Genomic DNA, 57,671 nt, shown 5'->3' with positions numbered 1-57,671 from the left:
CTTCACTTCACCAATAATACATAGCCCGATCCCAAGAACAATGTGCAACGCCATGGACTTGAACGTGGTCAATCCGTGCTTATACTCAGAGACTTTTAACAACATAATCAACAAGCAAAACAGGCCCATCGCAGCAGTGTTACCGCCCCCCATGGGGTCACCGCCAAACGTGCCAACCACGGAGTCCCATTTCTCATCTTCGCCACGCACCGCAACGCGCTGGGGAACGACCAGTAAAACCTGATAAATCATTACCGGGATTTGCGCGTAAAACACCCAGTACAGATAGCGCGTTGCACGGTAAATCTGCGACTCCCGGCAAAATCCCAGCAGCAAACAGATCATCACCAGTGACAATGCGATTTCATTTTTAAATGCCACAATCGCGACGGTGATCCCGCCCTGAATCAGCGTCGATGTTCCGGCCAGTATCAGGAACGAAAAATACAACGCCAGGACAATCGTCTCCTGCGCATCCAGCTGCAGCGAGCCATCACGCGTCTGCATCACCAATAATCCCACCATCAACAGGGTCAGGAAAAAGGGGATCCACAGCACCGACTGCATGCCGGTAAAGTATTGCACCAGGCCACACAGGATCAGCGTGACAAAGCTAAAAACCTGTAAATAGTATCCGGTATTCAGCGTCATAGTATCACCGGCTTGTCTTTCAGAAGATTGGCTCGCTTATTCATTTTCAGATAAATGAAGGCGTAGCGAATAAATGTCAGTGAAGAAAACAGGATAACCGACGTGGCATAATCTTTATGAAAATAGGGAATGACGACAAATGCGAATAACACAATCGCCAGCTGTTCCAGTTGGATACGCAGAAAATAGCGGTGGGAACCAAAAATAAGCTCAATCACCGTCAGAGGGCTTATCGCCAGCGCCGGGAATAAATAGGGCAACATGTAGCGCGACGTCTCAATGGAGTTAATCCAGTCTTCGCTAAAGCCCAGACGCATCACTATTGGATAGAAAATAAACACCCCGAGAGTACAGATAACCCCCAGAACCAACAGTAGCATCCGCACCCTGGTATATTCCTGATAATTAAAGGTGTTATTTCTGAAGTCGATAGACCACTTGGAAAAAATAGTATTGCGCACTGCGTTGCCGATGATCACCACCGGCGCCAGGCAAAAGCGGCTAACCACGGAAAAATAACCTGCCGTCAGCGCCGAGAACCAAAAGTTAATCAACATAATCGGCAAATTACTGCTGGCCATCGCCAGCACTTCCGCACTACCAACTTTGGTAATGTGATGGATATTTTGTTTGAAAAAATGCCAGTTACTGGCAGGTCGCAAATGTCTGGCCGCCACGGAACGAATATCAAACGAATGCAAAATACAGCTTATGGTCAGCAGCATCGTCGCGCAGGCCCATGACCAATAAAACAGTTGCACCTGATGCGTAACCAGAACCGAAAGTAATACCACCACAGAGACAGAGATGCGCTGGAAAATCAGAAAACGAAAATTGGCCGTGCGCAGCGACAGGTTTTCCGAGATTAAAACCCACGCCGTCGCCAGCGTCAGCAAATAGAGAAACAGGATGTTCTGGTGAAACAGCCACGCTGTCAGTACGGCGTACGGTAAGGCAATGATCGTGCTTTGGATCAGGCAAAAAACGACGTTCTGTACCAGTTCGTCGTCGTGCTGTTTTGGAATTAAAAGCTGCGATGCAAAGGTACACACCTGCGCGCCCACCACGGCGATGCTGTAATTGAGCGCATAAAGCCCCACCTCAGCCATATCGTACTTGTGCGAAATCAACCAGATAGACAGCGCACCAATCAACTGCGAGATGACTGATGAACCGGCTATCGTGGAAGCGCTCTTCAGTAGACTCATACCCGGCCTGGCGTCGTCATCAGTTGATCGGTACTGAAGTTAAGTGAACGCAGACCCTCCTGGGTTTCAAGATCTTTTTCTTCAACCGCATTGAGCACCGCACCAATCACCACGCCGTTATTTTCCTCAATCTTATCCAGCGCGCTGGCGATGTGTCCCGCCGACTCCACCCCGGCTTTCACTATGAAAACAACCCCATCGACGGCACGTTTGATCAGTTGAACATCCTGGCTCTGATTCACAGCAGCAACATCAATAATGATGCGCTGATAATGCGATTTCAGTTCGCGCATTAAGGGTTCAACGTGCTCCGACGACAACATCAGTAAAGAAGAGATGGTGCTCTTGCCGTGCGCAATAAAGTCGAGATTATCACTGAGCGTGATCCGCGCCTGTTCCAGCTGAGTCTCTCCGCGCAGCAGCTCAGCCAGGCCTGCGGATGTGGCTGATGCCAGTTCAGAAGAAAGCCCGCCCGTATTAAAGAAATCCGCATCAATTAGCAGCGTTTTCTGGTCAAAACTAAAGGAGTTCGCTAACAGATTCGCCAACAAAGAACGCCCATCACCGTGTTCCGTCGATGCCACGGCGAGCGTCTGTAATGGACGATTATCCAGCATAATCCGGGTACGGATACCGTGCACACTATCGGCATTCAGCGGGTTCTTCAGGATCATGTCGCGCACTTGCGCACGCCCTGAGGTTCCACTAAAACGACGGATTTCGCCCAGCGGGGTAACGTTGAGGCGCTTTTTCATGCGACTCAGGCTGGCGATTGAGTTATCCATTGCCGCTTTGACAATGAAATACATGATGCTGAACACGACCACCAGCATGACCACCATCACCAACAGCAGTGATTTATTCGGCTTCGCCGGGTTTAATGCGGGAACTGCGGGATCGTATAACACCGCATCGGCATTCACGTCGGACAGCGACAGCTCCTGAGTACGCTGAAAGAGCGATTTATACAGGTCTTCCATTTTATCTAACGACAGTTTTTGGCCGTTCCAGGCATCCCGTTTTGACGCTATTTTCTGGAAGATCTCTTTCTGCTGTTCCACCTGTTGCTGATAGTTCTTTTCATCCGCCAGCGCCGCCAGATATTGCTGACGTAAGCCGACTTTCAACTCACCCAACACCCGTCCGGTTTGGCTTTGGATCGACTGAACATCGGCCTCTGCTTTTAAAATGGCGGGGTTTTTTGGCCCATAAACTTTGCGCAGTTCAGACAACGTACGCTGCGCCTGAATCAACGCAATGCGCAGATCCTGAATCTGAGCGTGGTTAGAGACCGAAGGCAGCGAGATAACGCTCTCGGCGGACTTCCCTGCTCCATTCACCTCGTTATAAATGGATTCAGCGGCAATACGACGTTGGGTCGCATCGGCCAGGCGATTGGTCACGATACTTAACTGCTCGGTTTCAAAACCATCGATACCGCGAAAGGTCAACAGCCCGGCATTTTTCAGATAGCTTTCCATCTCTTCTTTTTGCTTCGCTATCGACTTCTGAATCTCTTCCATTTTTTCATAATTCAGTTCGCGGGCTTTCTCTACTTTCTGACGCTTTTGCTCGACCGTATAGTTGATGAAAGCCTGCGCGACGCCGTTGGCGATATCAGCCGCAACCTGGGGCGAAGTTGATTCATAGGTAATAGAGGCGAGGTTCGTTGTCCGAATACCGATGACATTCAGGTTTTTCGACAACGTTTTCAGCGCCTGCTCCATTCTCAGTTGCCGACTTTCACTGCTATCAGCGCCCTGAGCATCGGCTTTTTCCCCGGTAAATGCCGGGTTTTCATCCAGCTTCATATCGCGAACGGCTTGCTCGAGCACAATTCGTGAATGCATCAACGCATATTGCGTTTCGTAGTAACCACTGCGCGTTGAATCGAAACCATCAACCTGTGGGAACGGAGAAACGTTATCGGCCTGCGCCTTAATCAGCACCGTCGCCGTTGATACATACTTTGAGGACATCATGCTGATCAACGGATAAGCCACGACACCGGCAACGATTCCGGCCAGCGCGATTTTCCAGGCGTTCTTTTTCAGCGCTTTGGCAAAGCGGGAGAATTCAACAGTGCTTTCTCGTTTTTTGCCGTTTTCCACTATTGATAGTTTCATCGTCAGAAGAACCCCATGCCAATAATCACGACATCCCCAGGATAAACAGAGTGCGTTAAATCAACATTCTCCAGCAGCTGATTGCTACCTGACAGGCGAATGTTGATATCTTGACGGTCAGCACGATCTGTAAATCCCCCCGCCTGCGCAATAGATTTCTCGACGGTAAGTCCTGGCTCATAAGCGAATCCATTCGGACTTTTCACCTCGCCAGAAACATAGTATTTACGGAACTCGGCAATACTCACCGTCACCATCGGAGTAGTAAAATAATCTCCGGTCAGGCGTTGAGTTAATTCGTTAGTCACCTGTTCAACAGTTTTATCTTTTAATATAAGAGCACCAACAAACGGGAAATTAATCTCCCCACTCTTATCCAAAATAAACCGCATCGTCATATCGGGTTGACCATGAACAGCGATATTGACAGTATCCCCTGCCCCAAGTCGGTAATCCAGCTGAACAGTAGCAGGATCGTCCATTAATCTCGGACTGGACGTCGTGCATCCGACCATCAGGATACTGAATAGCAAAACCGCGCACAGTTCTATTATTTTCATTTTAGATCTGAACCTTAGCTTTAAGCATAATCATAGAATTATCATAACCCAACGTTCTGATGACTTTCTGATTGTCGTTGGGACCGATATAAAACGAATCAGTATCCTTATTCGAATTCAACGTATCCATTTGATATTTAATCTCAAAATTGACCGACGGTGTGTAGTCATAGCTCATGGTTACGCTAAATACCCCATCTTTATCATGCCGATCTTTATTCTGTTTTTTATAGTCTTCTGAAGTGTATGAGTAATCCAGCAAGGTAGAAAAACGGTTGCCTAACCAGAAGTGCTGGTAAGAAAGACCATACTGGGTGACTAAAATATCCCCCAACTTCCGATGGGTCTTTAATGCTTTGCGCTGAGTGCACCGTGAAAACAGACTGTTGTAACGGCTTCCACTCCCCTTTTATATCCCAGTTTAGACCATTAAAATCATGCGAGTTTGCGTTGTTTTCAAATGTCTTGTACAACCATGAAATATTCATGTCGACATTGGTTTTTCCCGTCAACTGCGACTTCAGGCCATACAGCAAATAATACTCATTAGTGTCTTTTTCTGAGTTGTTATCATAGTGACGCTGGTTAGTAATAAAGCTATAGCGAAAACGCGTTCTGGATGTGTATTGGTCAAAAATTTCTGCCACCAGGCTATTTTCGTGCCATTCCTGTTCCTGAATGTAATTGTAGAAATCTTCACTACTCTCCTGGGCGTCGGACGTATTACCGAACGTCATTTTTTTGTATAACAGCGCCAGTTCCGCTCTCCCGCGTCCATCCGGCGCGCCATAGCTGTAGCGCAATTCATTGTTGATAAAATTCGTTGTCAGCGGAGATTTAATCCCATACTGCTCGAATTGACCCGGTAGAAACCCCTCAGTGATCCCTCGACCGCGCGATTCGTGCCCAAGCGTATCCTCCAGATTGAGTGTTAAGCCGTGCTTGAGCCCATAGCGCCAGGCACCGTTAAAACGGAAAAAATGATCGTTATAGTTATCAGCGGAATCGCTTGAGTAGTTACGATAATCACCGGAGTACATCAGTAAATACTTATCCTGACCGCGCTCTCCGATCATACTCAAAACGGGCGCTGCGCTCTGAAACGAGGAACCGATAGCATCTCTGCTATGTGGCTGATAAGACACGTTATCATTATAACCATAGTCCACAGCGACCTTGCCCTGGAAGTCGATCCCCGCAAAGCCAATGTGTGATTTCGGTGTTAAATCAGCCCATACGGGCTGCGATATCACGATTCCGGTAATCACGAGTAATTTAGTATGCATTCTTACCGACAAATCCTTTGAAAATAGTTTTAATAATAATTTTTATATCCAACCATAAAGACCAGTTTTGAATGTACTCAATATCGTACTGAACCCTTTTTTCCATCTTATAAAGCGCATCGATTTCCCCGCGGAAACCGTTGATCTGCGCAAGCCCGGTGATCCCAGGCTTAACTTTATGGCGGATCATGTAATTTTCGACCTGTTTACGGTACTGCTCATTATGCGTAACCGCATGAGGTCTGGGACCGACAATCGACATACTTCCCTGCAATACATTGATAAATTGCGGCAGTTCATCCAGTGAGGTGCGGCGTAAGAAACTACCGAATTTGGTTACCCGCGGATCGTTTTTAGTGGCCTGAATAACCGTATCGGCGTTCTCCATAACGCGCATCGAGCGAAACTTCCAGACCTTAATTTTTTGCCCGCTAAGACCATACCGATCTTGTTTGAAAAAGACTGGCCCGCGGGAAGTGAGTTTGATTCCAATGGCAATGGCCAACATTAGCGAAGAAATCATCACCATAATAATGCTGCCAAGCACCAAATCTTCCGCCCGCTTGATAAACGAACCCGCCCCTTCAAACGGCGAACTAAAAATTCCAATAGTTTGCAGGTTGTGAATGGAGCGCAGCTTGGACATGTTGTTACTGTAGGTGTAGAAGTCAGGAACAATATACGTATCTACGGTAGTGTCTGACATCATCGCCAAAAAATGACGAATGCGTTGTAAAGCTACCATCGGTAAAGCGATGTAGATTTCGTCTATATTTCCCTGCCGGGCTTCCTCAACCAGATTGATCACTGGCCCACGAAAGGGGCTTTTTACCTTATCGACGATATCGCCACAGCGGGATAAGGCGCGCTCATCATAAAAAGCCAGATCTAATGTGATATTAGCGTATTCATCCATTAACGCGTTTTCTGCCGCCAGACCATTGTCGGTCAGACCAATAATCGCCACGCGCATGCTCTTTTTCGTTGAATATTTAAAAATGAAAAAGCGAATGTAATAAAGAAAAGGTAATGGGATGAAGTACCAGTAAATAATCGCTGAATAAAAGGGGGAAGGCAGTTTGTCTAAGTAGCCGAGAGACTCGGGTTCAGCCACCGTCATGCTGACCAGTTCGTTCAGAAAAATCGCCAGCAGCGTACAAAAAACCAACCGTTTTTGATTACGTAAACCGATCGTCTTAATCTTTTGTTGATAAATTTTAATGTATTCAGCAAACAGTAAGAAAAAGACTGAGAAGAGAATACTCAGAATGGCAATGGTGTTAAATGGCGCCAGACCTAACAGATGGGCGCTAAAAATTAACGTCGCATTGATTACAATGAAATCGACCAGCTTTAAAAAGACTGGATATCCGTGGCTGCTAATCTTTAGCGATTTTTTAAGCATATCTCAGCCCATTATTTATTGATTTTTAATTGTTTTTTTCCTCATTTATGTTGCTAATTATATCACAAGTCTTAAAAACGCAACGGCACACCGTCATTAAATGTAAAAAACAATGTAATACAATGTGATAAGTTTCGCACCACACAAATACAACCCACTGATTCAATTGATTATCTGTTAATGTTCTTTTTTATTTTTATCATTAGAAAAAATGATAAAACGCAACATAAACGTCATTGACAGTTCACAACTCATAAGCTACCACGGGTAGAATCACATGATGATCGCCTGACAACGGCTTAACCTTACAAAAAGCAATACTTTGTCCAAACCTCGTTGCGCTACGGCCAGTGATGAGAGTCCTGGAGAGCGACAGAAGAAATCAATAAGTCTATTTATAATTCCCACCATAAAAATAACTTAGTAACACATTTACAAAGCAATGATTAGCAACCTTATTATAAATAAGGTATTTTACGAAGAGTCTGCGATTGCTTTCATTTTCACGCTCAAATTTCAAAAAAAAACGAATAGTAAAAAAAATTTAGTTTAAATAATTGTAGCAACTCCGATGAGTAGAAGCAGCAAGCATGGCTTAAATTAAAACGATAGCCAATCATTCAGAAAATGCGTGTTACATATTACTAATGTCAACATTCTGCATGAACACACCTTTAACATCAGAATTTTCAGCGCTTACCAACATATCTATTAAAAATAAAGAGAAGCGAATAAATGACAGCATTAATTTTTTGTTAAAAGCAGCGTAAATCGACCCAGAGAACTATTGATAACAATGTATACGCTTTTGTTAAGATATATATAAAAAACCCTCCCAAAGCCATTCAATGATGCCAAAAAATTTTGTTTACTTATTTTTCGCAAATAAATAATATCCGCACCGGATTACTTGTTGAGCAATTTACGCACGTTAATCGTTTTTTTCAAATGAAGTCCTACATCATTTTTTGACGTTGATGAACTCCAGCTGAATCTGTGCCTCTGACAAGTACTTTTCTGGGTAAATAATAAATTTAACGGAGTTATGATGATGAAAACTGCACTTACCAGCAGTGTACTGGTCGCTTTGTTTGCCGCTAATGCAGGCGCTGCTAACGTTACCACTCCAGGAGCTGGTTCTAAAGCCACCGCAACGGTCAATTTTACCGGTGATATTGTTGCCAGTACCTGCGTGGTTAATACCGCTACGACAGATAAAGATATTACATTACCGCAAGTCACCAACCAGTTATTTGGCAGCGCGGGTTCTAGCACCGGTGATACTTCGTTTAAGTTGCAATTTACCAACTGCCAGGGGTCAACTGGAGGAAGCGGCTATGTGGTGGTCTTTACCGGTAAAAACCCTGGCAGTAACACAACACTTCTGGAAGCGAATCGTGGTTCAACTCCTGCCACCGATGTAGGCATCGAAGTGGATTATGCAGGTCAAGCCCTCGATTTCTCCAGTGGTAATAACGAAGTGGTTCTGAGTCCAACTGGCGCAAATGGCAATGCAGAAATCACTCTGGTCGCCAAATATCAGCAAATTGGCACAGCGGTGCCTGCAGCTGGCACGATCACTGCGGCTATGAATTACACCGTCATTTATAAATAACGGACGTTGATTGCTATGGATGGCACTCTTCCCTGAACCTGGAAAGTGCACCTGATGAATAAAATATTCTTTTACCTGTTGCTGTGTGTGGTTAGCACCGCTCACAGCGCAATTAATTTGGGTCAAACACGCGTTATTTATAATGAGAACGATAAAGCGGCGATGTTTGACGTCAACAATAATACAGACAAGCCATATATGGTACAGACGTGGCTGGATAATGGTAATCCGGATGAGACGCCAGCCAATCTGCCAATGTTAATTACGCCCCCGGTCCTGAAACTTGACGGCCATAAATCAGCCGTGTTGCGAGCTATTTATCAGGGCAACGGCTTTCCTGAGGATGTTGAATCTGTAGTGTGGATTAATGTGCAGGAAATCCCCACCATCGAGAATGAAGAAAATACCTTACAGCTGGCGCAGCGTATTCGCATCAAACTATTTTATCGCCCTGCTGGTCTGAATATGACGCTACCTGAAGCCGTTGAGAAATTACAGTGGCAGTGCCACGGTCATACTCTGCGGGCGGTCAATGCGACGCCGTTACATATCTCCCTGACGCAATTACATATTAACGGCCAAAACATCGATGCCGACATGGTTAATCCGCATGGCGAACGCACGTTTGCGTTGTCACAGCAAAAAGTCAGCCATATCGGTTTTAGCTGGGTAGATGATTATGGCGGCACTAACGCGGTTAATAACGTCCCGGTATCTTGCAATTAAGTTGGGGTTGCACATGATGAAAAAAAATAAGCAGCCGCAACGGTACACCCTCTTTACGCTGTCAACGCTGGCCGTGTGCATACCTGCATACGCCAGCAGCACGCCGCAGTTTAATACCCGTTTTGTACATGGTACGCAAAATATTACCTCCGTAGTGCAAATAGCCCGTAATGACGGACTTAGCGAAGGTACGTTTGAATACGATATATATCTTGACCATAGCTTCGTCGAAACGCGCAATGTTGACTTTAAAAGACGTAAACCACAAGGCAAGCCGCAACCTTGCCTGAGCGCGGACGATCTGCGCAAATACGGGATTAAAATCCCCGAAGGTAACGCCGATACCTGCGTGGAGCTCACGGCGCTGATCGCAAACAGTCGCCTGACGGCAGATGCAAACTACCAGCGCATTGATATTTCAGTACCAGAAGCGTTTCTGCTTTCGACTGCGCATGACGCCGTGCCTGAATCGGCCTATGACGATGGGATTAATGCCGCTTTTGTCGGCTACAACGCCAATACGACGCACCTGATTGAACAGGGTCAGGATCATGACTCTTTTTTTGCCAGTTTTGCCAACGGTATAAACCTGGCGGGATGGCATTTTCGCAACCAGTCTACTTTCAGCTATGCCAGCGGTTCAGGCCGTCAATGGCAGGCGGTTTCCACGTGGGTGGAACGTAATATTATTGCGCTGCGTAGCCGCTTGCGCTTCGGGCAAACCTATACGGACGACGATGTGTTTGACAGCATTCAGTTTACCGGGGCACAGCTCACCAGCGATGAAAACATGTTGCCTGATAGCCAACGCGATTTTGCGCCAGTCGTTCGCGGCGTCGCCAATAGCAATGCCACAATCGAAATCCGTCAAAATGGCTATCTGATTTACAGTAAAAACGTCGCGCCGGGCGCGTTTGACATTGACGATATCAACCCCAGCAACCAAAGCGGCGACCTGAACGTCAGCGTTATTGAAGCCGATGGCAGTCGGCGTAATTTCAGTGTGCCTTATTCAGCGGTCCCGAACATGCTGCGTGCAGGTAACAACCGCTTTCAGTTTACGGCAGGGGAATACCGCGACGGTTACAGCGGCGGTTGGCGGCCCCGCTTTGTTCAAGGCACATTGAGTTATGGTCTCAGCTTTGGCTCCACGTTGTACGGTGGTTTCCTGACCGCAGAAAGCTATAATGCGATTGCCACCGGGATCGCGCAGGATCTGCACCAGTTCGGCGCGATCTCTTTCGATATCACTACCGCCAGAGCGCAGCTTGCCAGTGGAGATGCGTCCACAGGACAAAGTTACCGTTTCTTATACTCCAAATCGCTGAACCAGTACGGTACGGATTTCCGTCTGGTTGGCTACCGCTACAATACCTCCGGTTATTACAGCTTTAGCGACACCATTAACGAGCATAACAGTTGGTCCTCGGGCTATTACGACATCGCCTATGACGACCCGAATCAACAGCTGCGTTTTCCTGGCGAAGAGCACAACAAAAAGCATTACTACACCACTAACTACAATAATCGCCGCCAACGTTTTGAGGTCTCTGTTAACCAGCGTTTGTGGGATAACGCCTCTCTTTACGTCAGCGCCAGCCAGCAAAACTACTGGCACAACGGGAGTCACGACCGCACGATACAGCTGGGTTACAACGATACACTGGGGAAAATCAACTGGAGCGTTTATGTACAGGATACCCGTAACCAGTACGACTACCAGGACCGCAGTATCAACCTGACGCTTTCCATTCCATTCGATTTCATGGATAGCCGCGGCTTTGTCTCCACCAACATCATGCATAGCCAGCAGAATGGCGACAGCTACTCCACCAGCTACAGCAATACAGCATTTGACGATCGTCTGAGCTGGGGCGTTCAGGGCAGTACCACCGATCGACAGGATTCCTCTGCCGGGGTTAACGCCGCCTGGCAAGGTGACAAGATGAATGTTCAGGGGGGCTACAGCGCAGGACGCAACTACCAGAATATGAATATGGGCATCAGCGGCGGGGCAATGCTGCACGCAGGCGGCGTGACGCTCATGCACTCTCCTGGCGATACCATGGTGTTGGTCGAGGCCAAAAATGCCGACGGTGTCCATATTCAGCAACAAAATGGCGTGGCCATTGACGGTAACGGCTATGCGGTCCTTACCGCAGCAGACGCATGGCATTACAACGTGGTGAGTCTGAATACCGCTGATATTGGTGCCGGGCTGGATATTCCGCAGGCACAGAAAAAAATTGTTCCAACAGAGAAAGCCATCGGCAAAGTGGTGTTTGAAACCTTCAGCGGCCGCAACTATCTGGTCAATGCCGTCATGCCCGGCAATATTGCCCCCCCGGTCGGCGCGAACGTACGAGATACCAAAGGTCGTAGCCACGGTCTGGTCGGTATGCATGGCGCACTGTATGCCAGCGGCGTGGAGGACAATTCTCGCCTGGAAGTGCGCTGGGGCTCCCATGCAAATGAACACTGCTTTATTCAAATGCCGGATAACCATAACCAGCCGGTGAAGAAAATCGGATATACACAAATTACCGCCCAGTGCGTCGGCTCGTAAGGTGCAATCAATGAATCCGTTAAAAATAGTTAAACTCGTGGTGCTGCTTTGTTTGCCGATATTCAGTAGTGCAAGCTATGCGGTTACCTGTACAGCAAACAGCGTCTCCGTACACGTTGATCCCATTAAAATCAGCCACAGTACCACCGCTGGGGACACCGTTTGGGTGTCCAATCCACAAACCGTTAGCGTCACTTGCCGCGACACAGACTATATGCCCCACGGCGAAGCCGCCAGAATCTACATCGACCCTGATCATGAGTTTGCGCATTTTCTGCAGGGAACCAATATGAAACTGGTGGTGAGCATTGATGGTCGCCCCTACGATCAAAGCGCCCAGGCCGTCACCACCCAATATCAGGCAACGTTGCCCCGAGCAGGTTCAGACAACTACTGCAGGAGTAATAACCACAGCCATACCAGTGACTGCCAGGCGCGCTCGCAAACATTTTCTTTCACCTTTAACCTTAGTCTGGTCGCTACCGGAAAACTCCCGGATCCTTTGCCTGCGCTGGCCGGTCGCACCATCAACAAAGTTTTCGTCGTCGACGGTATTGGCAGCATTAACGCCTGCGGTTCGCATTGCTCCACCAGCAATCCGGCAAAAAACTTTGGCCCCGCGCTTAATGGCCTGAATAACATCAGTTATATCAACTGCGAACCGATCGTCTCTATCAGCTCTGACAAAGGAACGGATACCGTCGAGTTTGGCAGGATCAGCATTACCGAAGCAAAAGTGGGAAAAGATAACAGCCACAGTAAACAGTTTGCCGTTATTGCCGCAGAAGCCGCCGGGAAGCATGAATGTCGCGGTATCAACTACGCGGTAACGTTTACCGGCACCACGAGCAACAGCGGCGCAGTTTTTACCGGTCAGGGTACGCCAGATATCGGCGTTACGCTCCAGGATGCTGCACAGCCCGGCTCCGGGGACATTATCAGCGGCAACCGTATCGATTTTGCCAGTAACGCGTTTACCAACCAGAGCGACAGCCGACGCAAAGAGTTCATGGCAACCCTGTTCTGGCTGAAGAATCCTCCCCAACCCGGCACATTTAGTATCCCTGTCAATGCGACAGTGACCTTTAAATAACAGACGCAGGACGATGCTGATCGTCCTGCGCGTCTCGCACCAGGCATAAAAACCGCAGTCGTACGCTTAACCCGCCTAATGCTTCACTCCGTGATAGCTGAGGGTGCGTGCGGTGCAGACGAGCAATGTCGTTGACCAGCGCCAGGCCTATCCCGGCGCCAGGGACATTACCGACGTTATCAAGGCGATGAAACGGTAGCAGCGCCTGGTGCACCATCTGCTCATCGATGCCCGGCCCGCTATCTTCAACCACCAGCACCACCGCCTCTCCTTTTCGCAGCAGACGGGCGGTTACCACACCATGCGGCGGCGTGTATTTCAGTGCGTTATCCAGCAGATTCCCGCACAGTTCGCCAAGCAGGACTTCATCGCCCTCAATCCACACCGCATCCTGTTCCCCTTCATAGCCCAGATCGATCCCTTTACTGCGCGCCTGCGCCAGTCGCGTGAAACAACTGCTTTGCACCACCTCATACAAATTAACCGGCGAGAAGTGCCTTTCTCCTTGCTCTTTGCGCTTCACAGCCGACAGCTGTAACAGCCTTTCCGTCAGTTGAATGGTGTTGTCCAGCGTGGAGCTCATGGCTTGCAGACTCTCATACCATTGCTGCGGCTGCTGGCTGGCGAGGGCCACCGCCGCCTGAGTTTTTAGCACCGCCAGCGGCGTTTTAAGCTGATGGGAAGCATCCGCGCTGAAGCGCTCCTGGCGAGAGATCAGGCCGCGAAGTCGGTCCAGATAACGGTTGAATGCCACAATCAACAGACGGGTTTCCGACCACGGCAGCAGCTCCGGCAGCGGCGTCAGCAGCCCAGGCTCGCGACGCACCATCAGCGATGACAGCTGGCGCATCGGGCGTAACACCCGACGCAGCAGCCAGCCGACCAGCACCAGCGTGAGCAGCACCAGCAGCCCTTGCGAAACCCACGAGGAAAACAGCAGCTGTCGCGCCAGGTAACGTCGCGATTGCAGCGTTTCGGCGACATAAATCTCGGCCATGCCGATAATGCCGCCCTCGTTGACGGGCTGCAGCAGACGCGCCACGCGAATTGCCTCCCCGCGATATTCAGTGTGATAAAACCACGCCAGCGCCGGATAAAGCCGCGTACGCGATGTCGCAGGCGGCATCGCAGGTAAATCGTCATAACCTGAGATAACCTTCCCCGCCGGGTCGACCACCTTGTAATACAATCTGTCGTTCATATTCAGCTCAAAGCTGTCCAGCACCACCCACGGCACATTCACTTCCAGCTGTTTGTTGTGCACCACCAGTCGCTCGGAGACGGTTCTGGCAGACGAGAGCAGCGTCCGGTCATACGCCTGCGTCGCCGCCTGTAGCGCGCTGACATAGCTGTTAAATGCCGACAGCCCCCACAACAACATGAGCGGCAAACCCAGAAACATCAGCAGTTGCAGGTACAACGATTGGGGTTTAACCCACTTCATCGCTACGCTCCAGCACATAGCCCAGCCCGCGTAGCGTGGCGATGCGCACATCGCTTCCCTGTAGCTTTTTACGCAGACGATGGATGTACAATTCAATGCTTTCGGGGCTGACCTCATCGTTTAGACTGAAGACCTGTTCAAACAACTGCTGACGCGAAACCGGTCGCAATCGACGGTACATCAGCACCGTCAGCAATGCCTGTTCGCGCGGCGTAAGCGCCAGCGGCTGCCCCTGCAACAGAAAATAGCCCTCATCGTGAAACGCCAGTTCGCCCAGTTGCTGTATGCCCTGCACCTGCCCCGCGCTGCGGCGTAGCAAAGCCCTCAGCCGCGCATCCAGCTCCTCGATTTCAAACGGTTTTGCCAGATAATCATCGGCCCCGACGTTCAATCCTTTCACCCGATCGGCCACCGCGCTGCGCGCCGTCAGCAGCAGAACAGGAAGCGTCTGCCCGCGTTTGCGCAGGCGCTGAACGACGTCAAGACCATCCAGTCCCGGCATATTGATATCCAGCACCGCCAGCGCGTACGTTTCGCTCTGTAAAAGATGGTCGGCCGCCAGGCCATCAAAAACGCAGTCGACGGCAAAACCGTTTTGCACCAGCGCTTTCTCCAGCCAGTGAGCTAACTCACGGTTATCTTCCGCTAATAAGAGACGCATATCACATCCTGTAAAGTTTCTGCCGCATTGAAAGGGAATTGAAAGGTTAATGTTTTAACAATCACGCAACCGAACTGCTACACATCGGCTCACATAATCACAAAAATCTTCTTCCGTACCCGAAAATCCGGTTTTCCGGCGTGAGGATAAACAATGAAAAAACAGTTACTTCGTACCCTTACTGCAAGCATTTTACTGATGAGTACCTCTGTTCTGGCGGAACAAGCGCCATCGCGCACAGAATGTATCGCCCCTGCTAAACCTGGTGGTGGTTTCGATCTCACCTGTAAGTTGATTCAAGTGAGCATGATGGAAACCGGTGCTATCGAAAAACCGATGCGCGTTACCTACATGCCCGGCGGCGTTGGCGCCGTGGCCTATAACGCGATCGTCGCGCAACGTCCGGCTGAAGCGGGTACCGTAGTGGCATTCTCCGGCGGCTCGCTGCTGAACCTGTCACAAGGGAAGTTTGGTCGCTACGGCGTTGATGATGTCCGCTGGCTGGCAAGCGTGGGCACTGACTACGGCATGATTGCCGTACGCCAGGACTCACCATGGAAAACGCTGAAAGATCTGCTGACGGCTATGGAGAAAGATCCTAACAGCGTGGTCATTGGCGCAGGCGCCTCTATCGGTAGTCAGGACTGGATGAAGTCGGCGCTGCTGGCGCAAAAAGCCAACGTCGATCCACACAAGATGCGCTATGTGGCCTTTGAGGGCGGCGGCGAACCGGTCACCGCGCTGATGGGGAATCACGTACAGGTGGTTTCCGGCGATCTCAGCGAGATGGTGCCTTATCTTAGCGGCGACAAAATCCGCGTGCTCGCCGTGTTCTCTGATGAACGTCTGCCAGGCCAGTTAGCTAACGTACCAACCGCCAAAGAGCAGGGTTACGACCTCGTGTGGCCCATCATTCGTGGCTTCTACGTTGGACCAAAAGTCAGCGACGCCGAGTATCAGTGGTGGGTTGATGCCTTTAACAAACTCCAGCAGACCGATGAGTTTAAAAAGCAGCGCGATCTGCGCGGCCTGTTTGAATTCAACATGAGCGGTAAGCAGCTCGACGAATACGTGAAAAAGCAGGTCACGGATTACCGTGAGCAGGCGAAAGCTTTCGGTCTGGCGAAATAAGCGCAGAGGCAAAGATGATGAGCGATCGTATTTTTGCAGGTATCTGGCTGTTGCTCTGTATAGCCGGGCTGTTCGTGGCCTGGCAAATCACCAGCGAATACAGCTATGAGCCGGTTGGGCCGCGTCCCTTTCCGCTTGGCATTATCAGCCTGATGCTGGTATGCGCCGTGGCGCTGCTGTTGCGCCATCCCGACACCATCAGTTGGCCCCGCCGTCACGTGCTGCAAAAGCTGCTGACGATGGTGATTGTTCTGTTGATGTACGCCTGGGGTTTCGAATGGCTCGGTTTTCCCATCTCCACCGCCATTCTCACCGTGGTGATTGGCATGCTGTTCGGCGCAACCATTCCGGCTGCGGGTATTTCCGGCGCGGTACTCGGCATTCTGCTGTGGTATGCCTTTGACCGACTGCTTGACGTCACCTTACCACTCGGCGCCTGGCTGGGTTAACGGAGAAACGATGGATACCTGGATTTATCTTTCTCAGGGTTTCGCGGTGGCCATGACGCCGGAAAACCTGGTCATCGCCCTGATTGGCTGTTTTGTCGGTACCATTGTCGGGCTGTTGCCTGGTCTTGGACCCATTAACGGCGTGGCGATCCTGCTGCCTCTGGCGTTCGCTTTGCATCTGCCAGCAGAATCTGCGCTGATCCTACTGGCTACGGTCTACATAGGTTGTGAATACGGCGGACGTATCTCCTCCATCCTGCTGAATGTTCCCGGCGATGCGGCGGCGATTATGACCGCGCTGGATGGCTACCCGATGGCGCAGCAAGGCCGCGGCGGCGTTGCGCTCTCTATCTCGGCGGTCAGCTCTTTCATTGGTTCGCTTATCGCTATCGGCGGCATCATTCTGTTTGCCCCGGCGTTAGCCCAATGGTCGCTGGCCTTCGGTCCGGCGGAATACTTTGCCTTAATGGTTTTCGCCATTGCCTGCCTCGGCAGCATGATGGCGCAAAACCCGCTGAAATCATTTCTGGCAGCGCTTATCGGTCTCGGCCTTGCGACCGTCGGCGTAGACGCCAATACCGGGGTTTATCGCTTTACCTTTGACAGCGTTCATCTCTCCGACGGTGTGCAGTTTATCGTGGTAGTGATTGGGCTGTTCTCAGTCTCTGAAATACTGTTAATGCTGGAACATACCAGCAGTGGCCAGACGCTGGTGCGTAAAACGGGCCGCATGTTATTTAACGCCAAAGAAGGTGCGCAGTGCGTTGGCGCAACCCTGCGTTCATCGGTGATTGGCTTTTTCGTCGGCGTCCTGCCCGGCGCGGGCGCAACCATTGCCAGCGCTATCACCTACATGACCGAGAAAAAGCTCAGCGGCAATAGCGACAGCTTCGGCAAAGGGGATATACGCGGCGTGGCGGCCCCCGAAGCCGCCAACAACGCCTCGGCCTGTGGCTCCTTTATCCCGATGCTGACGCTCGGCGTACCGGGCTCCGGCACCACGGCGGTGATGATGGGCGCGCTGACGCTGTACAATATCACCCCGGGTCCGGCCATGTTCACCGAACAGCCGGATATCGTTTGGGGGCTGATTGCGGCGCTGCTGATTGCTAACGTGATGCTGCTGGTGATGAACATCCCGTTGATCGGCCTGTTTACCCGTATGCTGACCATCCCCTTGTGGTTTTTGGTACCGGCTATCGCGGCAGTCTCCGCGGTGGGCGTGTATGCCGTCCACAGTACCACTTTCGATCTGGTGCTGATGGTTGCCCTCGGCGTGCTGGGCTACATATTGCGCAAAATGCACTTCCCGATGTCGCCGTTGATTTTAGGCTTCGTTCTCGGGGAAATGCTGGAGCAGAACCTGCGTCGGGCGCTGTCTATCAGTAACGGTAATATGGATATTCTGTGGGCCAGCGGCGTGGCGAAAGTGCTGCTGGTGATGGCGGTACTGGTTATCGTGGTCCCGCCAGTGCTACGCCTGATTCGTAAACGTAACAGCAAACCGCAGGTGGATATCAGTTAATAATATGCCGGATAGCGGCGCTGACGCGCCTTATCCGGCATTTTCATCTTAATTCCTGAACGGCACTGAGTACGTGCTCAACAAACCGCGTCAGCTTGGGCAGCGGACGCAAATCTTGTCGCCACAGCAGATGAATAGGCCGCGGCTGCGGCGTAAACTTTTCCAGTATCCGAATCAGTTTCCCGGTAGCCAACTCTTGCGCCAGCAGCACCTCCGGTTGCAATAACAGTCCGGCCCCCGCTACCGCCGCCATACGCAGGCCATGACCATCGTTACAGCGCAGGATCGCATCGCGCTTCCATCTGACCTCGCCCGTCACGCCAGGCAGTATCCATTCGTTGCGAGCGGTCCACACGGTATGGGACAGGCACAGATGATCCACCAGATCCGCTGGCGTAAGGGGCGTGCCATGACGGGCAAGATAATCCTTTGATGCACAGATCGCCATACGGTAAGGACACAGGTATTTCGCCACCACATCAGTCTGATGGATATCGCCAATACGGATCGCCAGGTCGACGCCTTCATTCACCAGATCAACCATCCGGTTGGTCAGATCCAGCTCAATGCGCACCTCTGGCCAGGCCTGTAAAAACGCAGCGGCCAGCGGCGAGATAACGCAAGCGCCAAAAGAAGTAGGCGCGCTAATGCGCAGCGTCCCCGCAGGGGCCAGCCGCAGACGCTCTACCGAACGCTCAGCTATCGACACCTGCTCCAGCACGCGGCGGGCTTCTTCAAAATAGACACGCCCGGCATCGGTCAGGCTCTGGCGGCGAGTATTGCGCTCCAGCAGACGCGTGCCGAGCTGTGCTTCCAGTTGGGTGATATATTTTCCCACCATCACCGCAGACATCTCGAGTCTAGTTGCCGCGGAGGTAAAGCTTCCGCTCTCCACCACGGCGATAAACGTTTCCATGCCGCGCAGCTTATCCATATTACAAACCTCTGGTTAGTAATCATCTAACTTATAGCCAGTTTATCCGATTTCATTTTCATTAAAGAATAGTGGCTCACACTATTCTGGAGGTGGTTATGAAAATCGTCATTATTGGTGCCAGCGGTACAGTGGGGCGCGCAGTCACAGAAACGTTAAGCAGTAAACATGAGGTGATCCGCGTAGGTCGCACGCAGGGAGATTACCAGGTCGATATCACCTCGCAGGAGAGTGTCGAGGCATTGTTTGAAAAAGTCGGTCGGGTAGATGCGATCGTTTCCGCCACCGGCAACCTGTTCTTTGGCCCGCTGTCGACAATGACCGACGAGGACTTTAATCAGGGATTACAGGATAAGCTGTTAGGCCAGATACGTCTGGCATTAACCGGGCAACATTTCCTCAATGATGGCGGCTCGATTACGCTAATTAGCGGCATTATCGCCCATGAACCCATCGCACAAGGGGCGAATGCGGCAACGATCAATGCCGGGCTGGAAGGATTTGTGCGCGCTGCTGCCTGTGAGCTAGGTCGTGGTCAGCGCATTAACCTGATAAGCCCAACCGTACTCAGTGAATCCGCCGAAGCATACGATGGTTTCTTCCCAGGCTTTGAAAGCGTCCCCGCCGCTACCGTTGCCAATGCCTATCGCCGCAGCGTGGAAGGCATCCAAACCGGACGCATTTATAAAGTCGGTTACTGACTTTGCTGCTGCCGTTGAGTTACCCTCAGCGGCAGAATAATTAACTCTTTGTTTTAAAATAACATTACCTGTCCGCCCTTCTCCTCTCGCACTTAACCTCACTTTTTATGATGTTAAATAATTGTTGTTTTTGATCACAAATAATAAACAAACAAGCCCATTCTGTGCGCGTTTTTAAAAAATGTAGATATTTTTAATTTATGGCTACGAAACGAGCTGCGCCATATCTCCCTGACAATCTACTGAGAGGAACGATTTGATGAACGCACTGACTGCCGTAAAACCGAACGCTGATGATCCAGCCCAGCACTACAGCGGTTTCACGTTGAAACCATCAGCCCAGTCCCCACGCCTGCTGGAGCTGACTTTTTCCGCTGAGACCACTGAGCAATTTCTGAAAGCCGTAGCGCAGTGGCCGGTGCAGGCACTGGAATACAAATCCTTCCTGCGCTTCAAAGTGGGCAAGATCCTCGACGACCTGTGCGGCAATCAGTTGCAGCCTTTACTGCTGAAAACGTTGCTCGATCGTGCCGAAGGCGCACTGCTGATCAACGCTGTTGGCGTAGATGATGTGGCACAGGCTGAAGAGATGGTCAAGCTGGCGACGGCGGTAGCGCATCTTATCGGGCGCTCCAATTTTGATGCGATGAGCGGTCAATACTATGCCCGTTTTGTGGTGAAAAACGTTGATAACTCAGACAGCTATCTGCGCCAGCCGCACCGTGTAATGGAGCTGCATAACGACGGAACCTACCTCGAAGAAATCACCGACTATGTGCTGATGATGAAGATTGACGAGCAGAACATGACCGGCGGTAACTCGCTGCTGCTGCACCTCGACGACTGGGAACATCTGGATCAGTACTTTACCCACCCGCTGGCGCGTCGCGCCATGCGCTTTGCCGCACCGCCAAGCAAAAACGTCAGTCAGGAAGTGTTCCATCCGGTGTTTGACGTTGACCAGCAGGGCCGCCCGGTGATGCGCTACATCGACCAGTTCGTCCAGCCAAAAGATTATGAAGAAGGCGTCTGGCTGAGCGATTTGTCCGATGCGTTGGAAACCAGCAAGGCCATTATTTCCGTTCCGGTTTCAGTCGGTAAATTCCTGCTAATCAACAACCTGTTCTGGTTGCACGGTCGCGATCGCTTCACCTCGCATCCTGACCTGCGCCGCGAGCTGATGCGCCAGCGTGGTTATTTCGCTTACGCGACAAACCACTACCAGACTCATCAGTAAGCGCGAAGGAATAAAGCGGATGTATGATTTTGTGATTATTGGCGGCGGCATTATCGGCATGTCGACCGCCATGCAGCTGATTGATGTCTATCCGGACGCCAGAATCGCGCTGCTGGAAAAAGAGTCCGGCCCGGCCTGTCACCAGACGGGCCACAACAGCGGCGTAATTCATGCCGGGGTCTATTACACCCCCGGCAGCCTGAAGGCGCAGTTTTGCCTGGCCGGAAATCGCGCCACAAAAGCCTTTTGCGACCAAAACGGCATCCGCTACGACGTCTGCGGAAAAATGCTGGTTGCCACCTCCGAACTGGAAATGGAGCGCATGCGCGCGCTGTGGGATCGCACCGCCGCTAACGGCCTTGAGCGCGAATGGCTGAATGCGCAGGAGCTTCGCGAGCGTGAACCCAACATCACCGGGCTGGGCGGTATTTTTGTTCCGTCGAGCGGGATCGTCAGCTACCGCGAAGTCACCGCCGCGATGGCGAAAATATTTCAGGCCAAAGGCGGTGAGATTATCTACAACGCTGAGGTCAGCGCGCTAAAAGAGCACGCTGCGGGCGTTGTCGTACATACCCGTCAGGGTCAGGAATTTGAGGGAGCGACGCTGATTAGCTGCTCTGGCCTGATGGCGGACCGACTAGTGAAAATGCTCGGCGTTGAACCCGGCTTTATCATCTGTCCGTTCCGTGGCGAATATTTCCGTCTGGCGTCAGAACATAACCAGATAGTCAACCATCTGATCTACCCCATCCCCGACCCGGCGATGCCGTTTCTCGGCGTTCATCTGACCCGGATGATTGACGGCAGCGTCACCGTGGGCCCCAACGCGGTACTGGCATTTAAACGTGAAGGCTACCGTAAACGCGACTTCTCGCTCAGCGATACGCTGGAGATCCTCAGCTCTTCCGGCATTCGTCGCGTGCTGCAAAACAACCTGCGCTCAGGACTTGGCGAAATGAAAAATTCGCTGTGCAAAAGCGGTTATCTGCGGCTGGTACAAAAGTACTGCCCGAGTCTGACGCTCAAGGATCTGCAGCCCTGGCCTGCAGGCGTGCGGGCACAGGCTGTATCACCGGACGGCAAGCTAATCGACGATTTCCTGTTTGTCACCACGCCACGCTCAATTCACACCTGTAACGCGCCTTCTCCGGCAGCAACGTCGGCGATCCCTATCGGCGCGCATATTGTCAGCAAAGTTCATGCGCTGCTGGAGAACCAGAGTAATCCCGGACGCACGCTGCGTGCGGCACGTAGCGTGGAAACATTACACGCCGCATTCACCCGTTAAAACGATTTAGACAGGACGCAATTATGCAACTTAACGATCCAACCTTATTTCGCCAGCAAGCACTGATCGATGGCAACTGGCGTGACGCCAACAGCGGCGAGACCATCGCGGTGACCAACCCCGCCAACGGTCAGCAATTAGGTAGCGTACCGAAAATGGGGGCGGATGAAACCCGCGAAGCGATTAACGCCGCTAACCGCGCTCTGCCCGCCTGGCGTGCGCTGACCGCCAAAGAGCGGGCCAACATCCTGCGCCGCTGGTTCAACCTGATGATTGAGCATCAGGACGATCTCGCCCGTCTGATGACCCTGGAACAGGGTAAACCGCTGGCAGAAGCCAAAGGTGAAATCACCTATGCCGCTTCCTTTATTGAGTGGTTTGCCGAAGAGGGCAAACGTATCTATGGCGATACGATCCCCGGCCACCAGGCCGACAAACGCCTAATCGTCATCAAACAGCCGATCGGCGTTACCGCCGCGATTACGCCGTGGAACTTCCCCGCGGCGATGATTACCCGCAAAGCCGGTCCGGCGCTGGCGGCTGGTTGCACAATGGTGCTTAAACCGGCCAGCCAGACCCCCTACTCCGCACTGGCGCTGGCAGAGCTTGCCAATCGCGCCGGGATCCCGGCAGGCGTTTTCAGCGTGGTGACCGGTTCAGCGAGCGCGGTCGGCAACGAGCTGACTGGCAACCCGCTGGTACGCAAGCTGTCATTTACCGGCTCAACCGAAATTGGCCGTCAGTTAATGCAGCAGTGCGCCAAAGACATCAAAAAAGTGTCGCTGGAGCTGGGCGGCAATGCGCCGTTTATCGTCTTTGACGATGCCGATCTTGATAAAGCCGTGGAAGGCGCACTGGCATCGAAGTTCCGTAACGCTGGCCAAACCTGTGTCTGCGCCAACCGCCTGTACGTGCAGGACGGCGTGTATGACCGTTTTGCCGAAAAACTCCAGCAGGCAGTAAGCAAACTGCACCTCGGTGATGGTCTGCAACCTGACGTCACCACCGGGCCGCTGATCGACGAGAAAGCGGTAGCCAAAGTGCAGGAACACATCGCCGATGCTCTGGATAAAGGCGCGCGCATTATCGCGGGCGGCAAACCTCACGCACTCGGCGGCAACTTCTTCCAGCCCACCATTTTGGTGGATGTGCCTGACAACGCGAAGGTCGCCAAAGAAGAGACGTTCGGCCCGCTGGCTCCGCTGTTCCGGTTTAAGGACGAGGCTGACGTCATCGCTCAGGCCAATGACACCGAGTTTGGTCTGGCCGCCTATTTCTACGCCCGTGATTTGAGCCGCGTCTTTCGCGTTGGCGAAGCGCTGGAATACGGCATTGTCGGGATTAACACCGGCATTATCTCCAACGAAGTTGCCCCGTTTGGGGGAATTAAAGCCTCCGGTCTTGGCCGTGAAGGATCGAAATACGGCATCGAAGACTACTTAGAAATCAAATATATGTGCATCGGCCTTTAATAAAATAAATACTGGAGAACACCTGATGAGCACCAACAAAGAACTTATGCAACGTCGCAGCAACGCCGTTCCCCGTGGCGTAGGACAAATCCACCCTATTTTTGCCGAGCGTGCAGAAAACTGTCGAGTCTGGGACGTTGAAGGCCGTGAATTCCTTGATTTTGCTGGCGGTATTGCGGTGCTGAACACCGGCCACCTGCACCCGCAGATCGTCTCTGCGGTAGAAGCACAGTTGAAAAAGCTGTCCCATACCTGTTTCCAGGTGCTGGCCTATGAGCCGTACCTGGAGCTGTGCGAAATCATGAATAAGAAAGTGCCGGGCGATTTCGCTAAAAAAACCCTGCTGGTGACAACCGGCTCGGAAGCGGTGGAAAACGCGGTGAAAATCGCCCGCGCTGCCACCAAACGAACCGGCACTATCGCCTTCAGCGGCGCTTACCACGGTCGAACCCACTACACCCTGTCGCTGACCGGGAAAGTAAACCCGTACTCTGCAGGAATGGGACTGATGCCGGGCCACGTGTACCGTGCGCTTTATCCTTGCCCGCTGCACGGCATCAGTGAAGACGATGCTATCGCCAGCATTCACCGTATCTTCAAAAATGATGCCGCTCCGGAAGACGTTGCCGCCATCGTGATTGAGCCCGTCCAGGGCGAAGGTGGTTTTTACGCCGCCTCTCCTGCTTTTATGCAACGTCTGCGCGCCATTTGTGACGAGCACGGCATCATGCTGATTGCCGATGAAGTACAGAGCGGCGCGGGCCGTACCGGTACGCTGTTCGCTATGGAGCAGATGGGCGTTGCGCCCGATCTCACCACCTTCGCCAAATCTATCGCCGGTGGCTTCCCGCTGGCGGGAGTGACCGGGCGCGCCGAAGTCATGGACGCAATCCCACCGGGCGGTCTGGGCGGTACCTATGCCGGTAACCCGATTGCCTGTGCCGCCGCACTGGCGGTACTGAATATTTTCGAACAGGAAAATCTGCTGCAAAAAGCCAACGACCTGGGGCAAACCCTGCGCGAAGGCCTGCTGGCTATCGCGGAAACCCACCGCGAGATTGGCGATGTACGCGGGCTGGGAGCGATGATCGCAATCGAACTGTTTGAAGACGGCGATCACACGAAACCAGACACCAAACTGACCGCGGAAATCGTCGCGCGTGCGCGCGATAAAGGGCTGATCCTGCTCTCCTGCGGACCTTACTACAACGTACTGCGCATTCTTGTCCCACTGACCATTGAAGATGCCCAAATCCGCCAGGGGCTGGACATTATCGCTCAGTGTTTTGCCGAAGCGAAGCAGGGTTAACACCGCATTCGACCAATAAAAAACGCAATCCTCAGGCCGGATAAGGCGGAGCCGCCATCCGGCAGACAGGGTCAATAACAATAAATACGCGTGCCCCGGCGCGGGAATGCCGGGGTGCTCTCCCAAGTGAAATACTTTCGAGAGGTTTAAAAGATGGGGCAAGTGTCACAATCACATGATTTAGGGGGCGGGCTGAAATCACGCCACGTCACCATGCTGTCTATTGCCGGGGTTATCGGCGCAAGTTTGTTTGTGGGTTCAAGCGTGGCGATTGCAGAAGCCGGTCCCGCAGTATTACTGGCCTATCTGTTCGCCGGATTGCTGGTGGTGATGATTATGCGCATGCTGGCCGAAATGGCCGTTGCCACCCCGGATACCGGTTCCTTTTCCACCTACGCCGATAAGGCCATCGGGCCGTGGGCGGGTTATACCATCGGCTGGCTGTACTGGTGGTTCTGGGTGTTGGTTATCCCGCTGGAAGCGAATATCGCCGCCATCATTCTGCACTCCTGGGTTCCAGGCATTCCTATCTGGCTGTTTTCTCTGGTTATCACGTTGGCATTAACCGGCAGTAATTTGCTGAGCGTCAAAAATTACGGTGAGTTCGAGTTCTGGCTGGCGCTGTGCAAAGTGATTGCCATTCTGGCGTTTATCACTCTCGGCGCGGTGGCGATTAGCGGTTTCTACCCCTATGCCGAGGTCAGCGGAGTTTCGCGTCTGTGGGATCAGGGCGGCTTCATGCCCAACGGCTTTGGCGCGGTGATCAGCGCGATGCTAATCACCATGTTCTCCTTTATGGGCGCAGAGATTGTTACCATCGCCGCCGCCGAGTCCGATACCCCGGATAAGCACATCGTCCGCGCCACCAACTCGGTTATCTGGCGTATCTCCATCTTCTATCTGTGCTCTATTTTCGTGGTCGTCGCGCTGATTCCGTGGAACATGCCGGGACTGAAAGAGGTGGGCTCTTACCGCTCGGTGCTGGAGTTACTGCATATTCCACACGCGAAGCTGATCATGGACTGTGTCATATTGCTGTCGGTAACCAGTTGTCTGAACTCCGCGCTGTATACGTCCTCGCGTATGCTTTACTCCCTGAGCCGTCGTGGCGATGCTCCCGCCTTTATGGGTAAAACGAACCGGAGTAAAACGCCTTATGTGGCGGTGTTGCTGTCTACGGGGGCCGCGTTCCTCACCGTGGTGGTCAACTATTACGCCCCGGCCAAGGTGTTCAAATTCCTGATCGACAGCTCCGGCGCCATCGCCCTGCTGGTTTATCTGGTGATTGCAATTTCCCAACTGCGGATGCGCAAAATCCTGCTGGCGCGAGGCGGTGAAATTAAACTGAAAATGTGGCTCTATCCGTGGCTTACCTGGCTGGTAATCGCCTTTATTATCTTTGTGCTGGTGGTGATGCTCTTTCGCCCAGCTCAACAACTGGAAGTTATCTCTACCGGGTTGTTAGCCATAGGAATTATTTGCACCGTGCCTATTATGTCACGCTGGAAAAAACTGCTATCGTGGCAAAAAGCACCGTTGCAAAATACGCATTAAACCTTTTCCCGGCGCAGGCCGGGAAAACCGTTCAGGAGTAAGACCATGACCGCCATTCCCCAACCGACGGCCATTGATGGATACCGCTGGCTGAAAAACGACATCATCCGCGGTGTGTATCAGCCTGATGAAAAACTGCGTATGAGCCTGCTGACCTCACGCTATGAGCTTGGCGTGGGACCGCTACGCGAAGCGCTTTCGCAGTTGGTTGCCGAGCGGCTGGTCACGGTGGTCAATCAGAAAGGGTATCGTGTCGCCCCAATGTCCGAACAGGAGTTGCTCGATATTTTCGATGCCCGCGCCAATATGGAAGCCATGCTGGTCGCGCTGGCCATTGAACGCGGCGACGACGCCTGGGAAGCTGAAATTCTGGCGCGGGCGCATATGCTCGGCAAGCTTGAAGCCGTTGACGCCAGTGAACAGATGCTCGACGAGTGGGATCAGCGCCATCAGGCTTTTCACTCGGCAATTGTCGCTGGCTGCGGTTCACAGTATCTGCTGCAAATGCGCGAACGGCTATTCGATTTGGCGGCGCGCTACCGGTTTATCTGGCTGCGAAAGACGGTGCTGTCGGTGGAGATGTTGGAAGATAAACACGATCAGCACCAAACCCTGACCGAAGCAATTCTGGCACGCGATGCTGCACGTGCCAGCGAATTAATGCGCCAGCACCTGCTGACGCCCATTCCGATTATTCAACAAGCGATGTCCGGCAAATTGCTGACGCAATAAGCCTGAACTTTCTTATTGTTCTGGAATACGCAAAACCTGCCCTGGATAAATTTTATCCGGGCTTTTCAGCATCGGTTTATTCGCTTCAAATATCTGGTTATACAGGTTGGCGTTACCGTATACCTGTTTGGCAATAGCGCTCAGGGTATCTCCTGATTTTACGGTATAAAACTGGCTTTCACTCGCCGGCGCAGAAGTTTTTACCTGATCGTCGACGCTGGCAATACCAGAGATATTACCAATCGCAATCAGGATTTTTTCTTTCGCTTCCTGACTTAATCCATCGCCAGAAACGGTGGCTTTACCTTCGTTAATTTGGACGTTCACTTTATCCGCATCCGGGATGCCCGTTTTGTTCAGGTGTTCCTGTACCTTTTTTGCCAGATCGGCAGTGTCATGGTTGCCAGTAACCGCATCCCACAGTTTTTCACCCGCATCTTTTACAAAATTAAAGAGTCCCATATCCACCTCGGTAGTTAACAATCAACACCAGGAAGTGTAGCAGAGGAGAAAGGAGCGCAAAGAAAACGGCGCCAGAGCGCCGTAGTAGAAAGGTAATTAGTTACGCGTTTGTATCCAGAAGGCGTGGATCAGACCCGGGATGTAGCCCAGCAGCGTCAGAACAATATTGAGGATAAATGCCCAGCCGAACCCCTTCCCCAGCAGCACGCCAAGCGGGGGCAGAATAATAGTAAAAACGATTCTCCAGAAACCCATACACACTCCATACAAGCAAAAAATTACTCATTGTTTAAAAAGAGATTTTATCTCTAAGCATAGTCAGTGTACCTAACTCTGCCAGCCTTCCCCTGCTGTTTTACCCTCCTTTACGCTCTTTACGCTGGCGTACGTTGACCGTTTATTTTAGAATAAGCTTAATTTAGAACATGCTTAAATACATATGACTGAACTTGAACAACTCCAGGCCAGCGCTGAGCAGGCTGCCGCCCTGCTAAAAGCGATGAGTAACCCGAAAAGGTTGCTGATTTTGTGCATGCTCTGCGGCTCACCCGGTACCAGCGCAGGCGAATTAGCCCGTGTTACCGGCCTGAGTCCTTCCGCCACTTCGCAGCATCTGGCGCGTATGCGTGAAGAGGGCCTGATAGACAGCCAACGCGATGCCCAGCGCATCCTGTACTCCATCAAAAATGCGGCCGTGAATTCACTGATCGCCACATTAAAAACACTGTATTGCCCATAAGGAGCCATCATGACCATTGGGACGATTTCCCCGCGCGAGGCGCAGACGCTGGTCGCACAAGGCGCAAAACTGATTGATATCCGCGATGCTGACGAGTATCTGTACGAGCATATTCCGGAGGCGCATCTGGCACCATTACCTACGCTAGAGCAGGGATCGCTGCCTGCGAATTTACGCGCCGGGCAGGTGATTTTTCACTGCCAGTCAGGCAAACGTACACAAAACGCGGCGACAAAACTGAACGCTATTGCCGCGCCTGCGCAGGTCTGGTTGTTGGAAGGTGGCATTGACGGCTGGAAAGCCGCAGGTTTTCCGGTGGCAAAAGATCGTTCACAACCGTTACCGCTGATGCGCCAGGTGCAGATAGCCGCAGGCAGCCTTGCCTTACTCGGCGTCATTCTGGGCTACACCGTTAGCAGCGCCTTCTTCCTGCTGAGCGGTTTTGTGGGCGCCGGGCTAATACTCGCTGGCGTGACCGGCTTTTGCGGCATGGCGCGATTACTGGATATCATGCCCTGGAACCGACGTACTCATTAAGCGGTAATCATTGAAACTGCGCTGTACCCGCTGATTGACGTGATCTATGGTGAGTTCTGCGATAAATAAAGGAGAGCAATATGTTTAAACCTGGCGATCTGGTTCAACCACGCATGGGTGGACCTAAACTGAAAGTTGTCGAAGTCAATGGCGATCACATTGTGGCGGTACACGCCAGTAATGAAAGCGGCGAAAAATTCACGCTAAAAGCAGCTGACGTGACGCGATATACCGAAGAGGGTGATTTTGGCGTTTGCTGAAAATAAGCGGTGAGGTCGCCCTCACCGCATTAATAATCAGATCAAAAAGTCATCAAGAGATTTACCGGCAGCCAGTGCCTGGGCAATTGGCTTCGGTGTGCGACCCTGTCCGGTCCATGTTTTTGTTTCACCATTGAGATCGGTAAAACGATATTTCGCCGGGCGCGGCTGACGTTTTTTAACTGAACGTGCCGTCGCAGGCGTCATGCTCAGCAGCTCTTCCGGATTGATCCCGTCTGCCTGCATCAGCGCCAGCAAAGTATTAATTTTTTCCTGCTGTTCTGCACGTTGGCGCTGTAGTTGTTCTTCTTCATCGCGGCGTTCTTTGGTCACTACCCTGAATTTTTCAAGCATATCTTCCAGCACATCAACGGAAAATTCACGAGCCATTGCACGCAGCGAGCGGATATTATTTAAGTTTTTTAACATTGAACTCATATTAACAAAACCTCTTTAACGTAAAACATAAAAACGGTATTACCCTAAATATTGTATGCAACTGCTTATTATATTTCCAGTCTAATTTATTCGCATATTACTAATCAAAAAAGCTAATTCGTGTATTTATAGCATCCATTTTGACATCGCCTATGCGATATATTCTATTCCTCTGCTAGTCGCTATAAATATACCTGCAAGGAGTCTCAGGGTATCAGTCGAGAAACAGGCCACAACATCGCGCGGAGCCGGTGCGTATACATATTGCACATTAGTCAACATTGAGAAAAGGAGCGCAAAAAATTCAGAAAAACAAATTTCCATAACCCATTGATCTAAAATGCCTTTAATTAAATCAGCAACGAAAATACCAAAACGAACAAAAAACAAACCATTGCAGAGCATTTTATCGACAAAAAGGTAATAAATAAAAATTTTAAGCTAGTTGCTAGTTATTATCCAGGCAGATATCCTATTCAAACGCGAAAGCAGCAAGACAAATCACTAGCAAGAAGGTATTCAAAACCTTTTTTTCCCTTTTTACAAGGAGCATTAACATGTTCTCTCCGCAGTCACGCTTGCGTCATGCAGTAGCAGACACGTTCGCGATGGTTGTTTATTGTTCTGTCGTGAACATGTTGATCGAAATATTCCTTTCAGGAATGAGCTTCGAACAGTCTCTGTACTCCAGACTGGTGGCTATCCCCGTCAACATCCTGATCGCGTGGCCATACGGCATGTATCGCGATTTGTTTATGCGCGCGGCGCGTAAAGCCACGCAAGCAGGATGGGGGAAAAACCTGGCGGACGTGCTGGCTTATGTCACCTTCCAGTCACCAGTGTATGTGATTATTCTATTGACGGTTGGCGCAGACTGGCACCAGATTACGGCTGCAGTAAGTTCGAACATCGTGGTATCAATGCTGATGGGCGCGGTCTATGGCTACTTTCTTGATTATTGCCGCCGCCTGTTTAAGGTCAGCAGCTATCACCAGGCTAAAGCCTGACAGATCTCTTCGCGACTGGCCCTGCCAGTCGCATTATTAGTTTGAACTAACGTCGCCAAACAACCCACTCAGATAACGCTCAAGCGCAATTCGCGAACTGAAGCCGTGCGGAATACCATAATGTTCGTGAGTCTCTCCGGCTAAATATAGCGGGAATTGCTGGTAGTGATCGCAGGTTTTAATATCCGTCGCAGGTTCCGCCAGCGAAGAGCTGCGCTCTTTTAGCGTGGGATGGATAACTAATGCGGTACGTCCCATACGTGCTTCACGGTTAACGTACACATAATTTTCGCCACGACGATAGCCGTACGTTTTTTGCGTCACTACATCGACGGTAAAGCCCACTTTTTCAAGTACGCGCGCCACCTCATCAGGTCGTAAATACATATATTTTCCTCGTTATCTTTTTTACTGCGGGCTTACCTTACCTGATTCAGCATTAGCAACGCTTTCAGAAAAGTCCATAAACGAGTGGCGATGGTGGGACTAATATCTTAAGAACCGCGCAGAATTATGTCAGCGACATCCGCAGTTGATACGCCGCCTGCTGCGCCATTTCCACCGAGCTGATGTTGGTAAACGACAGCAATATTCCCCCCTTTCCTGCTGAAGTTATTCGCCAGCGGCTTAACGCCTGAACCGCCAGCCCGGCCTGATTCGCTTTGCGCACTAGCGCAACATCATCTCCGTCGACAGTTATCACCAGCTGAATCCCTCCTTCCTGAGGAATGACGTTAAACCCTTGTTCGCTCAACGCGTTTTCCATCCATTGACGTCGCAGGGCATAATTCTGGCGCATACGTTTTAAGTGCCGCCAGAAGTGGCCATCTTGCATAAAATCCGCCAGCGTTTGCTGCCATAAAACCGGAACGCTACAGGCCGTTAGCGCCGCCTGCTGACGAAAATGTTCGACCTGAGTCAGGGGTACCACCAGCCATGCCGTGCGCAAAGCCGGAAACATCGATTTGCTGAACGTTCCGGCATAAATCACCCGCTGGGGCGCATCCAAACTTTTTAGCGGCGGCAACGGTTTGCCGTGGTAGCGAAATTCACTGTCGTAATCATCTTCAATGATCCACGCCTGCGCCCGAGTCGCCCATTCAAGCAGTTGGTGGCGACGGTCTAATGACAGGGCGACGCCCAGCGGACTTTGGTGTGCGGGTGTGAGCAGCACAAAACGCGCCTGCGGGTAGTCACGGATCCCAGCGCAGACATCCAGGCCATCGGCATCAACTGCCACCGGCATCAGCTCAATGCGCTCCTGAGCCACCACGGGGTGAATCAACGGAAAGCCAGGATCTTCGACCCACATCCCCTCACCGGGTTGAGACAGAGCGCGCAGGATTAACGTCATTGATGCCGCGTAGCCTGAAGTAATAAAAATCTGCTCCGGCTGGCACTCAATACTGCGTGAGACGCGCAGGTAATCGACAATCGCCTGACGTAACACCCGTTCGCCGCAAACATCGCCCACGGCCAGGTCAAAACGCGTTTGGGTGCGTAAACGCCGCCCCATCACCCGCGCCCAGACGTCCCGCGGGAAGAGATCGAGTGCGGGTAATCCCATCTGAAAAGGCTGCGGCCTGGGGTTTTCTCCGGCGAAGATGGCGGGAGACACAGGTGCGTTTTCCGGTCGCAGTTGCTCACTGACAAATGTTCCTGCCTGCCCGCGTCGCGCGAGCCAGCCCTGCGCCACCAGTTCTGCATAGGCATTTTCCACCGTCGAACGTGATACCCCCATCTCCTGGGCCCAGGTCCGACTGGAGGGCAATCTTGTGCCTGGCTTTAGTTCACCTTTCTCAATGGCGTTTTTTAACTGACGGGCGATTTGCTGATAGCGTGGCATTTATGGTCTGCTTTTTTGGCAACAATATGGCTCTCTATAGCAGTCCATTATAGTGCTACATTGCGGGTCATCCAAACGAGGAGAAATACCATGACAATGTTACGCCAGCCCTATTATGAACTCAGTCCTGAAATCTATAACGCTTTGGTTCAGGCCAGCAAAGCGCTGGAAAACTGCGCGCTGGAACCTACGCTGACGGAACTGATTTACCTGCGAGTCTCGCAAATCAACGGCTGCGCCTTTTGCCTGGAAATGCACAGTAAGGCGCTGCGCAAATCCGGTGTTGCGCAGGCCAAACTGGACGCGCTGGCAGGCTGGCGGGTGAGTCATCACTTCAGCGAGCAGGAGCGTGCGGCGCTGGCGTGGGCCGAATCCGTCACCCATATAGCCAGCACCCATGCCGAAGATGACGTTTATCTGCCGCTGCTCGACCATTTTAGCGCGAAAGAGATTAGCGATCTGACGTTTGCTATTAGCCTGATGAACTGCTTTAACCGTCTGGCGGTAGGGATGCGCATGTGATTCTGCGCTGCCGGATGGCGACATAAACGCCATCCGGCAACCTGCCATAGTTTCTATCACTTCCTCCGTCACGCTCATCACCCATGCCCTCATCAATCTAAAATTACCATATCTTGTATGGTTGAATCTTTTTAAAACCACATCTAGTATCTCCTCTATCAAGACACACACAACCTGACGCCCTCTATCGCGTCATTCTTTTACTTTTAGATGGAAATACGAATCATGCGCATTGTTATTTACACTCGTAACAACTGTGTTCAGTGCCACGCCACTAAGCGGGCGATGGAAAGCCGCGGGTTTGACTTTGAGATGGTAAACGTCGATTTACACCCTGATATGGCTGATCGCCTGCGCGATCAAGGCTTTCGTCAGTTACCGGTCGTGGTCGCAGGGGAAACCAGTTGGTCAGGATTTCGCCCGGACATGATCAACCGTCTGCGCCCGGCTCCTCAAGTGGCCAGCGCATGAGTCAGCTCGTCTACTTTTCCAGCAGCTCCGAAAATACGCACCGCTTCATGCAGCGTCTGAGGCTGCCTGCCATCCGCATTCCGCTTAACGAACGCGAGCGGATCCGGGTAGACGAACCTTACATTTTAATCGTGCCCTCCTACGGTGGCGGCGGTACAGCTGGCGCGGTCCCGAGACAGGTGATCCGCTTTTTAAACGATACGCACAACCGGGCGTTAATCCGTGGAGTGATCGCCTCCGGCAATCGCAATTTCGGGGACGCCTACGGTCGCGCGGGTGATGTCATCTCACAAAAATGCGGCGTGCCGTGGCTCTATCGCTTTGAGCTGATGGGCACCCAAAGCGATATCGACAACGTGCAAAAAGGAGTGAGCGAATTTTGGCAACGACAACCACAGAACGTGTAGAACAGCAGACGCTGGATTATCACGCCCTGAACGCCATGCTGAATCTGTACGATAAGGCCGGGCGCATTCAGTTCGACAAAGACCATCAGGCGGTGGAGGCATTCTTTACCGCCCACGTCCGCCCCAACTCGGTGGCGTTTGCCAGCCAGCAGGCGCGTCTGGACACGTTGGTGGATGAAGGCTATTACGATGCCAGCGTGTTAGCCCGCTATGATCGCGCGTTTGTGCTGAAGCTATTCGCCCACGCCCACGCCAGCGGATTCCGTTTCCAGACGTTCCTCGGCGCATGGAAGTTCTACACCAGCTATACGCTGAAAACGTTCGACGGGAAGCGCTATCTCGAAGACTTTGAGGATCGCGTAACGATGGTGGCGCTCACGCTGGCGCAGGGCGATGAAGCGCTCGCTCTGCAACTGACCGATGAAATGCTCTCCGGGCGTTTTCAACCCGCCACGCCAACCTTTTTAAACTGCGGTAAACAGCAACGCGGCGAGCTGGTTTCCTGCTTCCTGTTACGCATTGAAGACAACATGGAGTCAATTGGACGGGCGGTCAACTCGGCGCTGCAACTCTCCAAACGCGGCGGCGGTGTGGCATTTTTGCTCTCTAACCTGCGTGAGGCGGGTGCGCCCATTAAGCGCATTGAGAACCAGTCCTCAGGGGTGATCCCGGTAATGAAAATGCTGGAGGATGCGTTTTCTTATGCGAATCAATTAGGGGCGCGTCAGGGTGCAGGCGCGGTGTATCTGCACGCGCATCATCCGGATATTTTGCGTTTTCTCGATACCAAACGTGAAAACGCCGACGAGAAAATCCGTATCAAAACGCTCTCGCTTGGTGTGGTGATCCCGGATGTCACCTTCCAGTTAGCCAAAGAAAATGCCCAAATGGCGCTGTTTTCACCGTATGACGTGGAACGCATTTACGGCAAACCATTCGGTGATATCGCCGTAACTGAACGGTATGACGAACTGGTTGCCGACAAACGAGTGCGCAAAAAATACATTAACGCCCGCGATTTCTTCCAGCGACTGGCCGAGATCCAGTTCGAGTCCGGCTACCCTTACATCATGTTTGAAGACACGGTGAATCGCGCCAATCCGATTGCCGGTCGTATCAATATGAGCAACCTGTGCTCGGAGATTTTGCAGGTTAACAGCGCTTCCACCTACGATGAAAACCTCAATTACGCGCAAACAGGGCACGATATCTCCTGCAACCTCGGCTCGTTGAATATTGCTAATACCATGGATTCGCCAGACTTTGGGCGCACCGTGGAAACGGCGGTTCGCGGTTTAACGGCCGTTTCGGACATGAGCCATATCCGCAGCGTACCCTCAATTGAGGCCGGGAACAGCGCATCGCACGCTATCGGTCTTGGGCAGATGAACCTGCACGGGTATCTGGCACGGGAAGGTATCGCCTACGGCTCACCTGAAGGGCTGGATTTCACCAATCTCTATTTCTACACCATCACCTGGCATGCGCTGAATACGTCGATGAAGCTCGCCCGGGAACGCGGCAAAACCTTTGCCGGATTCAGACAGTCCCGCTACGCCAGCGGTGAGTATTTTAACCAGTATCTGCAGGGCGACTGGCAGCCAAAAACCGCCAAGGTTCGCACACTGTTTGCCGCCAGCGGCATTACGCTACCAACGCGTGAAATGTGGTCGCAGCTGCGTGAAGATGTCATGCGCTACGGCATTTATAACCAGAATTTACAAGCGGTTCCGCCAACGGGTTCTATCTCCTACATCAACCATGCGACATCAAGCATTCACCCGATCGTGTCAAAAGTGGAGATTCGCAAAGAGGGCAAAACCGGGCGCGTTTACTACCCTGCCCCGTTTATGACCAATGAGAATCTGGCCTTGTATCAGGATGCCTACGAGATTGGTCCACAAAAAATCATTGATACCTACGCTGAAGCAACGCGGCATGTCGATCAGGGGCTTTCACTGACGCTCTTTTTCCCCGATACCGCCACCACTCGCGATATCAACAAAGCGCAAATTTACGCCTGGCGTAAGGGCATCAAATCGCTGTATTACATCCGACTACGCCAGTTGGCGCTGGAAGGAACCGAAATCGAAGGTTGCGTGTCATGCGCGCTGTAAGGAGGACAACATGACATTATCCCGCATGAGTGCCATCAACTGGAACAAGATTGAGGATGATAAAGATCTCGAGGTTTGGAATCGCCTGACCAGTAACTTCTGGTTACCGGAAAAGGTCCCGCTCTCCAACGATATCCCGGCCTGGCAAACGTTGAACGCCGCCGAACAGCAGCTGACTATCCGCGTTTTTACCGGGCTGACGCTACTCGACACCATTCAGAACATAGCCGGTGCGCCAGCATTGATGGCCGATTCGTTAACGCCGCATGAAGAGGCGGTGCTATCGAATATCAGCTTTATGGAAGCGGTGCACGCCCGTTCGTACAGCTCAATTTTCTCCACTCTTTGCCAGACCAAAGACGTGGATGCGGCTTACGCGTGGAGTGAAGAAAATACCCCACTCCAGCGCAAGGCGCAGATCGTTTTGACACATTACGCCAGCGACGAACCGTTGAAGAAAAAAATTGCCAGCGTGTTTCTGGAATCCTTCCTGTTCTATTCCGGCTTCTGGTTGCCAATGTATTTCTCCAGCCGCGGAAAACTGACCAATACCGCCGATCTCATTCGTCTGATCATTCGTGATGAAGCCGTTCACGGGTATTACATTGGTTATAAATATCAAAAAGGTCTGGAGCACATTTCTGAATCCGCACGCGAGGAGTTAAAGAATTTTGCCCTCGACCTGCTGATGGAATTGTATGATAACGAAGCGCGTTATACGGAAGAATTGTATGCAGAAACCGGCTGGGTGGATGACGTCAAAGCCTTCCTTTGCTACAACGCCAATAAGGCATTAATGAATTTGGGGTATGATGCATTATTCCCGCCAGAAATGGCGGAGGTTAACCCGGCAATCCTTGCTGCGCTGTCGCCCAACGCTGACGAAAACCACGATTTCTTCTCGGGTTCCGGCTCATCATACGTGATGGGAAAAGCTGTCGAAACCGAAGACGACGACTGGAATTTCTAGCACTCATTTCCGCGGGAAATACCGTACATTTTTCGCGGGAATATTTTAACAGGATCACACTTTTGTCGTGCAAATATAATTGTGTGATCTACACTCAATATCAGACGCATTATTCGCCTGCATTTCAGCAATTCAGGCGACTTTTCATTGCCATTTACAAAAAATATTACCCCATTCACATTCGCGCTCAGCCCTTATATCATGGGAAGTCCCGCCACATGGCCTTCAGCAATATTCGTGCCACAAACAAATTCAGGGTTGTCTCAGATTCTCAGTATGTTAGGGTAGAAAAAGGTCACTATTTCCATCAGGTAATATATCGATATAAACAAATAACAGGAATCATTCTATTGCATGGCAATTAAATTAGAAGTTAAAAATCTCTATAAGATATTTGGAGAGCATCCGCAGAGAGCCTTCAAATATATTGAAAAAGGACTTTCAAAAGAGCAGATTCTGGATAAAACAGGGCTATCGCTTGGCGTTAAGAACGCCAGTCTGGCCATTGAAGAAGGCGAGATATTTGTCATCATGGGATTATCCGGTTCGGGTAAATCCACAATGGTACGCCTTCTCAATCGCCTGATTGAACCCACCCGCGGGCAAGTATTGATTGACGGCGTAGACATCGCCCGGATATCCGATGCTGAGCTTCGCGAGGTGCGCAGAAAAAAGATTGCGATGGTTTTCCAGTCCTTTGCCCTGATGCCGCACATGACGGTCCTGGACAATACGGCATTCGGCATGGAATTAGCCGGTGTTGGCGCGGATGAACGTCGTGAAAAAGCGTTAGATGCGCTACGCCAGGTTGGTCTGGAGAATTATGCTCACGGATACCCGGATGAACTTTCCGGAGGGATGCGCCAGCGTGTGGGCCTCGCCCGTGCATTAGCCATAAACCCTGACATCTTATTAATGGATGAGGCCTTTTCTGCCCTCGATCCGTTAATTCGTACCGAGATGCAGGATGAACTGGTAAAACTACAGGCGAAACATCAACGTACCGTGGTCTTTATTTCCCACGATCTCGACGAAGCTATGCGTATTGGCGACAGAATTGCCATTATGCAAAACGGTGAAGTGGTCCAGGTCGGCACGCCAGATGAAATCCTGAATAATCCGGCCAATGATTATGTACGCACCTTCTTCCGCGGCGTTGATATTAGCCAGGTCTTTAGTGCCAAGGATATTTCACGTCGTAGCCCTGAAGGTTTAATTCGTAAAACGCCCGGGGTCGGTCCACGTTCAGCGCTGCAATTATTGCAGGACAAAGATCGCGAATATGGTTACGTGATCGAGCGCGGCAATAAATTCGTCGGCGTTGTCTCTATCGACTCTTTAAAAACAGCATTAAGTCAGGCGCAAGGTATTGAAGCGGCATTGATCGATGAGCCGCTAGCCGTGGATGCACAAACTCCTCTCAGCGAGTTGCTTTCTCATGTCGGCCAGGCCCCGTGCGCGGTGCCGGTTGTTGATGAGGAACAGCAGTATGTGGGCATTATTTCAAAACGCATGCTGTTACAGGCTTTAGATCGTGAGGGGGCAAACAATGGCTAATCAAACCAATCCGTGGGATACCACACCAGCGGCCGACAGTGCCGCACAAACCGCCGATGCCTGGAGTACGCCATCAGGCGCGCCAGCTGACGGCGGTGGCGCAGACTGGCTGACCAGCGCACCCGCGCCGGCGCCAGAGCATTTCAATATTATGGATCCGTTCCATAAAACGCTAATCCCGCTGGATAGCTGGGTCACAGAAGGGATCGACTGGGTCGTTACCCATTTCCGTCCGGTCTTCCAGGGCATTCGAGTCCCGGTGGATTATATTCTGAACGGCTTCCAGCAGCTTCTGTTGGGTATGCCAGCCCCGGTGGCGATTATCCTGTTCGCTCTGATTGCCTGGCAGATTTCCGGCGTTGGAATGGGCGTTGCTACGCTGATTTCATTGATTGCAATCGGGGCCATCGGCGCGTGGTCGCAGGCCATGATCACCCTGGCGCTGGTACTAACCGCGCTGCTGTTCTGCGTGGTGATCGGTCTACCGATGGGGATCTGGTTGGCGCGCAGTCCACGGGCGGCAAAAATTGTTCGTCCGCTGCTGGACGCCATGCAAACCACACCGGCGTTCGTCTATCTGGTGCCGATCGTCATGCTGTTTGGTATTGGTAACGTCCCGGGCGTGGTGGTGACGATTATCTTCGCCCTGCCGCCAATCGTGCGTCTGACCATTCTGGGTATTAACCAGGTGCCAGCCGACTTGATTGAAGCCTCGCGCTCATTTGGCGCCAGCCCGCGTCAGATGCTGTTTAAAGTGCAGCTCCCGCTGGCGATGCCTACCATTATGGCCGGGGTCAACCAGACGCTGATGCTGGCGCTCTCAATGGTCGTCATCGCGTCGATGATCGCCGTCGGCGGACTGGGTCAGATGGTTCTGCGCGGAATCGGTCGTCTGGATATGGGGCTTGCCACCGTCGGCGGGGTTGGGATCGTGATCCTCGCCATCATTCTCGACCGCCTGACGCAGGCTGTCGGTCGCGACGCCCGTAGCCGTGGCAACCGTCGCTGGTACACCACCGGTCCCGTAGGGCTTATCACTCGCCCATTCACGAAGTAATTCACCCGTTGCCCGGTGGCGCATTGCTTACCGGGCCTATACGTCCCTCCAATAATTAAGGAACAACGATGCGACAGAACGTCATTATTGCCACAGCGTTTGCCACCCTTGTCTCCACCAGCACTTTCGCTGCCGATCTGCCAGGCAAAGGCATCACTGTACAGCCAATCCAGAGCACTATCTCTGAAGAATCCTTCCAGACGCAACTGGTCGCCCGTGCGCTGGAGAAACTGGGTTATACCGTTAACAAAACAAGCGAAGTTGACTACAACGTCGGCTATACCTCCATTGCCTCTGGCGATGCAACTTTTACCGCTGTGAACTGGCAGCCGCTGCATGATGATATGTATGCCGCAGCGGGCGGAGACAAAAAGTTCTATCGCGAGGGGGTATTCGTTACGGGTGCCGCGCAAGGTTATCTGATCGATAAAAAAACCGCTGAGCAGTATAAAATCACCAACATTGCCCAGTTAAAAGATCCGAAGATCGCCAAAATCTTTGACACCAACGGCGACGGAAAAGCAGACATGATGGGCTGCTCGCCGGGCTGGGGCTGCGAAGCGGTGATCAACCACCAGAACAAAGCCTTCGATCTGGAAAAAACCGTCGAGGTCAGCCACGGTAACTATGCGGCGATGATGGCTGACACTATTACCCGCTTTAAAGAAGGCAAACCCATTCTTTACTACACCTGGACACCGTACTGGGTGAGCGACGTAATGAAACCGGGTAAAGATGTGGTCTGGCTGCAAGTACCGTTCTCTTCCCTGCCAGGCGAGCAGAAAGACATTGATACCAAGCTGCCAAACGGCGCCAACTACGGCTTCCCGGTGAACACTATGCATATCGTCGCCAACAAAGCCTGGGCGGAGAAAAACCCGGCTGCGGCGAAACTGTTTGCCGTCATGAAGCTGCCGCTGGCGGATATCAACGCGCAGAACGCGATGATGCACGACGGGAAAGCATCTGAAGCCGACGTTCAGGGTCACGTTGACGGCTGGATCAAAGCCCACCAGCAACAGTTTGATGGCTGGGTGAAAGAAGCGCTGGCTGCGCAGAAATAACCCCCTCGTAGGTCTGATAAGCGTAGCGCCATCACACCAATGCCGGATGGTGGCGCGATGCGCCTTATCCGGCCTACACGCCCTCCTCCCAACCGCACAATCCATCACCCAACAAATCAGCAACATTTAATCACTTACGTTATGATTGTTTTCTGCAACCCATTTTTCAGTTGAAAACCATGACGAAAACCACTCAGGGACTTAGCCCTTCGCTGATCCTGTTAATGTCTATCGCCACCGGCCTCGCCGTCGCCAGTAACTATTACGCGCAGCCGCTGCTCGACACCATCGCACGTAACTTTTCGCTATCGGCCAGCACCGCTGGCTTTATCGTCACCGCGGCCCAGCTAGGCTATGCCGCCGGCCTGCTGTTTTTAGTACCGCTTGGCGATATGTTTGAACGTCGGATGCTGATCGTCTCCATGACGCTGTTAGCGGCAGGCGGCATGCTTATTACCGCCAGTAGCCAGTCGCTGGGCATGCTGATCCTCGGCACCGCCCTGACCGGGTTGTTCTCGGTAGTGGCACAGATTCTGGTTCCGCTGGCGGCGACGCTTGCCACGCCGGATAAGCGCGGTAAAGTTGTCGGCACCATTATGAGCGGCCTGCTGCTGGGTATCCTGCTGGCGCGCACCGTGGCGGGATTACTGGCCAATCTTGGCGGCTGGCGCACCGTATTTTGGGTCGCATCGATATTAATGGCGCTGATGGCGATTGCGCTGTGGCGCGGTCTGCCAAAGATGAAATCAGATACTCATCTCAACTATCCGCAACTGTTAGGCTCCGTATTCAGCCTGTTTATCCATGATAAATTGCTGCGTACCCGCGCAATGTTGGGCTGCCTGACCTTTGCCAATTTCAGTATTCTCTGGACCTCTATGGCGTTTTTGCTCGCCGCGCCGCCGTTTAACTATTCCGAAGGAACGATCGGGCTGTTTGGCCTGGCAGGGGCCGCAGGGGCGTTAGGCGCGCGTCCGGCAGGTGGTTTTGCCGATAAGGGAAAATCACATCTCACTACGACCACAGGTCTGTTATTACTGCTGCTCTCCTGGTGGGCTATCTGGTTAGGGCATAGTTCCGTGCCAATGCTGATTATCGGTATCCTGGTCCTGGACCTCACCGTTCAGGGTGTACATATCACCAACCAGACGGTTATATATCGCATTCATCCGGACGCGCGTAATCGCCTGACCGCCGGATACATGACCAGCTATTTTATTGGCGGGGCGGCAGGTTCGCTGATTTCGGCCTCCGCCTGGCAGCATGCCGGTTGGGCTGGCGTTTGTCTGGCCGGTACTACCGTTGCCCTACTCAACCTGTTGGTCTGGTGGCGAGGATATCACCGTCAGGAAGCCGTAAATTAAGCATATAGCGTATGTTTACCGTTGATTGGGCTCCGCAGGGTGTTAAGGAGCCCATCAGTCTGCTAAGGTTATAACTCATTGAACCAATTTATATTAATTTCGGTAATGAAACCTATAACCCTATGGAAAGCCCGATATCCCAGTCTGAACCCAGTTCTGCGACGCTAACTGAAGGATTCAAAGACAGCCTGCCAATAGTCATCAGCTATATTCCGGTCGCTTTTGCATTTGGTCTCAATGCCACTCGCCTTGGCTTTACTCCGGTTGAAAGCGTGTTTTTCTCCTGCATTATCTATGCGGGAGCCAGCCAGTTTGTCATCACCACAATGCTCGCCGCAGGCAGTTCTTTGTGGGTCGCCGCACTGACCGTCATGGCCATGGATGTACGCCATGTTTTGTACGGACCTTCCCTGCGTAGCCGAATCGCCCAGCGACTGAGCAAACCCAAAAGCGCGCTGTGGGCCTTTGGCCTCACCGATGAAGTCTTTGCCGCCGCCACCGCGAAGCTGGTACGGGATAACCGGCGCTGGAGTGAAAACTGGATGATCGGCATTGCGCTATGCTCCTGGGCCTCCTGGGTGTTTGGCACGGTGATCGGCGCGTTTTCCGGCAGTGGTTTACTCAAGGATTACCCGGCAGTTGAAGCGGCGTTGGGCTTCATGCTCCCGGCGCTGTTCATGAGCTTCCTGCTCGCCTCTTTCCAGCGTCAACAAGCACTCTGCGTGACTGCAGCACTGACCGGCGCGCTGGCTGGCGTCATGCTGTTTTCCATTCCTGCCGCTATCCTTGCAGGCATTGTCTGCGGATGCCTGACGGCTCTTATCCAGTCATTTTGGCAGGGAGGTCCCGATGAGCTATGAGGTCTTGCTGCTTGGCCTGCTGGTCGGCTGCGTTAACTACTGTTTTCGTTATTTGCCGCTCCGTCTTGGAGTGGGCAATGTTCGCCCGACGAAGCGCGGCGCGACGGGCATATTACTCGACACCATTGGCATTGCATCAATTTGCGCCCTGTTGGTGGTGTCTACCGCGCCAGAAGTGATGCACGATTCTCGTCGGTTCGTGCCTACGCTGGTGGGGTTTGTCATACTGGGCGCAAGCTTCTATAAGACCCGCAGCATCATCATTCCAACCTTACTGAGTGCTCTGGGCTATGGATTAGCCTGGAAAATGCTGATTGTCTTATAGATAAAAACAATCATTTTAAATAAATAATACATTTACTTTATTTGTCACTGTCGTTACTATATCGGCTGAAATTAATGAGGTTATACCCAAATGGATAGTTCGTTTACGCCCATTGAACAAATGCTAAAATTTCGCGCCAGCCGCTACGAAGAGTTCCCTTATCAGGAAGTGCTTCTGACTCGTCTATGCATGCACATGCAGGGCAAGCTGCTGGAAAACCGCAATAAGATGCTGAAAGCTCAAGGGATTAACGAGACATTGTTTATGGCGTTGATTACGCTGGAGTCTCAGGAAAACCACAGTATTCAGCCTTCTGAACTGAGTTGCGCGCTTGGCTCGTCACGCACTAACGCAACCCGCATTGCGGATGAGTTAGAAAAACGTGGCTGGATCGAACGTCGCGAAAGCGATAACGATCGCCGCTGTCTGCATCTGCAATTGACCGAGAAAGGCCACGCATTTTTGCAAGAGGTGTTACCGCCTCAGCATAACTGCCTGCATCAGCTTTGGTCATCTCTCAGCACCACCGAAAAAGATCAGCTTGAGCAAATTACCCGTAAACTTCTGACCCGTCTTGACCAGATGGAGCAGGATGGCGCGGTATTAGAAGCGTTGCGCTAACGCGCCGACTCGCTCAGAAATCCAGATTTATAAATGAAAAAACCGACAGGCCAGCACGCATACTGCTGGCCTGTCTGATAAACAGGTCGGCTCAGCCGATGTGAAAAAAAAGAAGATCGTGGAGAACAACATGAGCGTAAATGCGGAGACTCAAACCCCGCAGCAACCGGTCAAGAAGAATGGCAAACGTAAAAGTATGCTGCTCCTTCTGACCTTGCTCTTTATTATTATTGCCGTGGCATATGGGATTTATTGGTTTTTAGTACTGCGTCATGTCGAAGAGACAGACGATGCGTACGTGGCAGGGAACCAGGTTCAAATCATGGCGCAGGTATCAGGCAGCGTGACGAAAGTCTGGGCTGATAACACTGACTTTGTAAAACAAGGCGATGTGCTGGTCACCCTCGACCAGACGGACGCAAAGCAGGCATTTGAAAAAGCCAAAACTGCGCTGGCTTCCAGCGTGCGTCAGACGCACCAGTTGATGATCAACAGCAAGCAGTTACAGGCAAGCATTGAAGTGCAGAGAACCGCGCTGGCGCAGGCACAAAGCGACTTTAATCGCCGTGTCCCGCTGGGCAACGCCAACCTGATTGGCCGCGAAGAGCTGCAACATGCGCGTGATGCCGTCGCCAGCGCTCAGGCTCAGCTTGATGTCGCGATCCAACAATATAATGCCAACCAGGCGATGATTCTCGGCAGTAAGCTGGAAGACCAGCCCGCCGTGCAACAGGCGGCCACTGAAGTGCGCAATGCCTGGCTGGCGCTGGAACGAACCAGAATCGTCAGCCCAATGACTGGCTATGTTTCCCGTCGTTCCGTGCAGCCGGGAGCGCAAATTAGCCCGACCACGCCGCTGATGGCGGTTGTTCCAGCCACTAACCTGTGGGTGGATGCCAACTTCAAAGAAACACAGCTCGCGCACATGCGTATCGGTCAACCGGCGACCGTGATCAGCGATATTTACGGCGATGACGTGAAATATACCGGTAAGGTTGTCGGGCTGGATATGGGTACGGGCAGCGCCTTTTCCCTGCTGCCAGCACAAAATGCGACGGGTAACTGGATCAAAGTCGTCCAGCGTCTGCCGGTGCGTATTGAACTGGATGCACAGCAGCTGGCGCAGCATCCGCTGCGTATCGGTTTATCTACGCTGGTTACGGTAGATACCTCAAATCGTGACGGACAAATTCTGGCAAGCCAGGTTCGCACCACGCCGGTATCAGAAAGTAATGCACGGGAAATCAACCTTGCTCCGGTCAATAAGATGATCGAAGAGATCGTGCAGGCCAACGCGGGCTAATTCAAAGGTGCGTGTGATGCAACAGCAAAAACCGCTGGAAGGCGCGCAGCTCGTCATTATGACGATCGCGCTGTCCCTGGCGACATTCATGCAGGTGCTGGACTCCACCATTGCTAACGTGGCGATCCCCACTATCGCCGGGAACCTCGGCTCTTCACTGAGCCAGGGAACCTGGGTGATCACCTCATTCGGGGTGGCGAACGCTATCTCTATTCCGATCACCGGCTGGCTGGCAAAGCGTTTTGGCGAAGTAAGGCTATTCATGTGGTCAACTATCGCCTTCGTCATTGCGTCATGGGCATGCGGGATGTCCACCAGCCTGAACATGCTGATTTTCTTCCGCGTAATCCAGGGGATTGTCGCCGGTCCATTAATTCCGCTGTCACAAAGCTTGTTGCTGAATAACTATCCTCCCGCCAAACGTTCCATCGCTCTGGCGCTATGGTCGATGACGGTGATTGTTGCCCCGATATGCGGCCCTATTCTTGGGGGCTATATCAGCGACAACTATCACTGGGGCTGGATATTTTTCATCAACGTGCCAATCGGTGCTGCGGTGGTATTGATGACTCTGCAAACCCTGCGCGGTCGGGAAACCAAAACCGAGCAGCGGCGCATCGATGCCATTGGTCTGGCCCTGCTGGTCATTGGTATCGGCAGTTTGCAGATTATGCTCGACCGCGGCAAAGAGCTGGACTGGTTCGCCTCTCAGGAGATTATCATCCTGACGGTGGTCGCCGTTGTCGCCATCAGCTTCCTGATCGTCTGGGAGCTTACCGACGAGCACCCCATTGTCGACCTCTCACTGTTTAAGTCGCGCAACTTTACCATCGGCTGTCTGTGTATCAGTCTGGCCTATATGCTCTACTTCGGCGCAATCGTCCTGCTGCCGCAGCTGTTGCAGGAGGTATACGGCTATACGGCAACCTGGGCCGGTCTGGCGTCAGCGCCGGTTGGGGTGATTCCGGTGATCTTATCGCCGATTATCGGCCGCTTCGCGCACAAGCTTGATATGCGTCGGTTAGTTACGTTCAGTTTTATTATGTACGCCGTCTGTTTCTACTGGCGTGCGTGGACGTTCGAACCGGGTATGGACTTTGGCGCATCGGCCTGGCCACAGTTTATTCAGGGTTTCGCGGTAGCCTGCTTCTTTATGCCGCTGACGACTATCACGCTGTCCGGCTTACCGCCTGAGCGTCTGGCCGCGGCATCAAGTTTGTCGAACTTTACGCGAACGCTGGCCGGCTCTATTGGCACATCAATTACGACGACGATGTGGACTAACCGCGAGTCACTTCACCATGCGCAGTTAACGGAATCCGTTAATCCTTACAATCCAAATGCGCAGGCAATGTACGATAAGCTGCAGGATTTAGGGATGACGCATCAGCAAGCGTCAGGCTGGATAGCCCAGCAGATCACCAATCAGGGGCTGATTATTTCCGCCAACGAAATCTTCTGGATGTCGGCGGGGATCTTCCTGGTCTTGCTTGGCCTGGTGTGGTTTGCCAAGCCACCCTTCGGTGCGGGCGGTGGCGGCGGTGGCGCGCACTAAATATCTGATAAAAGGGATCTGCGGATCCCTTTTTTATTGTCCCCCTAGGAGTAATGCTTGTTAGTTAACGAGGATGAGTGGCACATACAGAGGTAATGAATCTGTTGCCTCCGGTATATTGCTACGTTCACCTTATGTTTGTCACTTCTCTGAGGCAATACGACCTGTGAACGTGTTAAGGGTACTATCGCCGTACCCTTAACAATCCCGGCTCCCGATGGGAAAATTGTTGCTACGCAATACCCTCCGCTTATTCCTTCAGGCTACCGGGGCGGGCGCGAGGAAGCGTCCCTGCAAAACGCGCCCTGAACCCGCATCCCTGCGGGTTCTCCCGGCCTTACGGAAACACGGCGGCAATTTTCAGCCGGACCAGCCCACACCTGACCACCTGCGTTTTTTATCTGAACAGCAAAACAGAGTTAACTGGAAGTCAGTGCGTTGCAGCGATGACCCCGTTCCGGCTGAAAATCGATGAGGCGTTGACGGCTGACCGGGTCTGCCCGCAGGGATGCGGGCAGAGGGTGCGGCCTGCAGGGACGCAGGCCCGACCCCGACCCGAAGGCAGACGGCATAAGACGAATGAATCGCGCAGCGACGATTTTCCCGCCGGGAGCCAGGGATGCAAGGGAGGCGGCGGTGAGCCTCTCTTGCACGTTCACAGGTGTCTGAGCCTCAGAGAATTGATATTGCTGAGGTGAACGGAACCCTGAGCCGAAATCACATATTCTCCATAATGCTTAACTGACTGGCATTACCTACCAGGGAGGTGGTTTAGGAGGAGGGGCAATAAAAAACCCCGGTTATAAGCCGGGGTTAATTTAAATACTGGAACAACTAATCAGTATGACTAAATATGCAGTTCCTGCAGTTTCTCTTTCGGCAGCGCCAGCTCTTCATTGCTGTTAACGCGTACATCATGCTCCAGAATATGACGTGCGATATCCTGTGCTTCGCTAAGAGAGTGCATCTGATACGTGCCACACTGGTAAACGTTCAGCTCCGGGATCTGGTTTTGATCCTGCACTTTCAGCACGTCCGCCATCGCCGCTTTCCACGCGTCGGCAACACGCTGCTCGTCTGGCGTACCAATCAGGCTCATGTAAAAGCCAGTGCGGCATCCCATCGGAGAGATATCGATAATCTCCACGCCGTTGCCGTTGAGATGGTTACGCATAAAACCTGCAAACAGGTGTTCCAGCGTGTGGATACCTTTCTCAGGCATCACTTCTTTGTTCGGAATGCAGAAACGCAGATCAAACACGGTGATTGCGTCGCCATGCGGGGTGTTCATCGTTTTTGCAACCCGGACCGCGGGAGCTTCCATCCGGGTGTGATCGACAGTAAAACTATCTAACAACGGCATTTAGCCACCTCCGATAAATTTTTTGAAAATAATCTGAACTCTTTGTTCCGGGGCGAGTCTGAGTATATGAAAGACGCGCATTTGTTATCATCATCCCTGTTTTCAGAGATGAAATTTTGGCCACTCCCGAGTGGCCTTTTTCTTTTGTATCAAGCGTGCTTTTCCAGCCACACGCTAAACGGCTCAGTATCAGCCGCTTCGATCTCCTGCTGACGACGCTTTGAAGCCTCGGTTTCAGCAATAAATTCCGCTTCCTGCAATATTTCTAACGGCTCTTCACGCAGCAGATTTCGGTAAGCCTCACCCAGCGCTTTACCCGTGCCGCCAATGCCTTCATCAATCATAGACCGTAGGATGCGGGCAGAGAAAGTCAGTTCTGGGTTGTCAAAACAGGCAACCAGTTCATCACAGACCTTTTGATACTCCTCTCCCCCATCGATGCTGTCCAGCGTTTGTGCCACGCGTTTCAGATCACGGAACAGATCTTTCCCTACCTTAGGCAGCGGGAACTGGGCTGTTTCACAGCCAATACCTAACGTCAGCCCAGGCTTACGACCTTCGAGAATCACCCGATTCCAGTTTTTACGCGTACACAGCAATTCATCACTGCTCATTTCCGGGGCATCGGCCAGCGCACACCAGACCATAAACAGATCGAGGAAGCGCACCTGCTGCTCGTCCACGCCGATCGGTGAGAACGGGTTGATATCCAGTGAGCGAACTTCGATGTACTCAATACCGCCACGTAGAAGCGCGTCAGAAGGCGTTTCGCCACGACGAGTGACGCGTTTCGGGCGAATAGGCGCATACAGCTCATTTTCAATCTGCAGAACGTTGCTGTTGATTTGCAGACGCTTACCGTCCTTCTCCAGACCGATCGCCGCGTACTCCTCGGAAGGGGTTTTAATCGCGCGCTTTAATCCTGCCACATACTCATGCAAATCGTTAAACGTAATTCCGAGATTGCTTTGCGACTTATTGGTATAGCCCAAATCACTCAGGCGCAGCGACGTCGCATACGGCAGGTAATACATCCCACAGTCGGTTTTTTCAAACGGCAGGGTTGTCGGTTTTCCTTGCAGGAAAGAGGAACAAATGGCCGGAGAGGCGCCAAACAGATACGGGATCACCCAACCAAATCGGTAGTAGTTGCGGATCAGACGGAAGTAACCCGCGGAGATCTTCTCTTTAGCATCTTCGCCGTCCGTTACGCCACATTTCGCCTGCCAGAAAGCCATCGGCAATGAGAAATTGTAGTGTACGCCGGAGATAGTCTGCATCAACGCGCCGTAACGGTTTTTGAGGCCTTCACGGTACAGCGTTTTCAGACGACCGGTATTCGACGTACCGTACTGCGCCAGTTCGATATCCTGGCCTTCGGCAATATAGCAAGGCATGCTCAACGGCCACATACGCTCGTCGCCCAGGTTTCTGGCGGTATACCGATGCAGGTCGCGCATGAACGTGAGCATTTTCTCAATGTCGTCGCCTGGAGGCGTAATAAACTCCAGCAGTGCTTCGGCAAAGTCAGTGGTTATCCATTTATGCGTTAGCGCTGAGCCTAACACCTCAGGATGGCCTGTCGTTGCTAATGACCCATCTGCATTAACGCGCAGCGTTTCGCGCTCCAGCCCACGTTGAATCCCCTTTAACGCCTGAGGATGGTTTTCCAGCCAGGCCAGCGCCTGTGATACGTCCGGGATCAAATTGACCTCCCGCCTGTCAAAATCGTTTTAATTAGCATAATGGTATTGGTTACCCTGAAGGCTATCTCACAACACAATTAGTGCCACCACATAATGCCTTGCGTCGTAACCGCTGCGACAACTACATAGCGCAGCGCCTTGCCAAGGCATAAGAAAAAAAGTACTGGACCCCACGAGATGCGCATCCATCCAGCTAACAGGCACAGTAAATCACCCACAACCGGCATCCAGCTTAATAATAGTGTGACAGCGCCATAGCGCCGCAGCCAGCCAGTGGCTTTTTCTTGCCAGCGCGATGTTTTACGCAATGGAAAGAAACGCCCAAGGATAACGTTAGTTAACCCTCCAAGGCTATTACCCATTGTTGCTGTTAAGACTAAGACCCAGGGATGACTTACCCCAGAGACCAGCAAAGCAACTAAAACAACTTCAGAATTGCCGGGTAATAGCGTAGCGCTGAGAAAACTGCTGGCAAACAGTGACAGGAGCGATAGTCCATCACTCACAATAACCGGACATCCACCGCGTCCATTCCTGCGGCACGCGCCGCCTGCAGCCCAAAATCGGCATCTTCAAATACGACACAGCGCGCCGGAGCAACACCCATACGTTCGGCACAGAGCAAAAACGTATCAGGAGCAGGTTTATGGTGTTGTACGTGATCGGCTGCGACTACAGCATCAAAATAGCGACGCAGCCCAAGGTGTGCGAGCAGAGCTTCCGCAATCGCGCTTTCACTCCCCGTACCTACCGACATAGGACGACGACCATGCCAGGCTTTCACGACGTCAACCAATGGCAAAGGCTGGACGCTCTCCAGCAGCATACTTCTCACCTTGTCGGTTTTTTCACGCGCCAATGCATGAGGGTCAAGATCGGCATGATTCAATTCAATTACCGACTGGGCAATACGCCACGTTGGGGAGCCATTGAGGGCGACCATGGCTTGTTCATCAAAACGTAATCCATAATGCCCTAATACCTCATGCCACGCCTTACGGTGCGTTGGCTCGGTATCCAGGATGGTGCCATCCATATCAAAAATCAAACCCGCATAACGTTCGTACATCGTCTTCTCACAAGCCGAATGACCAGACGTTATTTTATCGTAATTGATTGATTTTGTCGCTGACAGCGAATTAAGGGGTGTTCCGGGAGTATGTGGAAATGATTCAAAGGAGAGAAGATGGTGCATCCGGGAGGATTACTCGGCTGCCCCTCGCCCTGGGGCCGTTGCTGAAGCAACGTTATCATCCCTGGTGCTCACGATTATCTCGCAGACCATGAAACAACAGTGTTGCTGTTATCTCGGAGAAGATGGTGCATCCGGGAGGATTCGAACCTCCGACCGCTCGGTTCGTAGCCGAGTACTCTATCCAGCTGAGCTACGGATGCATCAGGGAAACTTGCTTTACTGCAGACTTGATGTCGCTGCTAAAGCGCTATCAAGTAAGATGGTGCATCCGGGAGGATTACTCGGCTGCGCCTCGCCCTGCGGGCCGTTGCTGAAGCAACGTTATCCTCCCTGGTGCTCGCGATTATCTCGCAGACCATGAAACAACAGTTTTACTGTTATCTCGGAGAAGATGGTGCATCCGGGAGGATTCGAACCTCCGACCGCTCGGTTCGTAGCCGAGTACTCTATCCAGCTGAGCTACGGATGCATCGGGAAACTTGCTTTACTGCCGATATTGATATCGTAATGAGCGATATCAAGTAAGAGATGGTGCATCCGGGAGGATTACTCGGCTGCGCCTCGCCCTGTGGGCCGTTGCTGAAGCAACGTTATCCTCCCTGGTGCTCGCGATTATCTCGCAGACCATGAAACAACAGTTTTGCTGTTATCTCGGAGAAGATGGTGCATCCGGGAGGATTCGAACCTCCGACCGCTCGGTTCGTAGCCGAGTACTCTATCCAGCTGAGCTACGGATGCATCAGGGAAACTTACTTACTGCAGATTTGATATCGCTGCTAAAGTGATATCGATTTTCTGTAACAACGCTAATGCGCTATTGCAGAGAAGATGGTGCATCCGGGAGGATTCGAACCTCCGACCGCTCGGTTCGTAGCCGAGTACTCTATCCAGCTGAGCTACGGATGCAAATGGCGGTGAGGCGGGGATTCGAACCCCGGATGCAGCTTTTGACCGCATACTCCCTTAGCAGGGGAGCGCCTTCAGCCTCTCGGCCACCTCACCAACACGCCTCTTGCGAGTGCTTCGAAGAACTTGTTTCTGCTCATCGTCGCTGCGTGGCGCACATATTACTTTCTGGGACTTATAAGTCAAACAATTTTTCCAGCGCTTTTATCGTTTGCACATTTCACGCGCAATTAGTCTGCAAAAACGGCAAAAAGAGTGTTTTATCAACAGATAAATTGGCAATTTCCTGAGGCAATGAACAAACGGAAAAATCGCAGGGAAAGGCAATACGCGGATGAGAATCGAAAAAATGAGGAAGACGAAGAAGAAAAGAGAAGAAAAGGGATAATTCAATCAGGTTGCGCCTCACCAGAAAGGTGAGACGCGAAAACCTTAGTAACTGGACTGCTGGGATTTTTCAGCCTGGATACGCTGGTAGATCTCTTCACGATGGACAGAAACTTCTTTCGGGGCGTTTACGCCAATGCGCACCTGGTTGCCCTTCACCCCTAAAACTGTCACGGTGACCTCATCGCCTATCATGAGGGTCTCACCAACTCGACGAGTCAGAATCAGCATTCTTTGCTCCTTGAAAGATTAAAAGAGTCGGGTCTCTCTGTATCCCGGCATTATCCATCATATAACGCCAAAAAGTAAGCGATGACAAACACCTAAGTGTAAGCAGTCACGGCATCACATTCTGTTAAACCTAAGTTTAGCCGATATACACAACTTCAACCTGACTTTATCGTTGTCGATAGCGTTGATACAAACGCTGCGGATTGAAGTCCGCAGCGTCGACTTACGCTTATAATTATTACAGTTTTGCGCTGACCCAGCCTTTCACACTGGCTAACGCTGCTGGCAGAGCCGCAGCATCCGTACCACCGGCTTGCGCCATGTCCGGACGACCACCACCCTTACCGCCTACCTGCTGAGCGACCATTCCAACCAGTTCCCCTGCTTTCACGCGATCTGTCACATCCTTAGACACACCCGCAATCAGAGAAACCTTACCTTCCACTACCGTTGCCAGAACGATAACGGTAGACCCCAGTTGATTTTTCAGATCATCAACCATGGTACGCAACATTTTCGGCTCAACGTCCGCGAGTTCGCTGACCAGCAGCTTCACGCCATTGATATCAACCGCTTTGCTGGAGAGATTTGCACTCTCCTGCGCCGCAGCCTGTTCCTTCAATTGCTGCAATTCTTTTTCGAGTTGACGCGTACGCTCCAGCACGGAACGAACTTTGTCACCAATATTCTGGCTATCTCCTTTCAGCAGCTGCGCAATATCGCTTAAGCGATCGCTCTCAGCATGCACGGTTTGGATAGCGCCTTCACCGGTCACAGCTTCAATACGACGAACGCCCGCCGCAGTGCCTGACTCAGACACAATACGGAACAGACCAATATCCCCCGTACGGCTGGCATGAGTACCACCACACAGTTCGGTAGAGAAATCACCCATGCTCAGAACACGCACGTGGTCGTCATATTTCTCGCCAAACAGCGCCATTGCGCCTTTGGCTTTCGCCGCTTCGAGATCCATGATGTTCGTTTCAATCGGCAGATTGCGACGAATTTGCGCATTAACCAGATCTTCAACGGCACGGATTTCAGCAGGCTTCATAGCTTCAGTATGAGAGAAGTCGAAGCGCAGCACTTTATCGTTAACCAATGAGCCTTTCTGTGCCACATGCGTGCCCAGTACCTGGCGCAGCGCCGCGTGCATCAGGTGCGTTGCGGAGTGGTTCAAGCGAATGCGCGCACGACGAGCTTCATCAACATCAGCCTGTACTGCATCGCCAATTTTCAGAGAACCCGCAGACAGCTTACCAATGTGACCAATGGCCTGGCCATATTTCTGCGCGTCGCTCACGGCAAACGCGAAGCCTGCGCCTTTCAGTTCACCCTTGTCGCCAACCTGACCACCAGATTCCGCATAGAACGGAGTCTGATCCAGTACGACAACTGCATCCTGACCTGCGTTAATCGCGTCTACCGCTTTACCATCAACAAACAGCGCGGTCACTTTGCCGTTCAGTTCCAGGTGTTCGTAGCCTTTAAATTCAGAGGCGCCATCAACACGAATCATCGCATTGTAGTCTGCGCCGAAGCCGCTGGCTTCACGCGCGCGACGGCGCTGTTCTTCCATTGCAGCTTCAAAGCCCGCTTCGTCAACCTTAATGTTGCGCTCGCGGCAAACGTCCGCCGTCAGGTCAACCGGGAAACCGTAGGTGTCATACAGACGGAATGCGGTTTCGCCATCCAGTGTATCGCCGGACAGTTTTGCCAGTTCTTCATCCAGCAGCGCCAGACCACGCTCCAGTGTACGCGCAAACTGCTCTTCTTCGGTTTTCAGAACCTGCTCAACCATAGCCTGCTGACGCTTCAGTTCTTCACCTGCGGAGCCCATGACGTCCACCAGCGGACCAACCAGCTTGTAGAAGAAGGTATCCTTCGCGCCCAGCATGTTGCCATGACGCACCGCGCGACGAATGATACGACGCAGCACATAACCACGGTTTTCATTCGACGGGACAACGCCATCGGCAATCAGGAATGCACAGGAGCGGATATGGTCAGCGATAACGCGCAGCGACTTGTTGCTCAGATCGGTCGCGCCGGTGACTTTCGCCACGGACTCAATCAGTGAACGGAACAGGTCGATTTCATAGTTGGAATTAACGTGTTGCAGCACGGCCGCAATACGCTCAAGGCCCATACCGGTATCCACGGACGGCTTCGGCAGCGGTTCCATGGTACCGTCAGCCTGACGGTTGAACTGCATGAAGACGATGTTCCAGATCTCAATGTAGCGATCGCCATCTTCTTCTGCGCTTCCCGGAGGGCCACCCCAAATATGGTCGCCATGGTCGTAGAAAATTTCGGTGCACGGACCGCAAGGGCCGGTATCACCCATCTGCCAGAAGTTGTCGGAAGCATAAGCCGCGCCTTTGTTATCACCGATACGGATGATACGTTCGCGCGGAATGCCGACTTCTTTTTCCCAGATTTCATAGGCTTCATCGTCAGTTTCATAGACGGTGACCCACAGACGCTCTTTTGGCAGGGCAAACCAGTTTTCACCGGTCAGCAGTTCCCATGCGTATTGAATAGCATCATGTTTGAAATAATCGCCGAAGCTGAAGTTGCCCAGCATTTCGAAGAAAGTATGGTGACGTGCAGTGTAACCGACGTTTTCCAGGTCGTTGTGCTTACCGCCCGCACGCACGCAACGCTGCGAGGTGGTTGCGCGGGAATAATTACGCTTGTCGAGGCCAAGGAACACATCCTTGAACTGGTTCATCCCGGCGTTGGTAAACAACAAAGTAGGGTCATTGTTCGGTACCAGGGAGCTGCTGGCAACTACCTGATGTCCTTTACTATGGAAAAAATCGAGAAACGCCTGACGGATCTCAGCGGTGCTCTTGCTCATAATTATCCTGAAGAAATCAAGCTAACGAAATGTCATTACCAGCATCGGCACGTAAACTGCGCCTCTGGCAATCGAAAAGTGGGAATAAGATAAGTTTTCTTTACTGGGAAGTAAAATCCCGTATGCGCTCAATCGTCAAAATTTCGCCATATTGCCTGAATATCTTCCATCAGATAGCCACGGTAGAGCAAAAAGCGCTGGACCTTTACCTTATCTGAAAAATCTACAGGTAAAGGTTCTCCGTATTTACGAATGGCCTGCGCGCGCGCAAGCCCTGCCCAGTCAATTTCGCACTCGCGCATGGCTCGTTCAACGGCTTCACGCGAAATCCCTTTTTGGTTTAATTCCTGACGCACGCGCGCGGGTCCATAACCTTTACGGCTACGGCTGGAGATAAACTGCTGAACGAAGCGGTCATCATCCAGATAACGACTTTCAATACACCAGGCGATAACCTTGTCGTAATCCTCCGGCGTTGCATCAATGTCTTCCGGTCCATTTTTTCCCATCACCGGAGCGGCCAGCTTACGCCGCAGTTCCTGCTCGCTGTGATCGCGCATCGCCAGTATACGTACAGCGCGGTCAAGAAGTCGGGAATAAGCGGAGCGGCGGGAAGTTGCTTCTGTCATAGTGAGCCTTCAGAAATGGAAAAGGGCTGCATCGTATGCAGCCCTTCTATGTGCGATAACGTCAGATTATCAGAAATCTTCGTTCGTTTCTTTTACATCTTCACCGCTGTCATCAACAGAGAAGTCTGGTTTTGAATCCGGGTTATTGAGCAGTAACTCGCGTACTTTCTTCTCAATTTCCTTCGCAGTTGCCGGGTTTTCCTTCAGCCAGTTAGTGGCATTCGCTTTACCCTGACCAATTTTCTCACCGTTGTAGCTGTACCATGCACCGGCTTTTTCAATCAGCTTCTCTTTCACGCCCAAATCAACCAGTTCGCCGTAGAAGTTGATACCTTCACCGTAAAGAATCTGGAATTCAGCCTGTTTGAACGGCGCGGCAATTTTGTTTTTCACGACCTTAACACGGGTTTCGCTACCAACCACGTTGTCGCCTTCTTTCACCGCGCCAATACGACGGATATCCAGGCGAACAGAAGCATAGAATTTCAGGGCGTTACCACCGGTGGTGGTTTCCGGGTTACCGAACATAACGCCAATCTTCATACGGATCTGGTTGATGAAAATCAGTAGCGTGTTGGACTGCTTCAGGTTACCGGCCAGCTTACGCATGGCCTGGCTCATCATACGTGCCGCAAGGCCCATGTGAGAGTCACCAATCTCGCCTTCGATTTCTGCCTTCGGCGTCAATGCGGCAACGGAGTCGACAACGATAACGTCAACCGCACCGGAGCGCGCCAGCGCATCACAGATTTCCAGCGCTTGTTCACCGGTATCCGGCTGAGAGCACAGCAGGTTGTCGATATCAACGCCAAGCTTGCGCGCATAGACGGGATCCAGCGCGTGTTCAGCATCGATGAACGCACAGGTTTTACCTTCGCGCTGTGCGGCAGCAATAACCTGCAGGGTCAGCGTCGTTTTACCGGAAGATTCAGGCCCGTAGATTTCAACGATACGGCCCATTGGCAAACCGCCCGCGCCCAATGCGATATCCAGAGAAAGCGAACCGGTGGAGATGGTTTCCACATCCATGGAACGGTCTTCACCCAGGCGCATGATGGAGCCTTTACCGAATTGCTTTTCGATCTGACCCAGCGCTGCCGCCAACGCTTTCTGTTTGTTTTCGTCGATAGCCATTAATTACTCCTGTCATGCCGCTTTCGGGTTAAACCGCGAAACGTGATAGATAATGTTCTGTTGGGGCAATTATACTGTATGCTCATACAGTATCAAGTA

General features: G+C 52.0%; 54 protein-coding genes, 5 tRNA genes and 1 pseudogene (2 of these 60 only partly in view). 32 read left to right on the top strand and 28 right to left on the bottom strand.

The genetic code is table 11. From position 1 onward, the window contains the following. From HV229_RS06105 to HV229_RS06080, 6 genes and pseudogenes are all read right to left on the bottom strand, one after another. On the bottom strand, window positions 1-651 hold the start of the coding sequence (locus HV229_RS06105; RefSeq protein WP_016154115.1) for a hypothetical protein. The gene continues 720 nt to the left of window position 1, outside the view; 651 of the gene's 1,371 nt are visible here — the first part of the coding sequence; the start codon lies at window positions 649-651; its stop codon lies off the left edge, out of view. Then, a complete protein-coding gene (locus HV229_RS06100; protein WP_115190319.1) occupies window positions 648-1,859 on the bottom strand; it encodes an oligosaccharide flippase family protein in 1,212 nt (403 codons plus the stop codon). Before HV229_RS06100 ends, HV229_RS06105 begins: the two co-directional genes overlap by 4 nt. Beyond that, window positions 1,856-3,985, bottom strand: coding sequence for a tyrosine-protein kinase domain-containing protein (locus tag HV229_RS06095; protein ID WP_181547081.1), 2,130 nt, complete (start codon window positions 3,983-3,985; stop codon window positions 1,856-1,858). Before HV229_RS06095 ends, HV229_RS06100 begins: the two co-directional genes overlap by 4 nt. A gap of 2 nt (window positions 3,986-3,987) precedes the next feature. Beyond that, window positions 3,988-4,545 carry a polysaccharide biosynthesis/export family protein gene (locus HV229_RS06090; protein ID WP_181547079.1) on the bottom strand — a complete coding sequence of 186 codons (558 nt, stop codon included), beginning with the start codon at window positions 4,543-4,545 and terminating at the stop codon, window positions 3,988-3,990. A gap of 1 nt (window position 4,546) precedes the next feature. Further along, window positions 4,547-5,831, bottom strand: a pseudogene (locus HV229_RS06085) (outer membrane beta-barrel protein). Further along, a complete protein-coding gene (locus HV229_RS06080) occupies window positions 5,821-7,236 on the bottom strand; it encodes an undecaprenyl-phosphate glucose phosphotransferase (RefSeq protein ID WP_131346628.1) in 1,416 nt (471 codons plus the stop codon). The pseudogene HV229_RS06085 and the gene HV229_RS06080 overlap by 11 nt, the downstream one beginning before the upstream one ends. Window positions 7,237-8,281: 1,045 nt before the next feature. Here HV229_RS06080 and HV229_RS06075 point away from each other — a divergent pair. Genes HV229_RS06075 through HV229_RS06060 form a run of 4 tightly spaced genes read left to right on the top strand, consistent with a single transcriptional unit; the run spans window position 8,282 to window position 13,236 of the window. Further along, complete coding sequence (locus tag HV229_RS06075; RefSeq protein ID WP_249417786.1) at window positions 8,282-8,851, top strand: fimbrial protein; 570 nt, start codon at window positions 8,282-8,284, stop codon at window positions 8,849-8,851. A 54-nt stretch (window positions 8,852-8,905) separates the two neighbouring features. After that, window positions 8,906-9,577 (top strand): molecular chaperone, encoded by a 672-nt coding sequence (locus HV229_RS06070; RefSeq protein WP_181547077.1) that lies wholly within the window; start codon window positions 8,906-8,908, stop codon window positions 9,575-9,577. A gap of 13 nt (window positions 9,578-9,590) precedes the next feature. Next, window positions 9,591-12,143 (top strand): fimbria/pilus outer membrane usher protein, encoded by a 2,553-nt coding sequence (locus HV229_RS06065; protein ID WP_181547075.1) that lies wholly within the window; start codon window positions 9,591-9,593, stop codon window positions 12,141-12,143. Between the two features lie 10 nt (window positions 12,144-12,153). Continuing rightward, the gene (locus HV229_RS06060) at window positions 12,154-13,236 is read left to right on the top strand and encodes a fimbrial protein (RefSeq protein WP_181547073.1); all 1,083 of its coding nucleotides are present in this window, start codon (window positions 12,154-12,156) and stop codon (window positions 13,234-13,236) included. Here the strand turns inward: HV229_RS06060 and HV229_RS06055 are convergent. Next, complete coding sequence (locus tag HV229_RS06055) at window positions 13,229-14,680, bottom strand: sensor histidine kinase (RefSeq protein ID WP_181547071.1); 1,452 nt, start codon at window positions 14,678-14,680, stop codon at window positions 13,229-13,231. The genes HV229_RS06060 and HV229_RS06055 overlap by 8 nt on opposite strands. Next, a complete protein-coding gene (gene tctD / locus HV229_RS06050; RefSeq protein ID WP_049043323.1) occupies window positions 14,667-15,341 on the bottom strand; it encodes a transcriptional regulator TctD in 675 nt (224 codons plus the stop codon). Before tctD ends, HV229_RS06055 begins: the two co-directional genes overlap by 14 nt. A 153-nt stretch (window positions 15,342-15,494) precedes the next feature. On the opposite strand from tctD, the gene HV229_RS06045 reads away from it, so the two are divergent. Genes HV229_RS06045 through HV229_RS06035 form a run of 3 tightly spaced genes read left to right on the top strand, consistent with a single transcriptional unit; the run spans window position 15,495 to window position 18,446 of the window. Continuing rightward, on the top strand, window positions 15,495-16,472 hold the full coding sequence (locus HV229_RS06045; RefSeq protein ID WP_080859118.1) for a tripartite tricarboxylate transporter substrate binding protein: 978 nt from the start codon (window positions 15,495-15,497) through the stop codon (window positions 16,470-16,472). Between the two features lie 14 nt (window positions 16,473-16,486). Continuing rightward, the gene (locus HV229_RS06040; protein WP_016154128.1) at window positions 16,487-16,921 is read left to right on the top strand and encodes a tripartite tricarboxylate transporter TctB family protein; all 435 of its coding nucleotides are present in this window, start codon (window positions 16,487-16,489) and stop codon (window positions 16,919-16,921) included. A gap of 10 nt (window positions 16,922-16,931) precedes the next feature. After that, complete coding sequence (locus HV229_RS06035) at window positions 16,932-18,446, top strand: tripartite tricarboxylate transporter permease (protein ID WP_016154129.1); 1,515 nt, start codon at window positions 16,932-16,934, stop codon at window positions 18,444-18,446. A 43-nt stretch (window positions 18,447-18,489) separates the two neighbouring features. Here the strand turns inward: HV229_RS06035 and HV229_RS06030 are convergent, their stop codons facing one another. Next, window positions 18,490-19,380, bottom strand: coding sequence for a LysR family transcriptional regulator (locus HV229_RS06030; RefSeq protein ID WP_016157283.1), 891 nt, complete (start codon window positions 19,378-19,380; stop codon window positions 18,490-18,492). Window positions 19,381-19,478: 98 nt separating this feature from the next. On the opposite strand from HV229_RS06030, the gene HV229_RS06025 reads away from it, so the two are divergent. From HV229_RS06025 to csiR, 7 genes are all read left to right on the top strand, one after another. Further along, window positions 19,479-20,081: a short chain dehydrogenase gene (locus tag HV229_RS06025; RefSeq protein WP_181547069.1), complete on the top strand. Its 603-nt coding sequence runs from the start codon at window positions 19,479-19,481 to the stop codon at window positions 20,079-20,081. 259 nt (window positions 20,082-20,340) lie between these two features. Continuing rightward, window positions 20,341-21,318 carry a glutarate dioxygenase GlaH gene (glaH, locus tag HV229_RS06020; protein WP_016154132.1) on the top strand — a complete coding sequence of 326 codons (978 nt, stop codon included), beginning with the start codon at window positions 20,341-20,343 and terminating at the stop codon, window positions 21,316-21,318. Between the two features lie 19 nt (window positions 21,319-21,337). After that, entirely contained in the window at window positions 21,338-22,606 is a 1,269-nt protein-coding gene (gene lhgO / locus HV229_RS06015) for an L-2-hydroxyglutarate oxidase (protein WP_016157289.1), read from the top strand. A 23-nt stretch (window positions 22,607-22,629) separates the two neighbouring features. Next, window positions 22,630-24,078, top strand: a complete 1,449-nt coding sequence (gene gabD, locus HV229_RS06010) for an NADP-dependent succinate-semialdehyde dehydrogenase (RefSeq protein WP_016154134.1) — start codon at window positions 22,630-22,632, stop codon at window positions 24,076-24,078. A gap of 25 nt (window positions 24,079-24,103) precedes the next feature. Then, window positions 24,104-25,387 carry a 4-aminobutyrate--2-oxoglutarate transaminase gene (gene gabT, locus HV229_RS06005; RefSeq protein ID WP_181547067.1) on the top strand — a complete coding sequence of 428 codons (1,284 nt, stop codon included), beginning with the start codon at window positions 24,104-24,106 and terminating at the stop codon, window positions 25,385-25,387. A 153-nt stretch (window positions 25,388-25,540) separates the two neighbouring features. Beyond that, complete coding sequence (gene gabP / locus HV229_RS06000) at window positions 25,541-26,941, top strand: GABA permease (RefSeq protein ID WP_016154136.1); 1,401 nt, start codon at window positions 25,541-25,543, stop codon at window positions 26,939-26,941. 45 nt (window positions 26,942-26,986) lie between these two features. Further along, a complete protein-coding gene (csiR, locus tag HV229_RS05995) occupies window positions 26,987-27,673 on the top strand; it encodes a DNA-binding transcriptional regulator CsiR (protein WP_049270954.1) in 687 nt (228 codons plus the stop codon). 12 nt (window positions 27,674-27,685) lie between these two features. Here the strand turns inward: csiR and lysM are convergent, their stop codons facing one another. Further along, window positions 27,686-28,135 (bottom strand): peptidoglycan-binding protein LysM, encoded by a 450-nt coding sequence (gene lysM / locus HV229_RS05990; RefSeq protein ID WP_016154138.1) that lies wholly within the window; start codon window positions 28,133-28,135, stop codon window positions 27,686-27,688. A 96-nt stretch (window positions 28,136-28,231) separates the two neighbouring features. Next, the gene (locus tag HV229_RS05985; protein ID WP_003037242.1) at window positions 28,232-28,390 is read right to left on the bottom strand and encodes a YqaE/Pmp3 family membrane protein; all 159 of its coding nucleotides are present in this window, start codon (window positions 28,388-28,390) and stop codon (window positions 28,232-28,234) included. A 184-nt stretch (window positions 28,391-28,574) separates the two neighbouring features. Here HV229_RS05985 and HV229_RS05980 point away from each other — a divergent pair, with 184 nt between their 5' ends. The 3 genes from HV229_RS05980 (at window position 28,575) to HV229_RS05970 (ending at window position 29,671) form a co-directional block, all read left to right on the top strand. Next, window positions 28,575-28,874 carry a metalloregulator ArsR/SmtB family transcription factor gene (locus HV229_RS05980; RefSeq protein ID WP_016154139.1) on the top strand — a complete coding sequence of 100 codons (300 nt, stop codon included), beginning with the start codon at window positions 28,575-28,577 and terminating at the stop codon, window positions 28,872-28,874. 9 nt (window positions 28,875-28,883) lie between these two features. After that, entirely contained in the window at window positions 28,884-29,411 is a 528-nt protein-coding gene (locus HV229_RS05975; RefSeq protein WP_016154140.1) for a rhodanese family protein, read from the top strand. Between the two features lie 80 nt (window positions 29,412-29,491). Continuing rightward, entirely contained in the window at window positions 29,492-29,671 is a 180-nt protein-coding gene (locus HV229_RS05970) for a hypothetical protein (RefSeq protein WP_016154141.1), read from the top strand. Between the two features lie 36 nt (window positions 29,672-29,707). Here HV229_RS05970 and stpA read toward each other — a convergent pair whose 3' ends face one another. Beyond that, window positions 29,708-30,109, bottom strand: coding sequence for a DNA-binding protein StpA (gene stpA / locus HV229_RS05965; RefSeq protein ID WP_019077523.1), 402 nt, complete (start codon window positions 30,107-30,109; stop codon window positions 29,708-29,710). Window positions 30,110-30,666: 557 nt separating this feature from the next. On the opposite strand from stpA, the gene alaE reads away from it, so the two are divergent. Continuing rightward, window positions 30,667-31,116 (top strand): L-alanine exporter AlaE, encoded by a 450-nt coding sequence (gene alaE, locus HV229_RS05960; protein WP_016154144.1) that lies wholly within the window; start codon window positions 30,667-30,669, stop codon window positions 31,114-31,116. Between the two features lie 36 nt (window positions 31,117-31,152). Here the strand turns inward: alaE and HV229_RS05955 are convergent, their stop codons facing one another. After that, the gene (locus HV229_RS05955) at window positions 31,153-31,503 is read right to left on the bottom strand and encodes a DUF2002 family protein (protein WP_016154145.1); all 351 of its coding nucleotides are present in this window, start codon (window positions 31,501-31,503) and stop codon (window positions 31,153-31,155) included. A gap of 124 nt (window positions 31,504-31,627) precedes the next feature. Next, complete coding sequence (locus HV229_RS05950) at window positions 31,628-32,962, bottom strand: PLP-dependent aminotransferase family protein (protein ID WP_181547065.1); 1,335 nt, start codon at window positions 32,960-32,962, stop codon at window positions 31,628-31,630. A gap of 90 nt (window positions 32,963-33,052) precedes the next feature. Here HV229_RS05950 and HV229_RS05945 point away from each other — a divergent pair, with 90 nt between their 5' ends. The 14 genes from HV229_RS05945 (at window position 33,053) to emrB (ending at window position 47,155) form a co-directional block, all read left to right on the top strand. After that, window positions 33,053-33,484, top strand: coding sequence for a carboxymuconolactone decarboxylase family protein (locus tag HV229_RS05945; protein ID WP_016154147.1), 432 nt, complete (start codon window positions 33,053-33,055; stop codon window positions 33,482-33,484). A 225-nt stretch (window positions 33,485-33,709) separates the two neighbouring features. After that, on the top strand, window positions 33,710-33,955 hold the full coding sequence (nrdH, locus tag HV229_RS05940; RefSeq protein WP_016157297.1) for a glutaredoxin-like protein NrdH: 246 nt from the start codon (window positions 33,710-33,712) through the stop codon (window positions 33,953-33,955). Then, complete coding sequence (nrdI, locus tag HV229_RS05935) at window positions 33,952-34,362, top strand: class Ib ribonucleoside-diphosphate reductase assembly flavoprotein NrdI (protein ID WP_019077526.1); 411 nt, start codon at window positions 33,952-33,954, stop codon at window positions 34,360-34,362. The genes nrdH and nrdI overlap by 4 nt, the downstream gene beginning before the upstream one ends. Further along, window positions 34,335-36,479: a class 1b ribonucleoside-diphosphate reductase subunit alpha gene (nrdE, locus tag HV229_RS05930; RefSeq protein WP_181547063.1), complete on the top strand. Its 2,145-nt coding sequence runs from the start codon at window positions 34,335-34,337 to the stop codon at window positions 36,477-36,479. Before nrdI ends, nrdE begins: the two co-directional genes overlap by 28 nt. 10 nt (window positions 36,480-36,489) lie before the next feature. Further along, a complete protein-coding gene (nrdF, locus tag HV229_RS05925) occupies window positions 36,490-37,449 on the top strand; it encodes a class 1b ribonucleoside-diphosphate reductase subunit beta (RefSeq protein WP_181547061.1) in 960 nt (319 codons plus the stop codon). Between the two features lie 354 nt (window positions 37,450-37,803). Continuing rightward, the gene (gene proV, locus HV229_RS05920; protein ID WP_016157301.1) at window positions 37,804-39,006 is read left to right on the top strand and encodes a glycine betaine/L-proline ABC transporter ATP-binding protein ProV; all 1,203 of its coding nucleotides are present in this window, start codon (window positions 37,804-37,806) and stop codon (window positions 39,004-39,006) included. After that, window positions 38,999-40,063, top strand: a complete 1,065-nt coding sequence (gene proW, locus HV229_RS05915; protein WP_131405273.1) for a glycine betaine/L-proline ABC transporter permease ProW — start codon at window positions 38,999-39,001, stop codon at window positions 40,061-40,063. The genes proV and proW overlap by 8 nt, the downstream gene beginning before the upstream one ends. A gap of 68 nt (window positions 40,064-40,131) precedes the next feature. After that, window positions 40,132-41,127: a glycine betaine/L-proline ABC transporter substrate-binding protein ProX gene (proX, locus tag HV229_RS05910; RefSeq protein ID WP_016154154.1), complete on the top strand. Its 996-nt coding sequence runs from the start codon at window positions 40,132-40,134 to the stop codon at window positions 41,125-41,127. 179 nt (window positions 41,128-41,306) lie between these two features. Beyond that, window positions 41,307-42,491: an MFS transporter gene (locus HV229_RS05905; protein WP_047358817.1), complete on the top strand. Its 1,185-nt coding sequence runs from the start codon at window positions 41,307-41,309 to the stop codon at window positions 42,489-42,491. 122 nt (window positions 42,492-42,613) lie between these two features. Continuing rightward, a complete protein-coding gene (locus HV229_RS05900; RefSeq protein WP_047358816.1) occupies window positions 42,614-43,351 on the top strand; it encodes an AzlC family ABC transporter permease in 738 nt (245 codons plus the stop codon). Beyond that, window positions 43,341-43,676, top strand: a complete 336-nt coding sequence (gene ygaH / locus HV229_RS05895) for an L-valine transporter subunit YgaH (protein WP_016154157.1) — start codon at window positions 43,341-43,343, stop codon at window positions 43,674-43,676. The genes HV229_RS05900 and ygaH overlap by 11 nt, the downstream gene beginning before the upstream one ends. Window positions 43,677-43,766: 90 nt before the next feature. Beyond that, a complete protein-coding gene (gene emrR / locus HV229_RS05890) occupies window positions 43,767-44,297 on the top strand; it encodes a multidrug efflux transporter EmrAB transcriptional repressor EmrR (protein WP_003037300.1) in 531 nt (176 codons plus the stop codon). Window positions 44,298-44,427: 130 nt separating this feature from the next. Then, on the top strand, window positions 44,428-45,600 hold the full coding sequence (gene emrA / locus HV229_RS05885; protein ID WP_016154158.1) for a multidrug efflux MFS transporter periplasmic adaptor subunit EmrA: 1,173 nt from the start codon (window positions 44,428-44,430) through the stop codon (window positions 45,598-45,600). A 16-nt stretch (window positions 45,601-45,616) separates the two neighbouring features. Further along, entirely contained in the window at window positions 45,617-47,155 is a 1,539-nt protein-coding gene (gene emrB, locus HV229_RS05880) for a multidrug efflux MFS transporter permease subunit EmrB (protein WP_016154159.1), read from the top strand. An 847-nt stretch (window positions 47,156-48,002) separates the two neighbouring features. Here emrB and luxS read toward each other — a convergent pair. From luxS to pncC, 14 genes are all read right to left on the bottom strand, one after another. Then, window positions 48,003-48,518, bottom strand: coding sequence for an S-ribosylhomocysteine lyase (gene luxS / locus HV229_RS05875; protein ID WP_016154160.1), 516 nt, complete (start codon window positions 48,516-48,518; stop codon window positions 48,003-48,005). Between the two features lie 149 nt (window positions 48,519-48,667). Next, window positions 48,668-50,224, bottom strand: a complete 1,557-nt coding sequence (gene gshA, locus HV229_RS05870) for a glutamate--cysteine ligase (RefSeq protein ID WP_016154161.1) — start codon at window positions 50,222-50,224, stop codon at window positions 48,668-48,670. A gap of 77 nt (window positions 50,225-50,301) precedes the next feature. Next, window positions 50,302-50,730 carry a YqaA family protein gene (locus tag HV229_RS05865; protein WP_003825961.1) on the bottom strand — a complete coding sequence of 143 codons (429 nt, stop codon included), beginning with the start codon at window positions 50,728-50,730 and terminating at the stop codon, window positions 50,302-50,304. Next, entirely contained in the window at window positions 50,727-51,293 is a 567-nt protein-coding gene (gene yqaB, locus HV229_RS05860) for a fructose-1-phosphate/6-phosphogluconate phosphatase (RefSeq protein WP_181547059.1), read from the bottom strand. Before yqaB ends, HV229_RS05865 begins: the two co-directional genes overlap by 4 nt. Before the next feature lie 249 nt (window positions 51,294-51,542). After that, a tRNA-Arg gene (locus HV229_RS05855) sits at window positions 51,543-51,619 on the bottom strand. A 192-nt stretch (window positions 51,620-51,811) separates the two neighbouring features. Then, window positions 51,812-51,888, bottom strand: a tRNA-Arg gene (locus HV229_RS05850). A gap of 192 nt (window positions 51,889-52,080) precedes the next feature. Beyond that, a tRNA-Arg gene (locus HV229_RS05845) sits at window positions 52,081-52,157 on the bottom strand. Window positions 52,158-52,248: 91 nt separating this feature from the next. Continuing rightward, a tRNA-Arg gene (locus HV229_RS05840) sits at window positions 52,249-52,325 on the bottom strand. Between the two features lie 3 nt (window positions 52,326-52,328). Further along, window positions 52,329-52,421 (bottom strand) — tRNA-Ser (locus HV229_RS05835). A 336-nt stretch (window positions 52,422-52,757) separates the two neighbouring features. Next, window positions 52,758-52,943, bottom strand: coding sequence for a carbon storage regulator CsrA (gene csrA / locus HV229_RS05830; RefSeq protein ID WP_000906486.1), 186 nt, complete (start codon window positions 52,941-52,943; stop codon window positions 52,758-52,760). 238 nt (window positions 52,944-53,181) lie between these two features. Next, window positions 53,182-55,809: an alanine--tRNA ligase gene (gene alaS / locus HV229_RS05825; RefSeq protein ID WP_016154164.1), complete on the bottom strand. Its 2,628-nt coding sequence runs from the start codon at window positions 55,807-55,809 to the stop codon at window positions 53,182-53,184. Between the two features lie 128 nt (window positions 55,810-55,937). Beyond that, the gene (gene recX / locus HV229_RS05820) at window positions 55,938-56,438 is read right to left on the bottom strand and encodes a recombination regulator RecX (protein WP_016157307.1); all 501 of its coding nucleotides are present in this window, start codon (window positions 56,436-56,438) and stop codon (window positions 55,938-55,940) included. 69 nt (window positions 56,439-56,507) lie between these two features. Beyond that, window positions 56,508-57,572 (bottom strand): recombinase RecA, encoded by a 1,065-nt coding sequence (gene recA, locus HV229_RS05815; RefSeq protein WP_016154166.1) that lies wholly within the window; start codon window positions 57,570-57,572, stop codon window positions 56,508-56,510. A gap of 92 nt (window positions 57,573-57,664) precedes the next feature. Beyond that, window positions 57,665-57,671, bottom strand: partial view of a nicotinamide-nucleotide amidase gene (gene pncC / locus HV229_RS05810; protein WP_016154167.1) — the final stretch only. The gene runs 491 nt beyond the window's last position; only the last 7 of its 498 coding nucleotides appear in the window; the start codon falls outside the window, past its right edge — the gene reads right to left on this strand; the stop codon is at window positions 57,665-57,667.

It is taken from the genome of Citrobacter sp. RHBSTW-00524 (genome assembly GCF_013747755.1).
In the GTDB taxonomy this organism is placed as follows: Bacteria; Pseudomonadota; Gammaproteobacteria; order Enterobacterales; family Enterobacteriaceae; genus Citrobacter; species Citrobacter braakii.
Note: the sequence above shows the minus strand (reverse complement) of the source record. Positions and strands in the feature narration are given on the sequence as shown.

Coding starts and splice junctions, on each gene's coding strand:
- gabP (WP_016154136.1), top strand. CDS start 25,541: ATGGGGCAAGTGTCACAATCACATGATTTAGGGGGCGGGCTGAAATCA.
- HV229_RS06025 (WP_181547069.1), top strand. CDS start 19,479: ATGAAAATCGTCATTATTGGTGCCAGCGGTACAGTGGGGCGCGCAGTC.
- yqaB (WP_181547059.1), bottom strand. CDS start 51,293: ATGTACGAACGTTATGCGGGTTTGATTTTTGATATGGATGGCACCATC.
- HV229_RS06055 (WP_181547071.1), bottom strand. CDS start 14,680: ATGAAGTGGGTTAAACCCCAATCGTTGTACCTGCAACTGCTGATGTTT.
- HV229_RS06040 (WP_016154128.1), top strand. CDS start 16,487: ATGATGAGCGATCGTATTTTTGCAGGTATCTGGCTGTTGCTCTGTATA.
- HV229_RS06100 (WP_115190319.1), bottom strand. CDS start 1,859: ATGAGTCTACTGAAGAGCGCTTCCACGATAGCCGGTTCATCAGTCATC.
- HV229_RS05950 (WP_181547065.1), bottom strand. CDS start 32,962: ATGCCACGCTATCAGCAAATCGCCCGTCAGTTAAAAAACGCCATTGAG.
- proW (WP_131405273.1), top strand. CDS start 38,999: ATGGCTAATCAAACCAATCCGTGGGATACCACACCAGCGGCCGACAGT.
- HV229_RS05955 (WP_016154145.1), bottom strand. CDS start 31,503: ATGTATTTACGACCTGATGAGGTGGCGCGCGTACTTGAAAAAGTGGGC.
- HV229_RS06075 (WP_249417786.1), top strand. CDS start 8,282: ATGATGATGAAAACTGCACTTACCAGCAGTGTACTGGTCGCTTTGTTT.
- ygaH (WP_016154157.1), top strand. CDS start 43,341: ATGAGCTATGAGGTCTTGCTGCTTGGCCTGCTGGTCGGCTGCGTTAAC.
- tctD (WP_049043323.1), bottom strand. CDS start 15,341: ATGCGTCTCTTATTAGCGGAAGATAACCGTGAGTTAGCTCACTGGCTG.
- HV229_RS06080 (WP_131346628.1), bottom strand. CDS start 7,236: ATGCTTAAAAAATCGCTAAAGATTAGCAGCCACGGATATCCAGTCTTT.
- HV229_RS05985 (WP_003037242.1), bottom strand. CDS start 28,390: ATGGGTTTCTGGAGAATCGTTTTTACTATTATTCTGCCCCCGCTTGGC.
- HV229_RS06030 (WP_016157283.1), bottom strand. CDS start 19,380: ATGGATAAGCTGCGCGGCATGGAAACGTTTATCGCCGTGGTGGAGAGC.
- csiR (WP_049270954.1), top strand. CDS start 26,987: ATGACCGCCATTCCCCAACCGACGGCCATTGATGGATACCGCTGGCTG.
- emrB (WP_016154159.1), top strand. CDS start 45,617: ATGCAACAGCAAAAACCGCTGGAAGGCGCGCAGCTCGTCATTATGACG.
- lysM (WP_016154138.1), bottom strand. CDS start 28,135: ATGGGACTCTTTAATTTTGTAAAAGATGCGGGTGAAAAACTGTGGGAT.
- proV (WP_016157301.1), top strand. CDS start 37,804: ATGGCAATTAAATTAGAAGTTAAAAATCTCTATAAGATATTTGGAGAG.
- recX (WP_016157307.1), bottom strand. CDS start 56,438: ATGACAGAAGCAACTTCCCGCCGCTCCGCTTATTCCCGACTTCTTGAC.
- HV229_RS06090 (WP_181547079.1), bottom strand. CDS start 4,545: ATGAAAATAATAGAACTGTGCGCGGTTTTGCTATTCAGTATCCTGATG.
- HV229_RS05905 (WP_047358817.1), top strand. CDS start 41,307: ATGACGAAAACCACTCAGGGACTTAGCCCTTCGCTGATCCTGTTAATG.
- gabD (WP_016154134.1), top strand. CDS start 22,630: ATGCAACTTAACGATCCAACCTTATTTCGCCAGCAAGCACTGATCGAT.
- glaH (WP_016154132.1), top strand. CDS start 20,341: ATGAACGCACTGACTGCCGTAAAACCGAACGCTGATGATCCAGCCCAG.
- HV229_RS06065 (WP_181547075.1), top strand. CDS start 9,591: ATGATGAAAAAAAATAAGCAGCCGCAACGGTACACCCTCTTTACGCTG.
- HV229_RS06070 (WP_181547077.1), top strand. CDS start 8,906: ATGAATAAAATATTCTTTTACCTGTTGCTGTGTGTGGTTAGCACCGCT.
- nrdF (WP_181547061.1), top strand. CDS start 36,490: ATGACATTATCCCGCATGAGTGCCATCAACTGGAACAAGATTGAGGAT.
- proX (WP_016154154.1), top strand. CDS start 40,132: ATGCGACAGAACGTCATTATTGCCACAGCGTTTGCCACCCTTGTCTCC.
- alaS (WP_016154164.1), bottom strand. CDS start 55,809: ATGAGCAAGAGCACCGCTGAGATCCGTCAGGCGTTTCTCGATTTTTTC.
- HV229_RS06035 (WP_016154129.1), top strand. CDS start 16,932: ATGGATACCTGGATTTATCTTTCTCAGGGTTTCGCGGTGGCCATGACG.
- csrA (WP_000906486.1), bottom strand. CDS start 52,943: ATGCTGATTCTGACTCGTCGAGTTGGTGAGACCCTCATGATAGGCGAT.
- emrA (WP_016154158.1), top strand. CDS start 44,428: ATGAGCGTAAATGCGGAGACTCAAACCCCGCAGCAACCGGTCAAGAAG.
- recA (WP_016154166.1), bottom strand. CDS start 57,572: ATGGCTATCGACGAAAACAAACAGAAAGCGTTGGCGGCAGCGCTGGGT.
- HV229_RS05980 (WP_016154139.1), top strand. CDS start 28,575: ATGACTGAACTTGAACAACTCCAGGCCAGCGCTGAGCAGGCTGCCGCC.
- HV229_RS05945 (WP_016154147.1), top strand. CDS start 33,053: ATGACAATGTTACGCCAGCCCTATTATGAACTCAGTCCTGAAATCTAT.
- HV229_RS06060 (WP_181547073.1), top strand. CDS start 12,154: ATGAATCCGTTAAAAATAGTTAAACTCGTGGTGCTGCTTTGTTTGCCG.
- lhgO (WP_016157289.1), top strand. CDS start 21,338: ATGTATGATTTTGTGATTATTGGCGGCGGCATTATCGGCATGTCGACC.
- nrdI (WP_019077526.1), top strand. CDS start 33,952: ATGAGTCAGCTCGTCTACTTTTCCAGCAGCTCCGAAAATACGCACCGC.
- HV229_RS05970 (WP_016154141.1), top strand. CDS start 29,492: ATGTTTAAACCTGGCGATCTGGTTCAACCACGCATGGGTGGACCTAAA.
- HV229_RS05975 (WP_016154140.1), top strand. CDS start 28,884: ATGACCATTGGGACGATTTCCCCGCGCGAGGCGCAGACGCTGGTCGCA.
- luxS (WP_016154160.1), bottom strand. CDS start 48,518: ATGCCGTTGTTAGATAGTTTTACTGTCGATCACACCCGGATGGAAGCT.
- nrdH (WP_016157297.1), top strand. CDS start 33,710: ATGCGCATTGTTATTTACACTCGTAACAACTGTGTTCAGTGCCACGCC.
- gabT (WP_181547067.1), top strand. CDS start 24,104: ATGAGCACCAACAAAGAACTTATGCAACGTCGCAGCAACGCCGTTCCC.
- emrR (WP_003037300.1), top strand. CDS start 43,767: ATGGATAGTTCGTTTACGCCCATTGAACAAATGCTAAAATTTCGCGCC.
- stpA (WP_019077523.1), bottom strand. CDS start 30,109: ATGAGTTCAATGTTAAAAAACTTAAATAATATCCGCTCGCTGCGTGCA.
- HV229_RS06095 (WP_181547081.1), bottom strand. CDS start 3,985: ATGAAACTATCAATAGTGGAAAACGGCAAAAAACGAGAAAGCACTGTT.
- alaE (WP_016154144.1), top strand. CDS start 30,667: ATGTTCTCTCCGCAGTCACGCTTGCGTCATGCAGTAGCAGACACGTTC.
- HV229_RS05900 (WP_047358816.1), top strand. CDS start 42,614: ATGGAAAGCCCGATATCCCAGTCTGAACCCAGTTCTGCGACGCTAACT.
- HV229_RS06045 (WP_080859118.1), top strand. CDS start 15,495: ATGAAAAAACAGTTACTTCGTACCCTTACTGCAAGCATTTTACTGATG.